Genomic DNA, 56873 nt, shown 5'->3' on the forward strand with positions numbered 1-56873 from the left:
CGATACGCCGAAGACGTCGTCTGCATGGAACTTGCCGTTATGGGTCGCGATGATCACCCGTCGAGACTAGGCAATCGAGCGGGGGGATGCCTATTCAGCCGACGGTGCGGATGCGATCGGTGGCAGGCGGCGAGACCGGGGACCCGGCTGCGAACAGGGCAGTCAAGGCGTCGAGGTCGTTGCCCGCGCCGGTCATCTGGGTGGAGTTCTTCAGTGCGGTGAAACCGTCCCCGCCCTCGGCGAGGAACTTGTTCACCACGACGCTGTAAACGCCGTCGGGGGCGATGTCCTGCCCGTTCAAGCGCATTTCCGAGATTCGCGAGCCCGGCGCTGCTCGCCGGTCCATGGCGTAGGTGAAGCCCGCGGACGGGGAGAGGATGCGCTCGGTAGCGGTGCCGTCGAGGTCGATCTGGAATTGCTGTTCGAGAGCGTCCTTCAACACCGCTCCTGTGACGGAGAGCACCTCGAGGCTGTTACCGAAGGGTTGAACACCGTAGGCCTGGCGGTAGGTGACCTGGCCGGAAGTGCCGAAGTCCAAGTCCTCGCGCATGCCGCCGGGGTTCGTCAACGCGAGTTGAGCGCCTCGTGTCGATCCGGCCGCGAGTTGAGCGTCGGCGACCAGGTTGCCGAGTGTCGATTCACCGCTGGGGACGCGGTCCCGTGTCAGATCGGCGGTGATGGTCCCCACCGGTCGCTGAGCGCTTTCCGACGCCTCCGCCCAGGCCCGGTCGGCGAGAGCCTGAATATCGGGATCCGGCGAAATATCGTGTGTCACTATCTGATTGAAAGCGGACGTCTGATCGCGAACGACCTCGCGTGTGTTGCGGTCGATGGTGACGTCTGCGACGGACACGATCCGGCCGTGCGAAGCGCCCTGCATGACGACTCTGGGATTGCCTGCGGGATCAGGGAATTCGCAGTTGTACTGCTGGTGGCTGTCGGCGGTGAAGATGACGTCCACCTTCGGTGAGGCACGAAGGGCGATGTCGCGGGCCGGGCCGGACTCGACGTTGCAGTCGTTGGGCCCACCTTCGACGGCCGGTTCGTCCCCACGGTGCAGGAGAACGGTGATGGCTTTGACGCCGAAGAAGTCGAGGACATCGGCGGTGCGGTTGATCGCTTCGACCTCGTCGCCGAACTGCAGATCGGCGATCCCGCCCGGTGTCACGATCTGCGACGTGTTGGCGGGGGAAATCGCGATGACTCCGAGCGGAATGCCGTCGACCATGTTCACGGTGAAGGGCAGCGTGGCCGGAGTGCCGTTGGTGTACGTCATGTTCGCGGCCATCAGTGGGAAGTTGGCGCCGCCGAAGGACGGACTGAACGTGCACGCGTCGACGGCGGAGCAACCGCCGGACTGCATACGACGGAACTCGGCGAGCCCTTTGTCCAGTTCGTGGTTGCCTATCGCGGAAGCGTCGATCTTCATCCGATTCAGCAGTTCGACCGTCGGTTCGTCGTTGAACATCGCCGATTCCAATGCCGACGATCCCCAGTTGTCGCCGACCGAATACAGCAGCGAGTTGGTGGCCTGGCTGCGAAGTTGCGTCACGTAAGCAGCGAGGTACGCCGCGCCACCTGCGGGGGTGAGCGAGCCGTCGGCCTGCCTGATCTCGCTGCGAACACCTTCCGGCGGGCGGAGGCTGCCGTGCAGATCGTTGAAGGCCAACAGACGTACCGACACCGTGTCCTGGGACTCGGCGGTGGCGACGGCACTCAGGGAGGTCGCGGAGGTGGCGAGAAGGGTTGTTGCGAGCACGGCACACGTTCGTGTCATGCGTCGCGTCATGCGTCGTGCTCCCTCACTCGGACCGGCCTCGAACCTCCCTGAGTGTGCCCGTCCGCCGAAACGAATTCCAGTCCTCGGCGTAACAGTTATGTATCGAGTGTCACGCGGTGACGCCGATGCCCGCAGCCTGCTTCGCGACGTCGGTGTTCGCGAAAGCGAGGAACGCGTCGTTCTCGTGTGGATCGCCGATGGTCATCCGGACGCCCTCGACGCCGTACTGACGGATCAGAATGCCCGCCTCGGTACTCGCCTCGGCGAAACCGGGGGAGAGCTCTCCGAGGGGGAGATAGACGAAGTTCGCCGACGACTCGGGGACGGTGTACCCGGCTTCGATCAGTGCACTGCGCACTCGCGTCCGCTCGGCGATGACGCCTTCGGTGCGGGCAAGCAGTTCGTCTGCTGCAGCCAGGGAAGCGATTGCGGCGGCCTGCGCGACAGCGCTCACGGTGAACGGGGTGTGCACCTTGCCGAGGGCCACGATGATCTCCGGATCCGCGACTGCGTAACCCACGCGGATTCCCGCGAGGCCGTACGCCTTCGAGAAGGTGCGCAGAACAACCACGTTGGGGCGGCTGCGGAACAGTTCGATGCCGTCGGCGTCCGAGCGTGAGTATTCGAAGTACGCCTCGTCGAGTGCGACGACGACGTGCGTCGGGACCGCGTCGAGGAAGCTCTCGAGCTCTGCCTTCGACAACGCATTGCCGGTCGGGTTGTTGGGGTTGCACACGAAGATCAACCGCGTGCGATCCGTGATCGCGGCCAGCATCGCGTCGAGGTCGTGGCCGAAGTCCTCGGTCAGCGGAACCTTGACCGAGACGGCATGGCCGACCTGGGTGACCACGGGGTACGCCTCGAACGACCGCCACGCGTAGATGACCTCGTCACCCTGATCGCAGGTGATCTGCACGAGTTCTTGGCACAGCGTCACGGAGCCACAACCAGCGGCGACGTTGGCCGGCTCGACTTTCAGGAAGCTGGCCAGCGCCTCGATGAGTGCGACCGCGGCATTGTCCGGGTAGCGGTTGGCATTGGCGACCGCGTCGGCGACGGCGTCACGCACACCGGGCAACGGCCCTACGGTCGTTTCGTTGCTCGCCAGCTTGATCGCACCCGGAAAATTGCGTCCGGGAACGTAGGCGGGGATGGAGGCGAGGTCAGGGCGAATGTGTGCGGTCACGAGTCGATTATGCGCGCACCGATTTGGTGCGCAGCGGCCGTCTGCGTGTCAGAGTTAGAAGATGTCGGAAATCTTCCGGGCCACCGCGTATCTGCGCGGAGCCGAAGGGGAGGTCGCCACGGCTGTTCCGCTGACGGTGGTGGAGCCGGACGGCCCGACGCGGGGCGGGATCGTCGTCCTGCATGAAGCCCGCCAGTTCAGCCCGGCTCTGCTGAATCTGATGTGCGCACTCGCCGGCGAAGGGTGGGTGAGCGTCGCACCGCACCTGTTCCACCGCGAACCCGAACACATGCAGGGTGAGGTGTTCGGTGACAACCTCTTCGCCGACTTCGACGCGACCCTCGATTGGCTCGTCGGACGCGAAGTTCTCGCGGACACCGTCGGGGTGCTCGGATTCGACGACGCCGGTACCGCCGCGATGCTCGTGGCCACCAGCCGTCCCGTCGGCGCCGCGGTGAGCGTCGCCGCCCGGGGAATCGTCGAAGCCTTGTCGGTGGATGCTCAGGCGCTCGTCGACGCGGCCACTTCCCTGCAGGCGCCGTGGTTGGCGCTGTACGGCGAGGACGATCCCAGCACGCCGCGTGAGCACGTGACTCTGCTCCGGGAAGCGACCGCGAAGGCCGACGTCGCGACACTGGTGGTCAGCTACGCCGGACTGGCCCACCGGGCCGACGAGCCGCCACAGCTGTCCGAGGACGCCGACCTCGACGACCCTGGCTCGGCTTCGATCGTCGAAGCTCAGACCCGGATCTTCGACTGGTTCGACAGCCACCTGCGGTAAGTCGACAAATCAGGGCGCTGACCACACGTTTTGCCTTTGGTGGCGAAGGGTGTGTAATCTTTCGATCCGGCGGTCCGAAAGGATCGGAACCCCCAGGGAGGCGTGCCAGAGCGGCCGAATGGGACTCACTGCTAATGAGTTGTCCCTTTTACGAGGGACCGGAGGTTCAAATCCTCTCGCCTCCGCCAAGCCGGTGATTTTGACCGGCGGGTTAGAAATGATAGAAAGTACGACGGTAAGACACGCAAGACCAGCAAGACAACAGAACATGCGCCCGTAGCTCAACGGATAGAGCACTTGACTACGGATCAAGAGGTTAGGGGTTCGAATCCCTTCGGGCGCACAAGAAAGAAGGTCACAGACTCCGGTCTGTGACCTTCTTTTTGTTGTGGTGCATTCGCAATTTTTGAATGTGTGTGACGTCACCTCGGCGAATTTCGGTCGGTGACCCTCGCGATCGTAGGAACCAACAACCGATCCCCGCGACCTATGCTTTCTCCGGAGCATCCGCGCAAACCGAGGAGAACCCGTTGGAGACCGTCGACAGTCGGACGCTCCCGGTCTACTCGGCCGGGGCGGTCGAGGTGCCCTTTGTCATCGCGGGCATGGACGAGCTTGTCTCTCGCGAGACCCGGTGGGAGGCGCACTCGCACCCGACCCACGAATTGTTGTGGAACGAGCGAGGAGCGTCGAGCGCCACGGTGGGATCGCGCACGTGGACGATCACCCCGACCGTCGGTCTGTGGATGCCCGCCGGCGTCCTGCACTCGGCGATCGCGCCCGCCGGAACCTGGTATCGGGCCGCTCAGCTCGACATCGCATCGGTTCCGTCTCTGTCCGACGTGCCGGTGGCGATCGAGGTGACTCCGCTGCTGCGGAACCTCCTCGAGCGACTGGCAGACGATTCACTCGGAACCTCTTCGCGCTCGCTCACAGAGCAGATGGTGATCGACGTACTGGCGCCGTCACCCAACGAGTTGCTGGTTCTGGTGCCGGACTCGGCGCTTCTGCAACCCATCGTCGACGCGATCGGTGACGATCCGAGTGACATGCGAACGCTGTCCGACTGGGCAAGGCTCCTCGGCGTCAGCCCGCGAACCATCACCCGGGTATTTCGGTCGGAGACCGGGATGAGTTTCGGGCAGTGGGTGTCAGCGGTGCGCGCCCAACGGGCGGTGACGCTTCTTGCACACGGCTTGGATCTGCAAGAGGTTGCCGAGCGCGTGGGCTACCACTCGACCAGTGCGTTCGGTGCGGCATTCCGGCGCACCACCGGGGCCACACCAGGGATGTTCCGGGCTAGTTGATCGGCCATCACACCTTGTCTTGATCGCTACACGGGGTGTCCCAAACACGCGATTGCGCCACATTGCCCTCCCGTATACGGTTTAGGCAAACCTCACCTAAGTGCCCGATTGAGCCAGGTTGAGGGCCGTACCCCTTCTCGAGAGAGTTCTGTTTTCATGCGTTCAAAACGCTTCTTGGCGGTGGCCGCAGCAGCGGTCGCAGTCGCCCTCGGCATGACAGCTTGCAGTTCCGACTCCTCGGAGACCGCCGACGGCGGCAGCGCCGGAAGCGGATCCAGCTCCTTTCCCGTCACGATCGAGCACGCTTTCGGAACTACGACGATCGACGCCAAGCCGGAGCGAGTTGCCACCGTTGCCTGGGCCAATCACGAAGTGCCCCTTGCTCTCGGCGTGGTTCCCGTCGGAATGGCAGCGGCGACTTTCGGTGACGACAACGGCAACGGAATGCTGCCGTGGGTCGAGGAAAAGCTCGACGACCTCGGCGCGAAGCCGCCGGTGCTCTTCGACGAGACCGACGGCATCGACTTCGAAGCCGTCTCCGATACGAACCCTGACGTCATTCTTGCCGCGTACTCCGGATTGACGCAGGAGGACTACGACACTCTCAGTGAGATCGCTCCGGTTGTGGCGTATCCCGAGGGGCCGTGGGCGACGTCGTGGCGTGACGTCATCAAGTTCAACAGCATGGGCCTCGGCATGGAATCCGAAGGGCAGGAACTGATCTCCACCATCGAGAAGGAGATCGCCGACGAGGTTGCCTCACATCCGCAGCTTGCCGGCAAAGCAACAATGTTCCTGACGCACGTCGACACTGCCGACCTGAGTCAGGTCAGCTTCTACACTGCGAACGACACACGTGCCGCGTTCTTCGAGGACCTTGGACTTTCGACGCCGAAGAGCGTTGCCGACGCCTCGACGGGTGGTGAGTTCTCGAAGAAGGTCAGTGCCGAGCGTGTGGACGTCTTCGACGACGTCGAACTGATCGTCACCTACGGTGACCAGGCACTTGTCGACGCACTCAAGGCTGACCCGCTGCTCTCGCAGATGCCTGCCGTCGCCAACAATTCGATCGTGTTCCTCAACGGAACCGGGCCGATGGGAACGGCGGCCAACCCGACTCCGCTCGCCATTTCGTGGGTACTCGGCGACTATGTCGATCTGCTCGCCGGGGCTGCTGGAAAGTCGGAGTGACTGTAACCTCGCAGGATTCGACGTCGGGCGCCAGCGATACGCGGCGCCCGACGTTCGGCAATTCGCTGTGGCTGATCGCCCTTCTCGTGGTCCTCGCGGTGCTCATGTGCGCCTCGATCGTCATCGGCTCTCGTGAGGTCGATTGGTCCGACATCGTTGCCGCACTTGGCGGTTCCACCGACAATATCGGTCAGGGTGCGATTGCCAAGCGCATTCCGCGGACGGTGCTCGCGATCGTCGTGGGTGCTGCGCTCGGTCTTGCCGGCGCGGTGATGCAGGGGATTACCCGAAACCCTTTGGCGGATCCCGGAATCCTGGGCGTCAACATGGGCGCTTCGCTCGCCGTGGTGATCGGAATGGCGTGGTTCGGATTGTGGACCCAGACCAGCATGATCTGGGTGGCCGTACTCGGTGCAGCCGGGGCGGCATTGTTCGTCTACGTAGTCGGGTCACTCGGGCGAGGTGGAGCCACGCCACTCAAGTTGGCTCTTGCCGGGGCCGCAACATCGGCTGCGTTTGCTTCGTTCATCACTGCGATCATGCTGCCGCGAAACGATATTGCGGGCAACATTCGTTCGTGGCAGATCGGCGGCGTCGGTGGCGCGAGTTTCGAGGTGATCCGGCAGGGTCTGCCTTTCCTCATTGTCGGCTTCGTGATCTGTCTGCTGTCAGCGCGCAGTCTCAACTCTCTTGCGCTCGGCGACGAGGTTGCGTCAGGTCTCGGCGAACGCGTCGCGGTGGTTCGTGCAGTGGCAGCGCTCGGTGCAGTGTTGCTCTGCGGTGCGGCCACTGCCATTGCCGGACCGATCGGCTTCGTCGGTTTGGTTGTCCCGCATCTGTGCCGGTTGCTGATCGGGATCGACAACCGTTGGCTACTACCGTTTTCTGCGCTGACAGGTGCCGGCCTTCTCGTCGCCGCCGACATTCTCGGACGAATTGTCGCCCGGCCGAGCGAAATCGACGTCGGCATCATCACCGCGCTCGTCGGAGCGCCCTTCTTCATTTACATAGTCCGCCGTCAGAAAATACGTGAGCTGTGACCACTACATTCGTTACTCCCGAAGTCGAGGTCGACGCAGTCGGAGCAAGCCGTATCCGACGAGGTAGACGCCGCCGCATCGTGATTGCCGTGCTGACGGTCCTCGTCGTCGCCTCCTTCGCGGTCACTCTGATGGTGGGAAAAACCTTCTACCCGCCGTCAGATGTGCTTCGCGTCGTGCTGGGGGAGAAAGTACCTGGTGCCTCGTTCACCGTCGGCCGCCTCCGGCTGCCTCGCGCTGTCCTCGCTGTGGTCGCCGGAATCTGTTTCGGCTTGGGTGGCATCACGTTCCAGACGATGCTGCGCAACCCGCTCGCGAGCCCCGACATCATCGGGATCAGCTCCGGCGCAAGCGCTGCAGCGGCTTTCGCGATCATCTCGCTTTCGCTCGGCGGCTCGCAGGTCTCGATCTTCGCCATCGCTGTCGGTCTGGGCGTCGCAGTCTTGATCTACGTTCTGTCCTTCCGAGACGGTGTAGCAGGCACTCGGCTGATCCTGATCGGTATCGGCATCGCCGCGATGCTCGACAGCGTCACCGCCTACCTGCTCAGTACCGCCGCCGCGTGGGATCTGCAGGAGACGATGCGTTGGCTCACCGGCAGCCTCAACGGTGCCAACTGGGGTTCGACGGTTCCCGTGGTCCTGGCGCTGGTTGTCCTCGGACCGGTGCTGCTGAGCCAATCGCGCAACCTTTCGACCATCCAGCTCGGTGACGACGCAGCACAAGCGCTCGGCGTCAGAGTGGAACGAACGCGCATTCTGTCGATCATTGCGGCCGTCGGACTCATCGCCTTTGCCACTGCCGCTGCGGGGCCCATCGCCTTCGTCGCATTTCTGTCAGGGCCCATCGCCGCCCGCATCGTCGGTCCGGGAACATCACTTTTGATTCCGTCGGCGCTGGTCGGAGCGCTGCTGGTGCTAGTTGCCGATTTCTGCGGACAGTACGCCTTCGGCACCCGCTACCCCGTTGGCGTGGTGACCGGCGCGCTGGGAGCGCCGTATCTCGTCTACCTCATCATTCGCTCCAACCGAACGGGAGGTTCGCTGTGACCGAATCCCATACTCTGACTGTCGAAAACCTCGAACTCGGTTACGGAGGACGGACCGTCGTCGAATCGCTCGACCTCGCGGTGCCGCCGGGAAAGATCACGACCATCGTGGGCGCCAACGCGTGCGGCAAATCGACGCTGCTGCGGTCGATGTCGCGGCTACTCAGTCCCCGAAGCGGTCATGTTCTGTTGGACGGCAAGGATGTTCATCGCCTACCCGCGAAGAAGCTCGCTCGCACGCTCGGTCTGCTGCCGCAGTCACCGATCGCACCGGAAGGGATAGTTGTCGCCGATCTCGTCGGCCGAGGCCGACATCCACATCAGCGGGTGCTGTCGAGGTGGGGTCGCGAGGATGACGCAGCCGTCGCTGAGGCGCTTGCGGCAACGGACACAACCGAATTGGCCGAACGATCGGTGGACGAACTTTCCGGTGGTCAGCGCCAACGTGTGTGGATTGCGATGGCGCTCGCCCAACAAACCGATCTGCTTCTTCTCGACGAGCCGACTACCTTCTTGGACGTGAGCCACCAGGTTGAGGTCTTGGACCTGCTCACCGACCTGAATCGGACTCGGGGTACAACGATTGTCATGGTTCTGCACGATCTCAATCTCGCCGCCCGCTACGCCGACTACCTCGTCGCCATGGCCGATCGCCGGGTCTACGCGGAGGGTGATCCTGCCGAGGTGCTCACGAGCGACAACGTCCGCACCGTTTTCGGTCTCGAGAGCCGAATCATCCCCGACCCCATCTCGGGTAAGCCGTTGGTGTTGCCGCTCGGGCGCCACCACGTTCTCGACGACGTGTTGACGTGACGGCGTCGAACGCCCCGGGCGGGCGGATCGAATCCGTGGAACAACTCAATGCGATTCTCGGACAGCCCCATCCGACGATCATGGAGAAGCAGACCGCTTACACGACTCCGTTGATCCGTGAATTCATCGAGCAGGCACGGTTTTTTGTGCTTGCGACATCCGATGCGGCTGGAAATTGCGATTGCTCGCCGCGCGGAGACTTGGTCAGTCAGGTTCTGTTTCCCGACGAGAAGACGCTCGTGCTCCCGGATCGTCCGGGCAACCGGCGCGCCGACTCGTACCGGAACATGATCGAAAATCCTCACGTGGGGATCCTCTTTCTCGCGCCCGGGCACGACGAGATCGTGCGCGTCAACGGCACGGCGACTCTGTCCACCGATCCTGATCTGCTGGACTCGATGGCGATGAACGGCAAGCCGGCGCAGCTTGCGGTGATCGTGAAGATCGACGAGGCGTATCTGCATTGCGCGAGAGCGATTCTGCGGGCGAAGCTGTGGGATCCGTCGACGTGGCCCGCATCCGATGACGTACCGAGTCTGCGCGACATGATGGCCGAGCAGCACAGCCTGCGCGTCGAGGATCTGGAGCCGGCTCGGCAGGAGGCGTACCGCAAGTACCTGTACTGAGCGCAGATCCGTCACCTATGTCCGATAATGATCCGTGCCTTCAATTGCCTCGTCGCTGTTCTGGATTGCGCTGATCGCGGCCATCGCGCCGATAGTCGCGGGCTTGATCCCGCGTCGACTGGTTCCCGAAGTGGTGTTGCTACTGGTCGCGGGCGCCGTGGTCGGGCCGTTCGCCCTCAACATCGCCGCTGACAGCGAAGCGATCGGAATCCTCCGCGAACTCGGCCTCGGCATGCTGTTCCTGCTCGCCGGCTACGAGATCGATCGACAGGAACTCAGTGGGCGCGGCGGACGTCGAGCGCTCTACACGTGGCTGTTCTGCCTCGCGTTGGCGTTCACGGTGGTCGCGCTGCTTGGCATGAGGAACGTGATCTCCGCGGAAGCCGCTGTTGCCATCGCAATGACGTCGACCGCACTGGGCACGCTGTTGCCGATCCTCAAGGACAACAAACTCCTCGACACACGCTTGGGCAAGACGGTCCTCAATCACGGGGCCGTCGGCGAACTCGGGCCGGTCGTCGCGATGGCGGTGCTGCTGAGTGCCCGTGGTGCCGTCCTGTCGCTGATCGTTCTTGCCGTCTTCGCCTTGATCGCCATCGTCGTGGCGGTGCTGCCCGGCAAGCTGATTCACGAAGGCTCGTGGACACATCGGCTGGTGCGGGCAGGAGCGGACACCACGGCGCAGACGACGGTCCGCCTCACCGTTCTGTTGTTGGTCAGCCTCGGAGTGCTGTCGGCCGTGTTCTCACTCGACGTCATTCTCGGCGCGTTTGCCGCCGGCTTCATCCTGCGGCGACTGATGCCAGAGGGCGACGAGCGCCTCGAGATCAAGCTCGACGGGATCGCCTTCGGGTTCCTCATCCCGATCTTCTTCATCACTTCAGGCATGGCAATCGACGTCTCGGCGGTCGCCGCCAGTCCCGGCATACTGATTGCGTTTCTGATCCTGATCGTTGTCGTCCGCGGCGTGCCGGTGTTCTTCGTGACCAAGTTCGAGAAGGTCGAGCCGCCCTTCACCACGCGCGAAAGTGCGCAAGTCGCGTTGTACGGGGCTACCGGTCTGCCCATGATCGTGGCGGTCACGGGCGCTGCCGTCGACGCGCATCAGATGTCGTCGGACAACGCGTCGATTCTTGTCGCGGCCGGGGCGATCACCGTTCTACTGCTGCCGATGCTCGCCACTCTCTTGACGAAAAAGGAGAAAGTGTCCTGATTCAGAGATCCAACTGCTCGTCGAGCCAGTCGAACATTCGCTGATCCGTCAGACGCCTCGCCATGGGCTGACAGTGGAAGTTCGCGCCTTCGGCAGCGGTGAAGGGAACCACCGTCGTCGGTCCGCCGGATAGGGCGGCAAGCCGCTTGGATTGACCGGGCCAGAACTGCTCGCCTTCCGGATCGGTGATGAGCAGGGGAGTGGAGATCGAGCCGGCGACGTGTTCGAGGTGGTACTTCCGAACCTCGGCGAGAGTGTTGTAGTAGCCGTCGGCGAGGTACGGACGCGCTCGGAAGCGCCAGATCCGGGCGCTGTCCTTCGAGAATTTCATCCCCAGCCCTATCGCCATGTCGCGGTCGAAGGCCTCCGACTTCCCCTCGTCGAGCAGCTTCTGCATGTTCTTGGGGATATGGGCGAGCCACGACGCGGCCACGTCCACGACCCCCGGATCGGCGATCGCTGCCGCGATCCGATGCTCGAACGCCAACGACTGCGGTACCCAGTAACCGCCCTGACTGATCCCGTAGATCGCCAGCTTCGACGCATCGACGTCCGGCCGGTCCACGAGATAGTCGACGACGGGCGTGATGACGGATTCCCAGTCGTGACGGAACGGGATGTTGCGCTCGAAGAGCATCGACTGCTGACCGGGACCGTCGAACATCAACACGTTGTAGCCCCGCTCGAGGGCCCCGGCGCCGCCGCTGCCCCACAGTCCGCTGATCGGGCCGTCGCTACCGTTCACCATGATCAACGTCGGCCGTCGCACGTCGCCGGGTGGCCGGAAGAAGTACCCGGGCAAGTAGGTGTCCTCGTAAGGGATCCGGACGCGTTCGACGGGCTGGGCGGTGGTGTCGACGAAGCGGTCCCACGCTTGTCGGTGACGTTTGAAAGTGGGGACCAGAACCGAATCGTCGCTGAGACCGTCTACGGCGTTGATCGCCACACCGAAGTACGACGCCGCCCGCAGGTACGCGTTGGACGCGCTTCGTGAATGCCCGGCCTCGGCCGCCTCATCGGCGTGCCCGAATACTCGTGTGCCGAGGTCGAACCAGGCCTCGTACCAGCCCTCGAGGTCTTTCTCGCCGACATGAGCGATGGCCGAGAGCACTTCGCCGGTATCTGCCGCGCCGTAGGTGGCTTGCCCGAGAACGACTCGTAGCTCGAAGTCGAAGGACTCGTTGCGGTAGAAACCGGCAGTGAACGCCTGGTGTGGATGGGCGAAGAACGACGACGCGAGAGACATGGGCACACCTTCGCTAGTTCGGGGCAGCCATTTTCAGTTGTAGTTCCAGGATCGCCCGAATCGGTTGCCGGAAAACCTGTCAGCGTGGCGACGCCGGGAGCCCGGTGGATGGCGGCCTCGACATCGCAAATGCCAGGGTGCACAACCACAACGACATCCCCAGCACCTGTGCGCGTTGAGCGATACCCAGTCCGAGATTACCGCCGCCGGAGACTTCGATGCTGTTGGTCGTCAACATCCACACCGTCGCAAGGGAAGTCAGGATCAAAATGGTCAGACCCGTCGTCCGCAAAGAAGGGTGTTCGCGATACCTGAACGCTCCCACGGTGAATGCGATCATCGCGGTGAAGATCGCGAACACCGCCACGCTGCTCGTCAATGCGTGAACGTGGTGAAGCTGCGGAAGTAGGCCGTCGGGTGCGCTCGACGGGCAGCCCTCACCCGAGCATTCGAGAGGGAACGACGCGTCGGCGATTGTGGCGATGCCGAACACTGCAAGTGCAATCCAGCCCGTGACGTAGAGCCTGCGCCTGGGCGTGATCAGCAGACCCAGCGCTCCGGAGATCAACATCAAGATCGCGGACAGGACGTCGGCATTGCCGAAGACGTCACGGTATTTCTGGTTCTCGGCATCGAGTTCGCTGAGGAACGATGTCACCGGGTCGAGGCCGGTGTCGAGGAAGAATTCGAGAATCCACGACGAGTAGACAATTCCGCCCAGAGCCAGCGCAGCCACCAAACCCCACCGCGCAACGTTGCGTTCCTTCACGAAATCGAGCTTACGGACCGAGCAGGGCTTTCTGGACGCGTTCGGCTGCTACCAGCGGATCTTCGTGCTCCCAGATGCGGATGACGGTCCAACCCTGCTCTGCCAGACGTGCATCGGTGTCGCGGTCTCGAACCACGTTGGCGGCCAACTTGTCCGTCCACCACTGCGCGTTGTTCTTGGGAAACGTCGCATGCTGCGGGCAGCTGTGCCAGAAGCATCCGTCCACGAACACCGCGACTTTGCGGCGCGGAAACACCAGATCAGCGCGTCGGCGAACACCTTTGACAGGCGCCCGGTCCACGAAGTACCGGAGTCCGCGCCGATGAAGCTCGCGTCGAAGTGCAATTTCAGGTTTGGTGTCGCGCCGACGCTGAGCGCTCATCCGAGCGCTGGTGGCAGGATCCGTCGCAGGCACCGTGGTTCCCTCAGCCGTCGGAATCGTCGCTGTCTTCGGGATCGGACCAGGTGGGCGCAAACCTGTTGCGACGCTCCACTTCACCGTGCACGACGGTCACGAAGTCGGTGAACGAGAGCGTCTGAGCTTCGGTGGGCCGGCCGTTGCGCGGCGGCGGCTCGTCGACGTCGAAGAACCGAACCGCGCCATCGGGTTCGTAGAGTCCGATGTAGACCTTCTCGAAGAGGTCGTAGCGGGTGTCCTCGGCGCCGAGATCCACCCAGGCCTTTCCTGGAACGCCGACCACCGCGCGCTTGCCCCGGCCCGAGCGCTTCGAGAGCGTCGTGACGTGGTGTGCAAAAGAGGATTTGCCGGTGTCGCTGGTCTTGGTCGGGTCGCCGTCGTCGCACGTGGCGTACGGCTCGAACATGACGGCGACCAACACGCTGTACGGCTGACGCTGATGCAGAACCATTGCCTCGCCACGCAATTCGTGGTCGTTGCGGACGATGTTCTTGGTCCACCGTCCAAGTTTTCCGCTGCGGGGACTGTAGTCCTGGAAGTTGTACGTCTTGATGGAGACGCAGAGGATCAGGCCGAGAGTGGGGTCGAGTGCCTTGACGTCCAAGCGCTTTCGGCCCTTGGCGACATCAACGGTTGCCTCCTGGCCTTCGCCGGACGCTGTCGGGGTGATGTTGGGATACAGCGGACGCAGAGCGTCGGCCACCGTCTGTGCCAGTTGATTGGAGAGTCGCTGGGCGTAGTTCTTCTTCTCGCCGCGATCGGCGTCGGCCGGGGGCTTGTCGCCCGCGAGTTGCAGTGCGCTCCACAGTGGTTCGTGTTCCGGCTCGGAAAGCAGGGGTTCGGGGAATAGCGTTTCAGGTTCGGGGAACAGTGATTCCGTCATGCCGCGGCCTCGGGGTATCCGCCCATCCGCTCGAGATGGCTTTCGACGTCCTCGATGAAACCGGGGATGAACCGAAGGTTGCCCATGCGTGCGCGCTTGAGGAAGCCGGCTGTGGCCCGCGCCGACAGCAACCGCGTGTCCTCGAGGAAACCGCTCAGATCCTCGTAGTCGTACTGGACCGGCCAGGTCGAGGTGTGGACGCGGAAGGCTTGGCGGTTACGGCCCCACGCCGCACTCGGCCACGCGTCGCCCGGTTCGAGTGGCGTCTCGCCGGCGGCGTCGTATTCGATGGGATCGTTCAACCGGCCACCGACCCACGATGCCATCCGCACGCTCACGGCATTGCCGACGAGCTTCCATCGGTGGCTGTGGCGTAGGCCGGGAACCTCGACGGACGGAAGCGTCCAGTCGGGATCGAAACCCTGCAGGCGTTCGGCGTCGACGAGGCCGGGAGTGACGATCTCACCGGACGGCAACCGGACCGCCGGCTGGCTGGGGATGCCGACGGACGAGCCGCCCTTGAGCGTCGGCACGGCATTGACGGCCCATCCGAGTCCGCGGGTGCCTTCGGTCCAGTAAAAGCCGCAGGGGTAGTCCGCGGGATCACCTCCCAGGCGCTCGCCGGCGTCCTGGCCGAACAGGATTTCGCGAGGATCGTCCGTGCGCGAGGCAAGCATGATGACGCGCTGGCGGCGCTGGGGGAGTCCGAAGGCGCGGGCGTCGACCACCCGGTATGCCCAGGTGTATCCGAGGTCTTCGAGAGCGTCGGTGATGTGCCGCATGGCAGCGCCCTTGCCGAGTTGCAGCATGAACGGAACGTTCTCGATCAACAGCCAGCGCGGGCCTTTCTTGCGCTTGACCAGACGGAACACCTCGTCCACCAGGCCTGAGCGTGCGCCGGTGATGCCCGCCGTTTTGCCGGCCTGAGAGAGGTCCTGGCAGGGGAAACCGGCGGCCACCAATTCGATGTCGCTGGGCAGCGCGCGCAGTTTGGTGACGTCGCCGTGCAACGGCACGTCGGCGAAACGCGAACGGAGAACTGCCTGGGCGCCCGGATCGATTTCACACAGCAGTTCGGTGTTCCACCCATGTTCCGAGAGCCCCAACTCGAGCCCGCCGATACCGGCAAACAAACCCACCATGCTCCGCGACGACGTCACAGCACCCTTCCTCACGAACCGACCTAGAAGCACGGTACTCGAGAACTCCGACACCGTTTGCCAACTATTCGGTCTGCGGGGTGCTCCTTACGGAAGAACCGTTGTGAAACGCCTTACATCGAGATCTTCGGGGCCGATCGAAGTCCCTAAAAGGTCCCTGATCGAAGCAATAACCCGAACCAGCGGTGCTCCGCGCCCGTTCGTCCATTACCGTGGTCGGGTGAGCATCCAACCTTCCGGTGACGCGTCCTGGCCCGCGGTATTGACCTGGCAGGCCCACAACGCTCCTCGTATGGAGTCTGTTCGTGTGCAGCTGAACGGAAATCGCATCAAGGCTTCCGGCCGGATCATCGGTGGAGCCTGCAGTGAGCACCCTGCATTCAGCGCGTCATACGACCTGGTCACCGACGAGGCCGGCATCACCCGCAGGCTGTCGGTGCGGACCGCCCTGGCCGCCGGTGAGCGTCAGATGTCGATCAGCCGGGACGAAGAAGGCACCTGGATGGTCGAGAACGGCGCCAGTCACCAGCGCTCTGCGTTCGATGGCGCACTCGATGTCGACGTGATCCTCAGCCCGTTCTTCAACACGCTGCCCATCCGCCGCGTCGGCTTGCAGAACGACATCGAAGACGCCGAGGTCCCGGTCGTCTACGTCAACCTTCTCGACCTGCGCGTCGAGGGTGCGACCATCACCTACAGCAGCGGCACCGACGGAATCAGTGTGCTGTCCCCGGTGTCCAGCTCGACGCTGGCCGTCGATACCGAAGGCTTCGTCCTCGACTACCCGGGTCTGGCAACTCGAATCTAGGTTTCGTACTTCTAGGTTTCGGATCGCCGGATGACACCACCGCGTCGACCGGCGTCCCGCATCCGCTCGATCCAGTCGGGTTCTCCGACCCGAAGGTCTTCGATGTCCCAACGCTCGTGCGACTCGTAAGCGCCGCGCGCAGCGAACCCTGCGTCCACCAATCGTGCCGTGGAGCCGTTGTCGAGCAGATCGGTACGTGCACCCTGCAAAAGGACGAGCGCTTCATCCAGTGCGACCAGCAGGGCGTCACGGTTGCCCTCGCACATCGCCCGCACCAGGCCAGGAGCGCTCCCGGCTACGCGGGTGCCGTCGCGAAATGACCCGGCGGCCAGCCCAAGAGCCAGTTCGCCGCCGGCAGCTCCGGTGATCGCGAGTGTTTCCGCCAGTAGGTGGGGCAGGTGAGAGATACGCGCGACTGCACGATCGTGCTCGAGAGATTCGGCCGGCACCACCACCGAGCCGCAGTCGAGTGCCAGGTCGGCGACCTGCGACCACACGTCTGCGTCGACGCCGTTGTCGGTGGCAACGACCCACACCGCGTCGACGAACAGATCGGCATCCCCGACCGCCCAACCCGAAGCTGACGTCCCCGTCATCGGATGACCGCCCACGAACTTGGCGCTCAAGCCCGCTCGTTCGACCGCGGCCTTCACTTCGCCCTTGACGCTGACGACGTCCGTGATCGGATTGTTCGGCGCATGCGCGGCGATTGCCTCCAAGGTGGCGTCGACGGCAGGCATCGGCACGGCGATCACAATGATCGCACCGCTCTCGTTCGCTCTCTGCAGCACTGAAACCAGATCGGTGTCGGCGTCGAAACCGTCGGCTCGGGCCGCGTCGGCGGACTCGCTGGAACGGTTGTAACCCCACGCCTGACGACCGGATCGGACGGCGGCGCGAAGTAGCGAACCGCCGATCAATCCGAGGCCGAGAACGCAGACTGGTGGGGCGGAATCGATCGCAGACACGAGTTCAGGTTGGCACATCGATGCTCGGACTTCACTCACTGGCACCAGGCGGGCTACCGTTGCGCCATGGGTGCACAGCGCGCGGGTAACAAGAGCGCCTCTTCGAACCAGTCGGAGGAGCTTGAAGGCTTCGGTGTCGCGGTGGTCCGTGAAGAGGGGCGTTGGACGGTCAAGGCACTGACGCCCGACGCGTTGACCTCGCTCTCGGCCGCCGAAACGCAGCTGCGTGAGCTGCGAAGTTCGGGTGCCGTCTTCGGTCTTCTCGACGTCGACGACGAGTTCTTCATCGTGTTGCGTCCGGCGCCGTCCGGCACGCAGTTGCTGATTTCCGACGCGACCGCCGCCATCGACTACGACATCGCAGCTGACGTCCTCGACGCCTTGCACATCGAGATCCCCGACATCGACCCGGACGACCTCGACGACGTCGAACCCTGGGAAGAGGGCGACCTGTCCGTCCTGGCCGATCTGGGCCTGCCGGAACCCGTGCTCGCCGTCATCGCGGCCGAGACCGATCTTTATCCGGACGAGCAGTTGGGGATGATCGCGCAGCGACTCGGGTTCGCGTCCGAGTTCGGCGCAGCGCTCGACAAGCTCCCGCGTTAGATGACTCTCGCTGACGATCAGCGCATGATCCGTGCGGCCATCGTGGCCGCACGTTCCGCCTCCGACGCAGACGTCCCGGTCGGGGCAGTGGTGTTCGACGCAGACGGCGTCGAAGTTGCTCGGGCCGCCAATGCCCGGGAAGCGTCGTCCGATCCGACCGCGCATGCCGAAATCCTCGCGTTGCGCGCTGCCGCAAGAATCTACGGTGACGGCTGGCGCCTGGAAGGTGCGACGCTGGCCGTCACCCTCGAGCCATGCACGATGTGTGCTGGCGCTCTGGTCCTCGCCCGGGTTTCTCGGGTTGTTTTCGGGGCGTGGGAGCCGAAAACCGGAGCCGTCGGATCATTATGGGACGTAGTTCGAGATAAAAGATTGACCTATCGGCCGCAGGTGCGCGGCGGGGTCCTCGAGGACGAATGCGCTGGGCTTTTGGAAGATTTCTTCCGCGAGCAGCGGGCCTGAAATCGGTATTCCCCATCGAGAGTGATCGCACACTCGGGTAGCCGGAACCGGTAATCACGGGCATGGTGGAGATCAGATGCCGTCAGGGTATCGGCGAATCGCCGGAAGGTGATTCGTTCGCGTTCACAGAGGAGTACTCATGGGAATCGCAGACAAGGCTCAGAACAAGGCCGAAGACCTCGGGGGCAAGGCCAAGGAAGCTGCTGGCAGCGCTACCGGTGACCGGGACCTCGAAAACGAAGGTAAAGGCGACCAGGTGAAATCGGCCGTCAAGGATGCCGGCGAGAAGGTCAAGGACGCCGCATCCAGCATCAAGGACAAGCTCACGTAATACCGCTCCACCTGGCGATTTCGGCCACGGGCACTCCATCCGGTAAAGTCACCAACGGTGGCGTGTCCGAGCGGCCTAAGGAGCACGCCTCGAAAGCGTGTGACGGGTAACCCCCGTCCGAGGGTTCAAATCCCTCCGCCACCGCCAAAGCTCCCCACCTGTTCACGCAGGTGGGGAGCTTTTTTGTGCCAAATCGGGTGAATCTCCGCCCGTTTGTGGCCACTTTTTGGCCACACTCGCCGGTGAGTAAGCCTTATCCATCGTGACCGCCACGTCGTCGAGATCGGTATCGAACAGGTCCGCGTATGTGTCAAGGGTGACCTTCGCCGAAGTGTGCCCGAGCATCCTTGCCAGCGCCAGAACATTCACGCCAGAGCTGATCGCCAGGCTCGCCGTGGTGTGCCGCAGATCGTGGGGAGTGATCGTCTGGACACCAGCGCGCTTGACGGCGCCGACGAACCAACGCCGAGCAGTTTGCCTGCCTCAACAGCGTTAAGCAGACGTGGTTCCCCCGTCCTGAGTTCGACTTGCCCTGTTCGCTCAGACTCGATTCGACTGAGGCGATTGCCAGCCAGTTGGCGGACAACGTCTCGAAGGAGATCGACAACGGCGGGTGGAATAACAATCGCTTCGGTTCCAGTCATGTCCTAACTAAACCCCGCAACCCCGCAGGTTTGAACTCGTTTCCCGGCATACTCAGCGGTGATCTACGCGTGCCTACGCCACCTTGCGTGTCGTGAGACGAGGTCTGTCGGATGATCTGCACTGATGCTTTGTTATGTAAATGTGATTACTACTCGACGTCGGACATGCGCTACAGTCGAGTCATAAACACCGACCCCGCTGTTAGCCCTTGGGCTATCAAGGGTCGGTTTTCCTTTGGGTGGGCATGAGTATGGGCATGGACTACGACAAACCGCACCTGACCTACGCCGATCAGGTTGCGAAGATGCAGCAGCGAGGCATCGTTTGCCCCGACCAGGACGCAGCTATCGGGTTGGTGGAGATGGTCGGCTACTACCGACTCTCGGCGTACATCTATCCATTCCGCGAGCTCCTGCCTCCCGACCAGCGCCAGAAGGTTAGCCGAGCCCACTTTCGCGCGGAGGAGATCCGGTGTGACACGCATGTTTCCGACATCGAGAGTCTGTGGAGATTTGATCGGAAACTGCGGCTGAAATGCCTCGATGCCCTCGAAACGGTCGAGGTCGGCTTACGAACACGGCTCGCTTACGTGCTTGGTAGGCGAGATGTGTTCGGCCATGTACATCGGGAGTCGCTTGAGCCGGATTCGTGCGATGAGCCCTCGAAGCGTCCCGCGCTGGGCGCCCATCACGCTCCGGCTGACAGGTTTGACGAATGGATTGAGCGGTACCGGAAGCTCGAATCAGATGCGAAAAACGAGGACTACGTCGTACATCACCGAGGAAAGTATGGCGGTGAGTTACCGATCTGGATCGCAGTAGAGTTCCTCGATTTCGGTGCACTGGCCAGACTCTTCCAGCTCCTACGCAAGGTCGACCAAAACGAGATTGCGTCCGCAATGGGGGTGAAGGGCGGACCACTCCTCGGCCGCTGGCTGCGGGACCTGAACTATTTGCGTAACCTGTGCGCCCATCACAGCCGTTTATGGAACAGAACCTTGACCTACAAGGCTGGGAACTTCAACAAGACTCAGGTTGGCGAGGATCTGCAGCATGTTGCGTCGGGTGGGTCACGAGAGAAGTTGTACGTGCCAATTGCGTGCCTAGCGTATTTGACTCGCAGAATTTCACCTCGCTCTACCTGGCCCCTTGACCTGAGGAGTCACGTCAAGAAGTTCCCAGTCATCGAGGGGATCTCTCCAGGGCGTGACATGGGCTTTGTAGAAGGCTGGGAGTCGCTTCCTCTGTGGAGCGCGGTCCCGGCCAAAGGTTGACCGGCACCTTTCTGCGGAGCCCCGTCAAAAAGTGCCGGTGGCTTGCTCAGGCGTATCGAACTCTATGGGCATGTCTCGGGAGAATCTGAGATAGCTTCCCGGCTCCGGGAAAGGTCAACCGTGGGCGCTACGCCAACAGTTGGCGTCTACTGGCGTAACGCTAGTAGTTGCCCAGGGTGTTTTCGTGGCCACATTTTGGCCACACTTCACCTCAAAACCGGGTGATTCAGCGTTATCTCCGGTGATGTATTCGGCCAGTTCAGGCGGTGTTTACGCCTCTGGCCAGGCGGTCGATTAGGGTTCAAATCCCTCCGCCACCGCCAAAGCTCCCCACCTGTTCACGCAGGTGGGGAGCTTTTTTGTGTGGTAAACCTGGCGTGCGAGCGCTGCCGACCGTCAGGACGGACACGCTCCGACTGGACCATCGGACGACCGGCCAGTCCGCCATTCGGACGAGGACAGCGCTGGACTTCGGAGGAGATCGGAAGCCGCACTAAGTCTTATGGGGGAGGGGCCGTCCTCCGGTGGACATTCACAGGTTGACGAAGTTCAGGAGCGGCGAGCGATCCACTCTGCAGCGGCGGCATCGATGTCCTGCTTCAGCTTCTCGAAGAACGAGGGTGGCGGGGTGGGGATCAAATCTGCTGCGGTAGTGAGGGATCGACTGAGGGCGATCCGACGCTCGCGTAACTCGTCGTCGGTCAGGAGCGTCAGGTCCGCCATTGCGAGCTCCCCCGATCGGTGTGATTCGTGTTTCGGGCAGACCGTGCGCATCGGGATCGATGCATGATTCGATGCGCACGGCCCAGGCGCTCCAGGCTGGGGGCCGGAATGCAAAAACCACTTTACCAAATGATTACTAATGGCTGTGGGTGTGCCCGCTTTCGGTGTTCGTGGAGCGCTTTCACAGGGTTCTCCCAGGTCGTAACTCCTGACAATCGTTGAAGCTGCAACTATCGTCGAACCCATGAAAAAGATCTGGTGGATCGGCGGAGCAGTAGTTGTGGTCGTACTCGCCCTGCTTGTGGGGCCGTGGGCGTACGGGAAATTCATCGCTGAAGACGATGCGCCGGCGGCCGTGGTATCCACTCAGGGTGCAGAAGCGGCGTCCGGATCGATCGACGGGCAGTGGACCGTCGTCGCCGGGCAGGGGGACAACCAGACGGCAGCGGGGTACACCGTGCACGAGATTCTCAACGGATCGAGTGTGACCGTCGTCGGAACCACCGGCGAAGTGAGCGGAAACGCGGTTGTCGAGGGTGAAAAGCTCACGTCAGGCGAAGTGACGGTGCAGGTGGCAAGCATCAAGACCGACTCGGATCGGCGCGACGGCCAGTTCACGGGCAATGTGATGGATACCAGCACGTATCCGACGGCGACGTTCACGATCGACTCGCCGGTGGACTTGGCTGCTGTGCCGACGGACGGAACAACGGCGACGGTCACGGTGTCTGGCACCTTGACTCTCAAAGGTCAGTCCAAGCCGGTGTCGGTCGACATGACCGTGCTGCATTCGGGTGATTCGCTGATCGCATCGGGCTCGATTCCGGTCACCTGGACCGATTTCGGAGTTGAACCCCCGTCCCTCGGTTTTGTCACCGTCGACGCCAGTGGATCGGTGGACTTCCTCGTCTCACTCGCCGCGAGCTGAATTACGTCTACCCGATTCGCACTGCTTCGGGGCGGGCAGGGAAGATTAAGGACATGACCTTCCTTTCTTGTTGTCCGTTCCGAAGGCAGTGTGTGATTTCTGCCCGGACGGAATGAACAGGTGATGCCCCGGTGGAGACCGTTCCGAACGGGTGAAGACCCCGATCCACGGTTCACTCTCGCCAATGAGCGGACGTATCTGGCCTGGATCCGCACGGCGACGGCCTTTGTCGCGTCGGGCGTCGGACTCGAAGCGTTCGGCGGCGACATTCTCAACCCGACGGTTCGTGCCGGCTTGGCAGCGTTGTTACTCGTCGGCGGCGCTCTGATCGCCATCACTTCTTTTGTTCACTGGATCAGCGCCGAGCGAGCACTGCGTGCTGAGCGCTCGTTGCCGGTACCGCTGATGGCGCCGGTGGTCGGCATCGTGCTGGTGATCTGCGCGACCGTCCTGGTGGTCGAGGTCGTGAACTGATTGACCGCGCTGGAACCGTCGGAAGGTGTCAAGCCTCCGGACAAGGGCTTGCAGTCCGAGCGCACATCGCTCTCGTTCGTACGGACGAGTCTGTCGATCCTCGGCTTGTCTGCCGCCTGTTTGAGATGGTTGCCGCCGTTCGGTTCGCTAGCACTGATCGGCCCGTCCCTCGCTGCCGTGCTTGTCGTGGCGGTGACGGTCTACGAACGTCGGTCGCGGCCCAGGCGGTTGGCCCAGTTCTCAGCCGAAAAGGCAACGCCAGCTTTGGGTATGGGTGCAGCTCTCGCGGTCGCCCTGCTCCTGCTCAGTGCGACGGGGCTGTGGATTCTGTTGAAGTAACCTCGGCTTTGGGTGCCCAGCCGGGTGGGCCGAACACGTAGCCTGCGCGCTGGCGCCACGACTTCGACGCTTTCCAGTCGCGAGCGATGGCAGCGTATTCGCGTGTTTGGAGCTTCCAGATGTTGTACGTTCCGACCGGCGTCGTGAGTCCGTAGGTGGGCCGGTGGGTTTCGGCTGCGAATGTTCCGAACATCCGGTCCCAGATGATGAGGATTCCGGCGTAGTTGCGGTCGAGGTACTCGGCGTCGGACCCGTGGTGGACGCGATGGTGCGACGGCGTGTTGAAGATGAATTCGATGGGCCGCCAGAGTTTTCCGACACGTTCGGTGTGGACGAAGAACTGGTAGACGAGGCTGACGGAGAAGCCGACGAACACCATCCACGGCGGAATCCCGAGGAACGGCAACGGCAACCACATGATGATCTCACCGCTGTTGTTCCACTTCTGCCGCAGTGCGGTGCTGAAGTTGAAGTACTCACTCGAATGGTGAGCCTGGTGTGTGGCCCAGATGACCCGAACTCGGTGCGCGATGCGGTGATACGCGTAATAGAGGACGTCGATTCCGAGCAGCAGGATCACCCAGGTGTACCAGGCCGTCGGCGAGAGGTGCCACGGAGCGAGGTACACCCAGATTGCGGAATAGCCGATCAGCGCCAGCACTTTCCAGAAGGTGCTCGTTGCGATCGACACGAGTCCGAGCAGAACGCTGGTTCTGGCGTCGACGCTTCGGTAGCCGCCTTCCTCGGGTCGTGCGCGTCCGTCGGCGTCGTCGGGATGATCCTCGAGAGCGCGGGCCGCGAACCATTCGATTGCCAGGAAGATGACAAACGCGGGGATTGCGAGCGTGACTGGATCATGGAGCGGTTCGAGAAGTGACTTCCATGATTCGAGAAGGGTCTCCCACACGCGATTTGTCCTGTTCTCTAGCTTCGATCGTTACATCATGCATCAAAATGTAACGTCATGGAACCCTTTGCGGCGAAGAACTCGCAGGTTTGTTGCGACTATTCATAGAACGATGGTAGGAATTGCCGGTGCATATCACCGCGAAGGTGGACTACGCCGTGCGGACTCTGGTCGAGCTCGCGGCAGTAGGTCCTGACCCGGCCAAGGCCGAGTTTCTCGCCAAATCCCAGGTCATACCCCACAAGTTCCTGGAAGCGGTGCTCTCCGACCTGCGGCGCGGCGGCTTGGTCAACAGCCGTCGAGGCCCGGACGGGGGATACTGGCTCGCTCGGTCCGCGGACGAGATCACGATTGCCGACGTCATACGAGCCGTCGAAGGACCGCTTGCTTCGATTCGGGGTCAGCGACCGGAAGACGTCGACTACGGGGGGCCGGCGACGCCCCTCAAGGAGGTGTGGATTGCAGTGCGCGTCAACCTCCGTGCTGTGCTCGAAAATGTCACACTCACCGATGTTGCAGGTGGGGAGTTGCCCGAGTTCATTCACGAACTGACGGCAGATCCCGAGGCGTGGAATCGGCGCTGATACAGCCCGGTTTCAGGGTGCCCGTCGACGCGGAACAGTCATAGGAGCAGTGTTCGCAGTGTTGCCTCCCGCGGATTTTGCGTCGTACATCAGATGATCGGCCGCAACGATTGCTCGGGAGAACTCGTTGTAGTCGAACTCTTCCTGATACGGGATGAAAGGTAGCGTCGCTGCTCCGACGCTGACCGTGGCCAAGGGGTCGTCGGAAGCGTTCACGACGGCTTTGGGCAGTGTCGCGATTCTTTTGCGAAGTCCGTACGGGGTGCCGATCATCACAACGGTGAACTCCTCGCCGCCGGTGCGCGCGGCGTAGCCGAAACCGTTCACATGCTCCTGCAGGCGCGTTCCGGTCCGGATGATGACGGCGTCACCGACTTCGTGACCGAAGGTGTCGTTCACAGCCTTGAACTTGTCGATGTCGACGACGGCAACAGCAATGTCGGCACGATTTGCCGACGCGACCGACCAGATGCGCTCCGACATGTCCCACAGCCCTCGCCGGTTCAGCAGTCCGGTGAGTGCATCCACCTTGGATCCCGTTGCGCGCGAGAGTAATTGCCGCCAGGTGAATTGAATGGTGGCCGGAATGAAGATCACGGCACACAGTACGACGTCGGTGCGTGCAATCACGCTGGTTGCCGAGTAGTCGCCGTTCGTCAGGCCGAGCACGGTCAGGGCGATGACAAACGTCGTGGCAAAGGCGAGGTGGAATGCCAGCCAGCGGCGGTCGAGAAAATAGGTGAAGTAGGCGCCGGTGGCGACAAAGAGTGCCGCGCCGAAAAGGGCGGCGTTATGGCTGGTGAAGGTGATGAGAATCGAGGCAGTTCCGAGATCCGCCCACAGACCGTAGAGCTTGAGCATGCGTGAACCTCTGATTCGGCCGACAAACCAGAGAATCGTGGGGATCAGGTTGACGGTCGCAATGCCGACGAGCCAACTGCGCGCAAACGGTCCGTCCGGGCCCTCTCCGCTGAGGAGAAACAGGAACGCCACGATCGAGAAATTGAGTGAGCAGAATCCGATGGTGAGACGGACGAGACGTAGTACGGAGCCTCGTCCGGACTTCGATCCCCACAGCATTACCGTGGACGAAACCGGCCAGGTATGCAGGAGCGGGTCCATCAGATTCCTTCGCCGAGCACATTGCGGTTAATTCACCGCAAAGTATGTCAGGCCATGTTGATTCACGCGTCAGCTTGGCAGTGGGCGTCACGCCGTGGAGCTGCTCACAACTCTCTCTGTCGTGCTGTTCAGGCATTTGCCGTGCGTGAGTGTGAGGTACGCCTCGAGTTTCCGCGCTGTGTGTTCGATCGCACAATATTGCAGAGCTCTGCAAAGTTGCAGAGCTCTGCAAGTTGGGTACCGTGTTGGAGTGATCATCGAACAAGGCCTTCGCGACCGCAAGAAGGCAGCAACCCGTGCCGCACTCAGTGGCGCGGCAGCACGGCTCGCTCGTGCGCTGGGGATCGAATGCGTCACCGCTGACGCGATCGCCTCCGAGGCCGGAGTGTCGACGAGGACGTTCCACAACTACTTCTCCAGCAAGGAGGAGGCAGTGCTCGCCAGTTTCGAGGAATCGGTGAACCTGTGGATCGAGGCGCTTGCCTCGCGGCCCGCGGACGAACCAATTCTCGACGTCCTCGAAGAACTTGTGGTCGAAATCGTGAACGACTCAGGTCCGAGTGGGAGTGAGAAGGCAAGTATCTGGCTGCTGTCGGATTCGAGTCCCGCGCTCTACCGGGATGCCGCAGACATGCATCAGCGGATCAACCGTGCAGTCGTTCAGGCATTGGCGGAACGCACCGGTACCGACGCCGAGAAGGACCTGTACCCGACGCTCCTCCTGGGAGCGGTGGGCGGAGCCGCTAAATCGGTGATCGACGTCTGGACTGGCGGAAAGTCGGAGGCTTCCAGTCCGGAGGAGTTGGTTCACGACGCTTTTCGGCAGATTCGTGCCGGATTGCCCGCGCCGCCGCCCGCCCCTGAGATGTCGCGTCCCTGAGATGTCCCGTCTCTGAGCCCCACACGTAATACCTGTCCACGTACACGCACCGAAACAGCAAGGAGCCCGTCGTGGCCACCTATCTTTATCGGATCGGCAAGTTCGCCTACCGGCGAAAAGGCGCGGTCCTCAGCGTTTGGCTGATAATCCTGGTCCTGATGGGCGTCGGGGCAGCCACCCTGTCCGGCCCCACCAAGGATTCGTTCTCCATTCCGGGAACCCCGGCACAGCAGGCGCAAGACCTGATGGCGGAGCGTTTTCCCGACGCGCCCAACCCGATGGATTCGCTGAGCGCACGATACGTAGTGCAAGCTCCGGCGGGCACGACGCTGGCCGATCCGGCGAACGTCAAGGCCATGGACGAGATGCTCGAGAGTATCCGTGGCATCGACAAGGTCGCCGACTCCGCCAAGGTGGACCCGGCGACTGCCACTCCGGAACAGGCCGCGAAGGCGTTGGTCAATCCGGTTACCGGCAACGACTCCATGGTTGCGATGTTCAAGGAAAAGGCTGCTGCGGCTGGAACTTCCGAGACGCAGGCCGTGGACGACGCGCGCGCGTTGTCGCCGCTCAGTGCCGACGGCACGGTCGGGTACGTCGAGGTTCCGTTCAGCGGTGACTTCGCCGATCTCGATCAGGCGTTACGTGATTCGATCAACTCCGCAGCCGATGTCGGTCGGGCCGAGGGACTCAACGTCCAGGTCAGTGGTTCTGCTGCACAGGAAGCGGAGATGCCCGGTGGTGTCACCGAGCTGATCGGTATCGCCGTTGCCGCTGTCGTTCTGGCCATCACGTTCGGTTCGCTTGTGGCCGCGGGGCTTCCGCTCCTCACCGCGATCATCGGTATCGCTATCGGCAGCCTTGGAATCACGGTTGCCACCGGATTCATGGATCTCAGTTCGATGACTCCGACGCTGGCGATCATGATCGGTCTGGCCGTGGCGATCGACTACTCGCTGTTCATCATGTCCAGGTTCAGGCATGAGCTCACCCTCACCGACAACCGTGCCGAAGCAGCAGGTCGCGCCGTCGGAACCGCCGGTTCCGCAGTGGTATTCGCCGGTTTGACAGTCATCATCGCGCTCGTTGCCTTGCGTGTCGTCGGTATCCCGTTCCTCTCGGACATGGGTGCGGCAGCGGCCTTTACCGTGCTGATCGCGGTTCTGATCGCCTTGACCTTGCTGCCTGCGATCCTGGGAATGTTCGGACGCAAGGCTTTTGCCGGCAAGATTCCCTTCCTCAGCAAGCGCGCGGAGGAGTCCGAAAACGATGATTCAGGCAAGCCGAAGCTGGCTCTGCGCTTCATCACCGCCGTCGTTCGTCGTCCGCTCGTGCCGCTGATCGGTGGAGTAGTTCTTCTGGGCGCATTGGCTCTGCCCGCAACGGGATTGAGCCTGGCATTGCCGTCGGAGGCCACCGGTGACCCGGCGACCAGTGCGCGTCAGGCGTACGACCTGATCGACGAGGGCTTCGGTGACGGCCGCAACGGACCGCTGATCGCGGTTGTCGACGCCAAAGATGCCAGCGTCCCCGCCGGGGAGGCCTTTGCGGAGGTCGTCTCGACCATCTCGAGCTTCGGTGACGTCCAGAACGCACAGGTCGTGAGGGTCAACGAAGCCGGCGACACCGCGCAGGTACTGATCACTCCGAAGAGCGGACCGACCGATCCGGCCACGATGGACCTGGTGGGCAGCCTCCGCGGAGCAGAAGGCGGACTCAACGATTCGATCGGCGTCAGCTACGGCATCACTGGTCAGACCGCACTCGAAGGCGACGTCTCGGACACGCTGAAGGATGCATTGGTGCCCTACCTTGCCGTAGTGGTCGGCCTTGCATTCATTCTGTTGCTCTTGGTGTTCCGCTCGATCCTGGTTCCGCTGACCGCGACGCTCGGCTTCCTGCTCAGCGTGCTCGCGACATTCGGTGCGACGGTGGCGATCTTCCAGCACGGTTGGTTGGGCATCATCTCGAACCCGCAACCGCTCGTGAGTTTCATGCCGATCTTCCTGATCGGCGTGGTGTTCGGGTTGGCGATGGACTACCAGGTGTTCCTCGTGACGCGTATGCGTGAGGAGTACGTCCACGGTGCGAGCGCGAAGGAGGCCGTGACCATCGGCTTCAACCACGGTGCCCGCGTGGTCAGTGCGGCCGCGGTCATCATGATCTCCGTGTTCGGTGCCTTCATCGCAGAACCGAACTCGTTCATCAAGTCGATCGGATTCGCGCTCGCCGCGGCGGTGTTCTTCGACGCCTTCATCGTGCGCATGGTGATCATCCCGTCCGTCATGGCACTGCTCGGCGACAAGGCGTGGTGGCTGCCGAAGTGGCTGGACAAGATTCTGCCGAACGTCGACATCGAGGGTGAGAAGCTCAGCAAGGCCCTCCGTGACGAGAAGGAAGCGGAACTGCAGTCCGCATCTGCTTGATCTCTGCTGTGCGCCTTTATTAACCCCCCGCGGTTAATAAAGGCGCACAGCTGTTTTTGTGTATCGAAATATCCAGCGGCACATGTCGGCCAGGATTGGTAACCTTCGCTCACTATGCTGATCAGGCTGCTGCGCACTTATCTGACGCCGTACCGGGGTGAACTCACGGGCGTTGTCGTCCTGCAGTTTATTTCGACTATGGCGGCCCTTTACCTTCCGAGTCTCAACGCCGACATCATCGACAACGGCGTGACCAAAGGCGACACCGGCTACATCCTCTCCACCGGCGGGATGATGCTGATGGTCACGCTGACGCAGATCCTGTGCTCGGTGGGTGCCGTCTTCTTCGGAGCACGAGTCGCCATGGGCGTCGGACGCGACCTCCGAGCGTCGGTGCTGCATCAGGTCGGGACGTTCTCGGCCAGGGAAGTCGGGCACTTCGGTGCGCCTTCGCTGATCACCCGCAATACCAACGACGTCCAGCAAGTACAGATGATGGTCGTGATGAGTTGCACCATCCTCGTCATGGCGCCGATCATGTGTATCGGCGGCATCATCATGGCTCTACGACAGGACCTGAATCTTTCCTGGATCCTCGGGATCAGCGTCCCGCTCCTCGTAGTCTCGATGGGTTTCCTGATTGCCCGGATGGTCCCCGGATTCAGGGTCATGCAGGGCCGCCTCGACGCCGTCAACCGTGTTCTTCGCGAACAGATCACGGGCATCCGCGTCGTCCGAGCGTTTGTACGGGAACCGTACGAGGTAGAGCGTTTCGGCGACGCCAACCGCGAACTGACGGAGACTGCACTCGGCGTCGGCCGCCTCATGGCACTGATGTTCCCGCTCGTGATGCTGATCAGCAATGTCACCAGCGTCGCGGTCATCTGGTTCGGTGGCCATCAGATCAACGAGGGCTCGATGCAGATCGGCTCGCTCACCGCGATGCTCAGCTACATCATGCAGATCCTGATGGCCGTCATGATGGCCACTTTCATGGCGGTGATGCTGCCGCGTGCGTCGGTGTGCGCCGAACGTATCTCCGAGGTGCTCGACACGGATTCGTCGGTGATTCCGCCCGAGAACCCGGTCCGAGAACTGAAGGACCCGGGAGTCGTCGAACTTCGTGGCGCTCAGTTCCAGTTCCCCGGAGCCGAGGAACCTGTATTGCGCGACATCACGTTCCGTGCCGAACCCGGCAAGACGACGGCGATCATCGGCGGCACCGGATCGGGAAAGACCACTCTGCTCAACCTGATTCCGCGTTTGATCGACTCCACCTCCGGATCGGTATCGGTGGGAGGAGTCGACGTCCGCGACATCGACACGGAGTTGCTCTGCTCGGTGATCGGTCTGGTCCCGCAGAAGCCGTATCTGTTCTCCGGCACTGTCGCCACCAATCTCCGCTACGGAAACCCCGAAGCTACCGACGAATGGCTGTGGGAGTGCCTCGAGATCGCCCAAGCTGCCGACTTCGTCCGCGCCATGCCAGAAGGCCTGAGCACACCGGTGGCACAGGGCGGTACGACGGTATCGGGCGGTCAGCGTCAGAGACTCGCCATCGCCAGAGCGTTGGTGCGTAAGCCGCAGATCTATCTGTTCGACGATTCCTTCTCGGCACTCGACCTCACTACCGACGCACGGCTGCGTGCGGCGCTCCGGCCGGTCACGCAAGACGCCTGCATCGTCGTTGTCGCGCAGCGTATCTCCACCATCGTCGAGGCCGATCAGATCATCGTGCTCGACGACGGCGCCATCGTGGGGATCGGCACGCACGACGAACTCGTGGTCAGTTGTCCCACCTACGGCGAAATCGTCGCCTCTCAGCTAGCCGTACAGGACGCATCATGAGTAATCGACCGACTTCCTCGCCTCCCATCGGCCCGCCCGGCGGCGGCGATCCCACCAAGAAGGCCATGAACTTCGGCCCTTCTCTCAAGCGTCTCCTCGGTCGCTTGAGCCCGGACAAGCCGATCGTCATCCTGATCTTCGCTTTGGTGACGGCAAGCGTCGTACTTTCCTCGATCGCGCCGAAGATCCTGGGAAACGCCACCAATCTGATCTTCGACGGCATCGTCAGCAAGCAACTCCAGCCGGGGACGACCAAGGAACAGGCTGTCGAAGGATTGCGCGCTTCGGGGCAGGGTCAGCTCGCCGACATGGTGTCCGGCATGGCCGTAGTGCCCGGAACCGGAATCGATTTCGACGCCGTCGGCAAGGTTTTGATGATCGTGCTGCTGCTGTTCGTCTGCGCGTCGCTGTTCAGTTGGCTGCAGGCGTATCTGCTCAACATCGTGGTGCAACGGACCGTTCGCCGTCTGCGTGAGGACGTCGAGCAGAAGATTCATCGACTTCCCTTGCGGTACTTCGATACCCATGCCCGCGGTGACGTACTCTCGCGCGTGACCAATGACATCGACAATGTCGCGCAGAGCTTGCAGCAGACGCTCAGCCAGTTGGTCATGTCGGTGATGACCGTCCTGGGCATTCTGGTGATGATGCTGTGGATCTCGCCGCTACTCGCCCTGATTGCGGTGGCAACTGTTCCGCTGTCGATCATGGTCACGGCGTTCATCGCGAAGCGTTCGCAGAAGCACTTCGTCGCGCAGTGGAAGAGCACTGGCGGAATCAATGCACAGGTCGAGGAAGCCTTCAGTGGCCACGAGTTGGTCAAGGTATTCGGCCGCCAGCACGAGGTCGAGGAGCGCTTCCGCAAGCAGAACGAGGATCTGTACGAGTCGAGCTTCAAGGCGCAGTTCATCTCCGGTCTGGTCATGCCGGCCGTGATGTTCCTCGGCAACCTCAATTACGTTGCCATCGCAGTGGTGGGTGGTATGCGCGTCGCATCCGGAACGATGACGCTCGGCGACGTGCAGGCGTTCATCCAGTACTCGCGTCAGTTCACCCAGCCGCTCACGCAGATCGCGTCGATGACAAATCTGCTGCAGTCCGGTGTCGCTTCGGCCGAGCGTGTTTTTGCGCTGCTCGACCAAGACGAGCAGTCGGAGGACCCGAAGGGCGCGAAGTCGCCCACGGTTGACAAGGGCCGCGTCAAGTTCGAGAACGTCACCTTCAGTTACAAGCCGGAACAGCCGCTGATCGAGGACTTGTCCCTGACCGCCGAGCCCGGCCAGATGGTTGCGATCGTCGGCCCCACAGGGGCAGGCAAGACCACCCTCGTCAACCTCATCCTGCGGTTCTACGAACTCAATTCCGGCCGAATCACTTTGGACGGTATCGATATCGCCGACATGACGCGAGACGATCTACGTTCACGCATCGGCATGGTTCTGCAGGACGCGTGGCTGTTCGGTGGAACCATCCGCGAGAACATCGCGTACGGCAAGCCTGGTGCCACCGATGAGGAGATTCGTCGTGCGGCCGAGATGAGCTACGTCGACAAGTTCGTGCACTCTCTGCCTGAGGGTTACGACACGGTCATCGACGAGGAAGGCAGCAACGTCAGTGCCGGCGAGAAGCAGCTCATCACCATCGCCCGCGCCTTCATTTCGCAGCCGTCTATTCTGATCCTCGACGAGGCGACCAGTTCGGTGGACACACGCACCGAACTGCTGGTCCAGAGCGCCACCGCGGTTCTGCGCAGTGACCGCACCAGCTTTGTCATCGCGCACCGTCTTTCGACAATTCGTGATGCGAACCTGATCGTGGTGATGGAGGAAGGCCGGATCGTGGAGCAGGGGAGCCATGAGGCTCTGCTCGAATCCCGCGGCGCGTACTTCCGTCTGTACAACAGCCAATTCGTGGGCGCGGAGATCTGATGCCTCAGTAGACTGGAGCAGACTTGGTCCGCTGGGTGGACCACATTCTGTGTACTGGAGGCGCTCGGCGATGCATTCGTTGCTGGGGAAAGCGCGCCTGATACTCGATTCCTTCGATGCGGATTCGGGTGCGCTGTCGCTGACCGAACTTGCGAATCGGAGTGGTGTTGCGAAGGCGACGGTGCATCGAATAGCCGGTGAACTGGTGTCTCTTGGTCTACTGGAACGGGTCGGAACCAAGTACAGGTTGGGGTTACGGCTCTTCGAACTGGGGCAGTTGGTTCCTCGTCAACGTATTCTGCGCGAGGTGTCCTTGACGTATGTGCAGGATCTTCACGCGGCGACCCGGGAGACGGTTCACCTCGCGATTCGCGACGGCCTCGATGTTCTGTACATCGACAAGATCTCCGGTCATCACGGGGTGGACCTGCCGTCGCGGGTGGCTGGCCGGCTGCCGATGTATGCCACGGCAACCGGCAAAGCGATACTCGCGTACTCACCGGATTCAGTTTTTCGAGCGGTGACAGGCAACGGATTTGTCGAGTTCACCGATCGGACGGTGAACTCGGAAGACGGGTTACGTAGGCAACTCGACGCTGTTCGTTCGCAGCAGTTGGCGGTCGAGACCGAAGAGGTTCGCCTGGGAACATCGAGTATCGCTGCCCCGATCTTCGGTGGACTTGGTGAAGCAGTTGCCGCGATCGGTGTGTCGAGTCCGCGGCATCGAATGGATACCGAGCGTTTTGCCGAACCGTTGCGCGCGGCGGCCGAAGGGATCAGCCGGAAGGTATCGGTTCTCGAACGCTCGGCATAACCGTTTTATCGACGCACGCAGAGCAGCGCGATCACGCCGAGAACCGAAGCCCCGGTCATGGAGATGGCCACGGCAAGACTGGTGTTGCCGAGAAGGCCGACGATGGGCGCAACCACAGCGGCAGCGCCGAACTGCGCAAATCCGATCAGCGCGGCTGCTGAGCCTGCGGCTTCTCCGTGACGGGACAGTGCAACCGCCGGTGCGTTGGGCATGACAAAACCCGTTGCGCAGAGCATCAGCAGGATGGGGACGGCAAACCCGACGAATCCCCACGAGTCGGTGGCGGCAACAACAACAAATGCAGCGCCGACGGCACTACTGCCCCACATTGCCCAGATCGTGATGGAATTCGGCGACCACCGGCCGAGAAGCACGACGTTGAGCTGGGACGAACCGATCAAAACGACGGCGCCGCCGGCAAAGGCAAATCCGTATGCGGTGGCGCTCAGTCCGAACTGTTCCTGCATCACGTAGGACGACGCGGCGATGTACGACCACAAAACGCCGCGGCCGAGACCGCACACGAGCACCAACACCATGAAGTGGGCATCCTTGCCGAGCGCAATGTAGTTTCGCGCGATGGCGCCGATGCCCTTGCCCGACCGATTCTCGGGTGGAAGTGTTTCCGGCAGCGATACTGCCGCGAGTGCGATCATCGCGATGCCCAGGGTGAAGAGAGCGAGAAAGACTCCGCGCCACTGTGTTACGGACATCAGTGCCCCGCCGATGGAGGGGGCCAGGATGGGCGCTACGCCCATGACCAACATCAGCCGCGAAAGTACAACTGCCGCATCGTGTCCGGTGAATAGATCACGAACGATTGCCATCGCGATCACGCCCGTCGCGGCGGCGCCGAAACCTTGAAGGGTTCGCAGCGCAGTGAGGACTTCGATGGACGGAGCAAAGAAGCAGGCCAACGACGCGCCGACGTGAATTACTGTGCCCACGAGCAGGGGACGTCGACGTCCGTAGATGTCGGACAGTGGGCCGATGAGCAACTGGCCGAAAGCCAGACCCAGCAGTGTGCCCGTGAGGGTCAGCTGAACCATCGTGTCCGACGTGCCGAATTCCTGCGTGATCTGTGGTAGCGCAGGAAGATACATGTCGACGGTGAACGGCCCGAGGGCGGTGAGAATTCCGAGAAGCAGTACCAATCGGATCCGTGCACCGCCCGTCGGGGCGATCACCGTTCGTTCAGTTGTGCTGTTGGTCAAGGAAACCCGAAACTACGCTGTAGTAGTCGTATGGTCGTTCTTCCTGAAGATGATGCGACGCCTTGTCCATGATGTAGAGATGGCCATGGGGAATCATCCGCGCCAGCATGAGCGGGTAGTCCGGGGTGAGGAATGCGTCGTGCATGCCCCAGGCGAAGAGCGTCGGCGCCTGGATCTGGCCGAGTTCAGCTGTGAGATCCTGCCAATCGCCACGAGGTGAGTCCGCCGAGGCAGCCAGGGCCATTTCTTCGGGGTCGAGACTTTGCTCGTATCGCATCTGGAGGGTTTCGGCGGGCAACTTCGATCCGTCGAACCATTCGAGACTGGTGATCAAGGTGCGGAGTTTTTCGAGGGTGGGGCCGGTGCCGCCGTAGTAGACGTCGCGGGCGTTGCGACCACGACGGCCGTCCTCGGGGAGCGGCGCGAGTGGTCCGTAGAAGACGGGCATGCTGCCCGTGATCACCAGGGAGCGAACGCGTTCCGGGTACTTTGCCGCAAGATTGAGCGCTATGGTGCCGCCCCACGAGTTGCAGACGAAGTCTGCGCGTTCGATTCCGAGCTCGTCGAGCAGGGCAACCATCTTGGCGGCGTGGAAGTCCCACATGGGGCCGGTGATGGTGCACTTGTCGGACCGACCGTATTGCAGAAGATCAACGAGAATCGCTCGTCGATCCGAGGCGAAGAGCGGTGCCACCGGCCCGAAGTCGGACCACGCAGTGCAGCCGGGGCCGCCTCCGTGCAGGAAAATCGTGGGGTCGCCCTCGCCGAGGTCGTAGTAATGGAATGTGACGCCATCTGCTTTGGCGTACAAGCTCTTCGGTTGATCAGCCATGGCTATACCTGACCTCGAGGTGAGCGGTGTGGGAAGTATTGCGGTCCGGCAGGCGAACCCGGTTCGTGGCTGTGAGACTTCCGAATGCCTAGCGTGCTGGCATGAGAACAGAACTCGAGCACGCGCGTGATCGCGCGGAGGCGATGATCGGTACGCGGGAAACGCGAGAGCTGGGACCAGTGCGTCCGGCGGAGTCGGTTGCGTTTGCGGTTGCCGCCGCCGAGACGGACTCCCGGTTTCTCGACCCGGAGCACCCGGCATTTGCCGTCCATCCGATGTATCTGCCTTCGCTTTTGCGAGGACCGCAAGGCGGCTCCGATCGAGAGTACCGAGCAGACGGCATGTTCCGTGACGAAGTGCCGGGCACAGACGGTATCGACGTGCGCTTGATGGCCGGCGGGCAGAGTGTGACGTTCTTGCGACCGGCCCCGCTGGATGAGGCTGTCGTCGTAGGGCGCGTACTCGATACTGCGACGACCAAGGGCCGGGCTCCGGACGAGTTTCTGCTGCTCTCGGTCACCAAGACTTACCGGGGTGCGCAGTCCGGCGCATTTGCCGAGGTCGTCGAGAAGTTCATCGTCCGATGACCGAAACAGTAGTCGTGGGCACGCCGATCGAATCGGTAACCTTGGTCTGCGATCCGGTTCGGATCCTTCGATTCGGGGCGTCGACGCACAATTCGCACCGTATTCACTACGACGCCTCCTATGCACAGACGGAGGGGTTGTCCGCCCCGGTGGTCATGGCCCAGTTGCAGGGCACGCTGTTCTTTCGTGCCGCGTCACACTTTGCCGGTGGATACGAAGGAGTTGTGTCAGTCTCCTGGCAGAATCGTGCGCCCGCGCCCGTCGGAACCACACTCGAGGTGTCGGGTGAAGTGTCCCAAATCGACAGTGACCAACTAACTTTGGCGTTGCGGGAGCATTCGGACAATGGCGTGCTGTGTGCCGTCGGAACCGCTGTGGTGGTCCGGGTCTGCTGAGCGAACCGAATCCATTGGCGTAGACCGCAATCTCACCCAAGATCTGTTTCATTCAAACGTTCAGTGTCGAGAGGACTTCACATGACTGGTGTCGAGGCGTCGGAAGCCACGTTCGCGCTGCCCGAGCGGCCACGAGCGGCCGGTCGGCAGGATTGGACGGCATGGCCGGGTTACAACGCAGCCGGCAGCGGATACCGCGGTTACTGGTACCCGGTCACGTGGTCGAACCACATCACCAAAGACCCCAAGAGCTTCACCATCTGTGGTGAAAAGCTGGCGATCATCCGCGACGCAGGCAAGGCATATGCCCTGCACGATCGGTGCCCGCACCGCGGCGTTCCGTTGTCCGAGGGCGATCAGCAGTTCCCGGGAACCGTCAGCTGCCCGTACCACGGCTGGACGTACCGGCTCACCGACGGCAAGCTGGCCGCGGTCATCACCGACGGTCCGGATTCCAAGATCTGCGGCAAGCTGAACGTCCAGACCTATGCGATCGAGGAGCGACTCGGGATGGTGTGGGTGTACATCCCGATCGCCAACGAGCCGGCGCCGTCCATCGACGACCAGTTGCCGCGTGAGCTGGTGGAGAACAAGGGTATCGTCGGTGGTCGTATTCAGCCCCGAGAAGGCAACTGGCGCTTCGCATGTGAGAACGGTTTCGACGAGGGACATGCGAAGTACCTGCACCGCACCGCATTGTGGCGTCTGTTCAAGCCGATGCCCACGTGGAACATCACGAGCATCGTTCCGGAGGGACGCTGGATCTACCGCGTGCAGGAAGAGGTGTACTGGGAGGCGGAATTCCCGGGCGTGGGAACCTGGACGAACAAGCGGTGGTGGAAGAAGAAGCCGGACGAGACCCAGATTTCGCAGATCGGAAACGTCGGCGCCGGCCTGGATGTCAATCCTGTGATCGCAGCTCAGAACTTCCCCGGTTTTGCTTCACTGTCCATGCCGGGTGTCCTGCGCATCGCGTACCCCAAGTTCATTCATTACGAGTTCTACGTCCCGGTGGACGAAGACAACCACAAGTACGTCGGCCTCATGGTCAACTTCGTCTCCGGCGCAGCAAAATTGGGCTTCTACGCCAAGTATCTCGGCGCGATCCGCTGGCTGTTCCACGGTCAGTTCTCGGGTCAGGATGCGTGGATGGTCGAGGTTACCGACGCGCCGCCGGAGAAGCTGTACCGACCGGACGTGTCGCTGACGACGTGGCGAAATCTGGCAGAGGAAGAGTACGCCGAGAAGATCGCCGACGCGGCCAAGCACACCCCCAAGGCGCCGGTCAGGCCCACCCGAGAGCGACGGACGCCAACGCCCCGCTCGGCCCCTGTCGCCGACGCTCAGATTCCCACCGGCACCAGCGAATAGGAGAGATACATGTTCAAGATTCTGACGGCTGTCGCTATCGGTGCCGCTGTTGCAGTGGCAGTTCCCAAGCTGTGGCAGATGGCCGGCGAGCGCAGCAATACTCAGGTACATCAGGTCAATCCATGACCACTGCGAGGGCCGACGCTCTCGCAGGCCTAGGCGACGAGCGCCGGGAATGGGTCGAGCGAGCCTACGCCCATGTCGATCGTGCGCGATTGCGGGATCTCGCCACTTCGGTGGTGAACATTCCCAGCCCGACGGGTGATGAAGCACCGCTGGCCCGCCACATCACGGCGGTCCTGGCAGCGTCGGGCATCGAGGCCCACACAATGGATCTCGATGATCGGCAAGCGAACTCGTGGGGAAGGCTCCGCGGTGACGGGTCCGGACCGGACCTGTTGCTGTATGCGCCGATCGACACCGTCACGACGGGCGATCCGGCGGAAGACCTGCCGTGGGTGGGAAACGAGTTGCGAGCGGATCTGACGCCGCACGCTCAGTTCGACGAGAACTACGTGATCGGATTGGGTGCGTCGAACCCTAAAGGCCACGCCGTCTGCATCGTCGCGGCGGCCGAAGCAATTGCCGCAGCGGGTATTCCGCTCCGCGGTGACCTGGTACTCGGATTCGGCGCCGGCGGTATGCCGACCAATGCCCGCCCGGGTGTCGGAAACCCCCGACGCAACACCGGCCAGGGCGTCGGCTGCTCGTTCCTCCTGGAACAGGGAGTGTGGGCGGACTGCGCGCTGATCGCCAAGCCCGGCTGGACGGTTTCCTGGGAAGAAGTGGGCCTGGCCTGGTTCGAGATCACGGTGCACGGTCTGCACACCTACGTCGGTTCGCGCCACCGGTTGCCGTACCGCAACGCGATTACCGCCGCCGGCGAGGTGGTCGCCAAGTTGGAGGAATGGTTCCCGAAGTACTCGGCGGCGCATCAGGACGGTTTGGTTGCGCCTCAGGGGATCGTTGCCAACATCCGCGGCGGGTGGGAGCGAACAGCGTCGTTCACCCCCGAGCAGGTGCGCCTTACCGTTGATCTGCGGCTCAGCCCGCGGACGACGCCCACCGCGGCCAAGCGCGAACTCAAAGCCGTCGTGGCGGAGATCGCACAATCGCTGGATCTGCAGATCGACGTCGAACAGGTTCTTGCCATCCCCGGTGAGGGTTCCGACCCTCGAATGTGGTTGCGCCGCGCCGCAGTCCACGCGTGGGAAGCTGCCGAAGGAGAGCCGCATCAGGACTTCTTCGACGCGAGTGGAGCCACCGACGCAAACATCCTGCGCAGCCGCGGGATCCCGACGATTCGGGTGGGTATGCCCAAGGTGGTCGACGCACCGTTCGAGGTGGACTTCGCGATGGGGATGAACACTGTGGATCTGGCTGCGGCGGAGAGATTTACGAAGTATCTGATCCGAGTGGCCCTCGACACCGTCACCCGCTCGCTCGAGGAAGTAGGAATCGACTGATGGCGAAGATAGTTCTGGGTATCGGTGCCTCCCACAGCACCTTGATGAACACCCATTGGGAAGAGACGACGCACAAGGCGGAGGCCGAACGCTTCCGGGACGCGCTGTATATGAGCCGGGAGAAGATCGCGGCGTCGAAACCCGATGTTGTCTTGATTCTCGGCTCCAACCACTTTCGCGGTTTCTGGCTGGATCTGATTCCGGCGTTCACTCTCGGCGTCGGAGAGTGCATTTCCAGTGGCGAGTCAGGAACACCCAAGGGACCGCAACGGGTCGACGTGGAGTTCGCCAGGCACCTTGCAAACGAGCTGATCGAAGGTGGCCGGTTCGATCTTGCCTACTCGGCGCGATTGCAGATCGATCATGGTCAGTCTCACGCGATTCAGTACCTTCTCGACGGTATCGATGTTCCGATAGTTCCGTTGGTGGTCAACGTATTCGCGCCGCCTCTCCCGACGTTCAAGCGATGTGAGGAAGTGGCGAAGGCCCTGCGGGATGCCGTTGCGTCGTACTCGGCGGATACCCGCGTCGTGGTGATCGCGTCCGGCGGATTGTCTCATCGTCTGCCCTGGCCGGACTGGCGTGATCCGCACGGTGAGGACGAGGATTTCATGGTTCAAGCCTGGCTGGACGGCCGGGAGAACTGGTCCGACTACGACGTCCGGCGACGCCAGATCATCCGCGCGGCCGATGCCGCGATCACTCCGGAGTTCGATGACCGAATTCTTGATCTGTTTGCCAGTGGCAAGGCAAGTGAGCTTGCCGAGTTCACGACGCAGCAGATCGAAGACGAGGCGGGCAACGGTGCGCAGGAGTTGCGGACCTGGCTCATGATGGCCGCGATGCTCGACTACGTTCCGGGTGAATGCCTTGCCTACGAAGCGATTCCCGAGTGGCTCACCGGTATGGGTGTCACGATTCTCGATCCAGCTGGAACAGCCAGCGCAACAACATAATCTGCACCTTCAGTAAAGGAAGTTTCTCTGATGACAATCTGGAACGAACTTGCCGGACTCGATTTCGAGTTGACGACCGTCGACGCCGGCGGTGTGCCCACGCGCTCTCTGCAGGCAGGATCCGGTGACGAGGCCGTGATCTTCCTGCACGGCACCAGCGGACACCTCGAGGCATTTGCACGCAATATTGCACCGCACGCCGAGTCTTACCGGGTTCACGCGATCGACATGCTCGGCCATGGTTACACCGGCAAGCCTGACTACCCGTACGAGATTCCGCGCTACGTCGAGCATTTGGTGAACTACCTCGACGCGGTCGGACTGGACCGTGTGCACTTGGTGGGCGAAAGCCTCGGTGGTTGGGTCGCTGCCTACCTGGCCAGCGAGCAGCCCGAACGTGTTCTGTCGCTGCAGTTGCTGGCAGCAGGCGGAACAGTCGCGAACCCGGTAGTCATGGAGCGCATCAAGACGTCGACCGCGAAGGCCGTCCAGAGCGACGACATCGAATTGACCCGCGCACGTATGCAGTTGCTCATGCATGATCCCGCCGATGCAACCGAGGAATTGGTTCAGGCTCGTCACCGGATCTACCATCAGCCTGATTTTGTCGCCAACATCCACAACCTCCTTTCCTTGCAGGAGATGGAGGTTCGCCAGCGGAACCTGCTGCGCCCGGATCGAATGGCACTCATCAAGGTGCCGACTCTTGTGGTCTGGGGTCAGGAAAATCCGTTCGGTGATGTTCCGGAAGCGAAGAAGATGGCCGAGGATATTCCGGGCGCTCAGCTCGAACTCTACTCGGAGTGCGGTCACTGGCCGCAGCACGAGCAGGCAGCGAAGTACAACCCGCTGAGCCTCGAGTTCTTGGCAAAGGCATCAGCCAGCGCGAAGGCAGCTATCTGAGAAGTTCCTGCCAAATATACTGCTGCGTAATGGAGCCGGTCTCTCGATTGGGAGGCCGGCTTCCGCGTTTTCGAAGGTACAGTCATCGTCTTACAGCGAAGGAGTTCTCGTGAAGAAAGTACTTCTGCTGACGGCCGACGCCGACAACGGACTCGGTACCGCAATCCGTGACGCCGTCAGGGGTGAGGCGGAGGTAGTTCGATTACCTGAGCGCACCACGGGGGCGCTCCGTGCGGAGTTGCCGACATGCGACGTCGTGGTGGGGGACTGGAGTGGTGATCTGCCACTGGGCAAGGAGGAAGCAGAGCTCGGCCGGAATGTGCTCCTCGTCCAACAGCCTGGTGCCGGAACCAATTTCATCGATGCCGAAGCCTGGCGCGCTGCCGGAGTTCCGGTGGCGAATACTCCCGGTGCAAACGCGAATTCGGTTGCGGAGTGGGCAGTGCTCGCGGCAGGTGTGTTGTGCCGCTCCATGTTCTGGGCGCACAACGAGGTTACCGATGGTCGATGGCCACAGGAATCCATCCTGACGCGCGATTGCCGCGATCTGGCGCAGCGCCGGGTCGGCGTCGTAGGTGTCGGTTCGATCGGCCGCCGGTGTGCAGAATTGTTTGCCGCCTTCGGTTGCGACGTCTACGTCACCGCGCGTTCGAGACCGCGTGACACTGTGGCTGCGACGTTTGTGTCACTCGACGAGTTACTGCCTCTCGCGGATGTCCTGGTGCTGGCCGTCCCGCTTACGGAATCAACTCGGGGACTGATCAATTCCCATCGAGTTGCGCAGTTGCCCACCGGAGCGATCGTGGTCAATGTGGCGCGCGGCGCTGTCGTCGACGACGCGGCATTGGCGCGTGCCTTGCGTTCCAGGCATGTCGGCGGCGCTGCCCTCGATGTGTTCGACGTTGAACCACTACCGATTTCGAGCCCGCTCCGTGGATTCGATTCGACCCTCCTGAGCCCGCACGTCGCCGGCGGCAGCGCCGGAGCGCGTGCGTCGATCTATTCGATGACGGCGCAGAATGTCGCCAGTGCGCTGCGCTCGCAGACAATTCGGTGGACATTGTGATTCGGTGGACATTGTGATCGAGGGCCGTGTTACCGAAGTATTTCGGTCCGCACGTTCCTCCAGGTGCAGTGTTTCGCCGAGGTAAGTTCCTGTCCCCGGTCCGCACGGTGGACCCGGTTGGTTCTCGGGTGTAGGTACACACAGCTAGGTTTGCTCTCCACGACCCGCAACTGCGGCACAGATCACAAACAAAGGTGTGAGTAGATGGCCTCGCTGTCAAAGTTTGGAAGGACTGCTCTTGTTTCGGCTGCACTGCTGCTGACCGTTGCAACCGGCGCATGCAGCCGCCCGGCGACGCAAAGCACAGCTGATTCCGCCGGAAGTGGACCACTGCGTATCGCAGTCGGAATCGATGCTTCCTACGCTCCGTTCTTCGTAGCGGATCAGGAAGGCATGTTCGACGCTGCCGGTTTGGACGTCGAACTCGTCCAGTTCGGTCGTGGTGGCGAGGCCGTCGACGCACTCTCGACCGGGCAGGTCCAGATCGCCGGTAGCTCCGATACGACAACGATCGCCCAGTTGCGTCAGAATCCGTCGTTGCGCGCGATGTACTCGTACGAGGCGTCGGGTGACTACATCAAGGTCGTGCTGCGTAACGGTGTCGACTCACCGGCTGCGATCAAGAAGATGGGCATCGTCCCGGGTCTCAGCCAGATTTCGACGGACAAGTACCTCGCTGCCAACTCCATTGCCCCCGGTTCGGTCGAGATGATCTCGGCGACCCCGACGGACATGCCCGCACTGCTCAGTCGCGGCGACATCGACGGGTTTGTCCTGTGGGAGCCGTGGCCGGCAACCGCCCTGGATCAGGGAACCGGCCACGTGGTGGCAGTAACCGGAGACTACGGCTGGTTCTATCATCATTGGGCGATCACGACGGCTCCGTGGTTGTCGGCCAACGAAGAGACAGCGCGAACCGTCGCGAAGGTGCTCGACGAGGCAACGCGCAAGGTCGAGTCGGATCCGGGCGTGGCAGCGTCCGCGACCAAGGCGGCTGTGAACGTCAGCGAGGATCAGACTATTGCCGCGGTGGACGAGATCGACTTCGCCGTGGTGAATCTCGAAGCTGCGGATGTCGAGTCGGCTCAGTCGATCGTAGATTTCTACAAGTCGATCGGTGTTCTCAGCGACCAGCCGGATCTCGAATCGGCAATGCTTCTGGATTGGTACAAGGATGGTGCACAGTGAGTATCGCAACAAGTGGTTCAACGACCAGCTCGACGAATAGCGCGGGGACAGCCGGCCCCGGCAAGAAGAACACCGGTGTTGCCATCGACGTGGTCGACCTCGGAATCAGCTTCGGCGCGGCGGAGATCGTCGCCGGAATCGACATGCACGTGCAGCCAGGAGAATTCGTATGTCTGCTTGGTCCGAGCGGCTGCGGAAAGTCAACTCTGCTCTCCTCGATGGCCGGGTTCGTGGAGCCCAGTGCGGGGGAGATCATCTGCGACGGCGATGTCATCGACGGCAGTAACCGGCACGCAGGCATGGTGTTTCAGAGCTCCGAAGCATTGTTCGAATGGATGACCGTGAGCCAGAACGTGGCGTACGGACCGAGGATGCGTGGTGCTAGCCGGAGCGAACAGGCGAGTATCGCGGCCGAGTACCTTGCGATGGTCGGCCTGCCCCACGCGGGTGCGAAGTTCCCCTCGCAGCTGTCCGGTGGTATGCGACAACGTGTTCAGATTGCACGAGTTCTCGCCAACCAACCGTCGTTGGTTCTCATGGACGAGCCGTTCGGTGCGTTGGATGCGCAGACTCGGCAGGTTCTGCAGACTGAACTCGACCGCATCTGGCGACATACTCGTTGCACCGTGGTCTTCGTGACCCACGACATCGACGAAGCGCTGACGTTGGCTGACCGCGTGGTGGTCATGTCGGCCGGCCCGCGGGCCCGGATCAAAAGCGTCTACGAAGTCGATGCGGCTCGTCCGAGAGACCGTAACGATCCAGAGGTGATCCAACTCTACGAGAAGCTTCGGGACGACATCCGGGCAGAAGTGGTTGCGTCCCTGCGTAACCAAGGCATCGAGGAGGATGAGCTGTGACGGCTGTAGTGACCGGCGGTTCAGCCGGCGTACGAACAGTGAAGGTGACGCAGACACAGAAGCGTTCATCGGCGCGACGGTCCAAGATTGTCAAAGCGACGCTGATGTATGCGGCCTCAGCGGCAATCGGTTTGGGCATCTGGTCGTTCTTGGCGTGGTGGTACGGGCCGACCACCATTGCATCACCGGCCGAAGTATGGTCGGCGGCACAGGAACTGTGGGAGAGCGGCGTTCTGTGGTCGTCGATCACCGCATCGGGCCAGCGCATCCTCATCGGCTGGTTCCTGGGTGTCGTAATCGGTGCTCCCGTCGGAATTCTGATGGGCCGCATTGCCATTGTGCGACAGCTCCTCGATCCGTGCATCGAGTTCTTCCGGTTCATTCCGCCTATTGCGTTTGTCACTCTCGCCGTCGTGTGGTTCGGCATCGGTGAGACGTCGAAGGTTGTGCTGATCTTCTACACCTCGGTATTCATCGTCACGGTCAGCACGATTGCCGCAACTGTCGCGATCAGCGAGAACAAACTGCAGGCAGCGGCAAATCTTGGTGCCAACAAACTTCAGATCATGAAGACGGTGGTCCTGCCCTCGTCGATCCCCGGCATCGTCACGGGCGCTCGCCTGGCGATGGGCAACAGCTTCCTCACCATCGTGTCGGCGGAGATCGTCGCCGCCGACCAGGGTATCGGTTCGATGATCTGGCAGGCTCGAAACTATGGCCGGATCGACTGGACATTCGTCGGCATCATCGTCCTGGGCATCATGGGCTTCATCTTCGACCGGATTCTCCGCATTCTGTCCTCGCGGTACCTCGCCCGTTACGGCGTCAAATAGTCAGGAGCGCAGCATGAATCACCCGCTGAGCATTGCCGAGCAGGCCGGAATTCCGGGACCGCCCGAGTTTGCCGATATCGAGAGTGAGCGGCGTCGTCGCAAGACCGCTGTCATCGGCGGGTATCGGATTCTGTCGAAATTCGGTTTGGACGAGGGAATCTCGGGACATATCACCGCCCGAGACCCAGAAGATCCGGAGACTTTCTGGACTGCGCCGTTCGGGCGGCACTTCTCCCAGGTTCAGCCGGAGGAATTGCTGCATGTGGCGTCGGACGGCACGGTCATTTCCGGAGACGGACCGCTCAACCGAGCAGCGTTTGTCATCCACAGCAAGGTTCACGAGGCTCGTCCCGACGTCATCGGAGCTGTTCACGCTCACGGTTTGAACGGTAAGGCGTTCTCCTCGCTGCACACCCGCCTCATTCCGATCACTCAGGACGCGTGCGCCTTTCACGAGGATCACTCGATCTACGAGGAATATCACGGGGTGGCGCTGGACGAAGAGGAGGGGATTCGCATCGCGGATGCCCTCGGATCGAACAAGGCCGTGATCCTCACCAACCACGGCCATCTGACCGTCGGAACGTCCGTGGAGAGCGCAGTGTGGTGGTATGTGTCGATGGAGCGGTCGATGCAGGCGGAGTTGACGGCGCGAGCCGCCGGTGATCCGGTTGTCCTGCACGAGAAGATCGCGGCGCAGACCTACGAGGCAGTCGGCACCGAGAAGGTGGGGTGGTTTGCGTACTCGACCATCATCCAGATGATCGCAGCAGACGAACCCGAGGTATTCGCGTACTGAATTCTTGCGAGCATTGGGCTCGTCGACCGAGAGGTCGGCGGGCCCTTTTCATGTTGTCCCGCAACTGTTACCGAGGTCTGTTGAGCGGACCGGTTTCATTTGCGGGAGTCCGACGGCGCAATACCGTATCGAGTGTGAAAACAACGTCTCCCACGGCGACCGACAACGAGATCGGCGTCGATATTCTGATCATTGGTGCCGGCCCCGCCGGGCTATACGGCGCGTACTACGCAGGCTTCCGCGGCCTCTCGGTTGCCGTGATCGATGCCCTTGTGGAACCGGGGGGACAGGTCAGTGCGATGTACCCGGAGAAGGCGATCCTCGACATCGCGGGATTCCCTTCGGTCAAGGGACGCAACCTCATCGAGGGTTTGATGGCGCAGGCCGCCCCGTTCGATCCGGTATACCTTCTGGGCATGCAGGCTCGTGAGCTGTCGCATGACGACGACGGCCGGGTGCGGATCATCACCAGCTCGGGCCAGGTAGTGGTGGCCGGCGCGGTTGTCATCACCGGCGGCATCGGAACCTTCACCCCGCGGCCGTTGGCGAAGGGTTTGGAGTTCATGGATCGGGGGCTGAGTTACTTCGTCCCGGATTTGTCGGCGCACACCGGGAAAGATGTTGTCATCGTCGGTGGCGGCGACAGCGCATTCGACTGGGCCGTTCACCTGGAACCGATTGCCAAGTCCGTCACCCTGGTTCACCGGCGAGATCGTTTCCGCGCGCACAAGTCCACAGTTGCCAAGGTGCGGGAAAGCAGTGTCCAGGTTCTCGTCAACGCCGATGTCTCGGCGGTACGTGGAAACGGGTGGATCGGCGAGGTCGACATCACCCACAAACAAGACAAGAGCACGTCCACCCTGCCAGCTCAATCCGTCATCGCGGCATTGGGATTCACGGCCGACCTCGGTCCGATGATGGAGTGGGGAATCGATATCGAAAATCGCCACATCGCGGTGAATACACGGATGGAGACGAATGTTTCGCGTGTGTACGCCGCCGGGGACATCACGGATTATCCCGGCAAGGTCCGGTTGATTGCCGTCGGTTTCGGTGAAGCCGCGACTGCGGTGAACAACGCTGCGGCAGCGCTGGATCCGGAAGCGGAGATCTTCCCCGGACACTCCACCGAACAGGAGGGTTAGGCCATGGCATTTGTCATCGGTGAAGCATGCATCGACTACACGGACCGATCGTGCATGGAAGAATGCCCCGTGGATTGCATCTACGAGGGTGATCGCAAGCTCTACATCAACCCGAACGAATGCATCGACTGCGGCGCTTGCGAATTGGCCTGCCCGGTGGAGGCGATCACCGTCGACCGGAAAGCGGACCCGGATTTCAAGGAAGACAACAAGCGCTTCTTCCTCGAGATCTTGCCTACCCGTAGCGAGCCTGTCGGAAATCCGGGTGGTTCGGCAAAGATCGACATCGTCGGCGTCGATACTCCGATGGTTGCGGCGTTCTGATGGCTGGCGGCCTGCAACTCGGATACGTGGATTCGTCTTTCGGGCAATTGCATTACGCGCAGCAAGGTTCGGGTGAGGCGATTCTCCTTCTTCATCAGGCGCCCCGGTCGTGGGACGAGTTCCGCGAGCTCATTCCACTCCTTGCCGACGACTTCCGCGTTGTCGCGATGGACATGCCGGGGTACGGCAACAGTGCTCCGGTGCCCGGCCCGCAGACCATCGAGACCTATGCGCGAGGCGCGTGGGAATTGCTCGACACCCTGGGCGTCGATCGAGTCACGGTCATCGGTCACCACACCGGTGCGGCAGTGGCGCTCGAGATGGCGGCATCACGCCCCGAGAGGGTGCACGCTGCCGTGCTCTCGTCGTGCCCGTGGACCGACCGCAACTACCGCGAGGGGCACTCGGGACCCGGTGGGATCGACTGCGTCGACCGGGCCGCAGACGGTAGCCATCTCACCAGGCTGTGGGAGATGCGTCGCCCCTACTACCCCGAACCAGGCACCGCACTGCTCGACAGGTTCATCCGAGACGCGCTTGCCTACGGGGTAGATCCGGCGGAGGGGCACAAAGCCTGCGCCCGCTACGTCATGGAGGCGAGAGTCGGTTCGGTGACTGCGCCGGTTTTGCTGATCGGCGCGCAGAAGGATCCCTTCTCGATGCCTAACATTGCGCCGTTGCGTGCACACCTGACGGGTGCGGCAGTGGTGGAAACGGAGATCGTCGAATCGGGGACCGTCGCACTCGTCGAGGAGCACGCTCCGCAGATTGCATCCGCCGTCCGCATGTTTCTGGAGAATTACGCAGGTAGGCGCCCCGTGTAAACTCTGCGGGACGGGTTCACTGAGCGGACCGTGTGGCGTGCGTCTCATCGTGTCGTCACCATAGTGTCAGTCTCGAAGCACCTGCAGCTAACGAGGGCCCCGACCGATCTCGGTCGTTGTGGCACTCGGTCTCGGCAGGCTGTCACAGATCGTTCAGGAGGACACTCATGGCCGCTCCACAACAATCCGTCGGGTTCGGATCCGTACTACCCATCGCGTCGGAAACGACCGCTGCATCGCAGCCTGCAGGTGAACTGTCCTCGGTCCTGGGCAAGGCTCGAATGATCTTGGACGCTTTCGACACCGACCACAGTGACCTGTCTCTGACGGAGCTCACCCGGCGCAGTGGGGTCGCGAAAGCGACGGTTCACCGGTTGGCCGGCGAGCTGGTCGAGTGGGGATTGCTCGAGCGCGCGGGTACCAAGTACCGGCTCGGCCTGCGATTGTTCGAGCTGGGCCAATTGGTGCCGCGTCAGCGGATTCTGCGCGACGCGGCGCTGCCGTACATGGAGGACCTACTGCTGGCGACGCAGGAGACGGTTCACTTTGCGGTTCGTGACGGCATCGACGTCCTCTACATCGAGAAGATCATCGGACACCGCGGGCTCAATCAGCAGTCGCGGGTGGCCGGTCGGCTCCCGCTGTACTGCACCGCCACCGGCAAGATCATCCTTGCCTTCTCCCCGCAATCGGTCTTCGACGAGGTAGTCGAGCAGGGTTTCACCGCCTTGACCAGTCGAACGACGATGTCCGTCAGCGTGCTGCGCCAGCAAACCGAGCGGATGCGTAAGGAACAACTCGCGGTGGAGGTCGAGGAGACACGGCTCGGGTACATGAGCGTCGCAGTGCCGGTGTTCAGCGGCCCGCGCACTCTGGCCGGCGCGTTGTCTGTGACAGCGCCGACGGCTCGCCTCAACGTCAGCCGCATCACCGGGGCCCTGCGCACTGCCGGCGCCGGAATCACCCGAAAACTTCATGCCATGAAGTGCACACATTCGCCGAGCGACCCGCTGGCTCTGCGCACGATCTGCAGTCCGGTGATGTGTTCGTTCAACGGTTGCGGCAAGTAGCGAGGCGCGGTCTATCGCCGGGCGCGGAACACGCTCTTCTCGCAGTCCCAGGTGTGTGGGCCGACGCCCCTCTCACGTAGCACTGCTTTCTGTACCTTGCCGGTTTCGGTGAGTGGCAACGTGTCCACGACGTCGATGTACCGGGGAAGTGCAAAGTACGGCAGCTGTTGCTGGGAGAACTCCAGAATCGAAATGGGGTCGAAAGATACTCCGGGGCGCAGTATTACAGTTGCCATGACGTCGTCCTCGGCCAGATCCGACGGTACCGGGAAGACGGCAACCTGACCGACCGACGGATGCAACGCCAGAACGGTTTCCACTTCGGCCCCGGAAATATTTTCACCGCGGCGCCGAATCACGTCTTTGATGCGATCGACAAATCGGAACCAGCCGTCTGCTTCCCGAATCACCCTGTCACCGGTCTGTATCCAACTCTCCGTCGCCGGAATCTCCTCGCCCAGATAGCCCAGTGAACAGGCGCCGGGGATCGTGCTGCGGACCACCAGTTCGCCGGGCTCCCCGTCTGCGGCAGCAGTACCGTCGTTGACGACTGCGGCGTCGTAGCCACTCATCACCCGCCCCATGTACCCGGCCCGCCGATCTCCCGGAAGTGTGCCGATCACGAGATTGGTTTCGGTACTTCCGAATCCGTCCACGAGTTCTACACCGAATCTCTGGGCAAACGGTTCGATCAGATGAGCCGGCGTTGCGGGGGCAAGTGCCACGTGGACGCTGTGCTGTCGGTCTTGCGGCGATGGGTCCGCGTTCATCAACATGGCCACCATCGCACCCAGCAGGTAGTCGACAGTTGCGCCGATCTCGCGAACTTCGCGCCAATGATTGCGGACCGAAAAGCGTTGTCCCAGGAAAAAAGTAGACCCGGCCCAAAGGGACTGAACAAAGGCATTGAGAGCATTGGTGTGAAACAGCGGCAGGCAGTTGTACAGCACATCGTCCCCGGTGAGCCCGAGTGAGGCGCCGACGCCTTTGCCCCACTGCAGGAACTGCGCGTGCGGGCATCGGACGCCTCGGGGCAGACCGGTGGTGCCGGAGGTGAAGAGTATCGCGGCCAGGTCGAGCGGATCGAGGGTCTCGGGCTCACAGCCCGGATGCGAACCGGCAGTGGGGACGCACTGTTCACCCATGACCCACACGGTGCCGTCGAATCCGGCTACAGCGCCTGAGTATTCGGGTGAAACCAGGATCCGTTGTACACCAGCCTGTTCGAGTGCGCTGGCAACACTGTAGGCTCGGAGGGCCGTATTGAGTGGGACGACAACCGCACCGATCCACGCGCATCCGAGAACAAGGTCTGCCAGTTCGATCCTGTTGCCGGACAGTGCCGCCACGCGCTCCCCACGGCCGACACCGTGATTACGGAGATCCGCCCCCATCGACGCTGCACGATCCCGCAATTCGCGGTAGGTGACCGTGATCCCGTCGACGACGAGCGCCGGGTGCTCCGGACGCTCCAAAGCTCGCCTCCGGATCAAATCCGGAAGCGAGCGCGGAATGGCATGTGCGTCGTGGGGCATGGGTAATTGTATCCCTCAGGGTACGACGACGGCCCGGCCGGCAACCTTGCCCTCACCCATCAACTGCAGTGCCGTTGCGATGTCATCCAGCGGAAACTCCTGCACTGCAACGGAAATATTGCCTTCGATGAGCAGCCGGATCATTTCAGGTGCCAGTTCGGCTTGCCGGGCAGTCTTGCGAATCATGTTGACGGGCAGGATCCGGACATCGCTGAGCAACCAGTTCGGCAAGTCCAGGGTGAGGCTCTTACCCAAGGTATATCCGATCAGGGCAACCCGGCCACCGGGGATAACACTCGCCAGAAGGTGCGGCAAGCCGTCGCCGCCAAGCGTGTCGATCACGGCGTCGACGGAAGGCTCGGATCCCAGCACCCCGGCAAGTTCGTCGCCTTGCCCGACGACGGGACGCACACCCTCCGGAAGCAAGGCAGCCTGATCTTCGCGCGGTACAACACCGATTACCTCGGACGCTCCGGCAAGCAGAGCGAACTGTGCTGCCATCGATCCGACAGCGCCGGATGCTCCGGCGACAACAACTCGTTCGCCGGGAGCGACGGCTGCAATGTCGTTGACGGCAACATAGCCGGTTGTGCTGGGCAGGAAGAAGGTTGCGGCGACGGCCGGCGACAGTGCGGGATCAAAGGGTGTGAACGCCTTGTCTGCCGCTACCAGATACTCAGCCCAGCAACCGTTCTTGAACAGGCCGACTCCGCCGCCTCGGACCAGAAGGCGGGTGCCAGGCTCATAGGTGTCGGATTCGATTACCGTCGCCGCTCCGTCTGTTCCACCGATATGTGGCAGGTTCGGCTTGACTCCGAAGTTTCCGCTCGCGACGGTGATGTCGAGATGGCCGAGCGCGGCAGCGTCGATGCGCACGAGCGTCTGACCGGATTCACGTGTGGGAATGTCGATGTCGTCGATGACCGGTGAAGTGCCGAACTGATGGAGTCGGGCCGCGCGCATTGTGTCTCCTAGGAGCGATCTGTGAATGGATGTACTGAATATGAGTGCGGTCAGGACAGGATCGACTGGTCGCGAAGTCCGGCGATCAGTTCGTCGCTGTATCCGAGCACCGACTCGAGGACGTCGTCGGTGTCCGCGCCCAGCACCGGCGCAGCGCGTCGGATCGAGCCGGGTTCGGAGTTCCGGCGAACGGGGATGCCTTCGTGGAGGAATGTTCCGGCGAGGGGATGTTCCTGTGCCGAATAGAAACTGCGTGCCCGAAGATGTGGATCGCTCTCGACCAGGTCGCGTCCGTCCTGGACGGTGCCGGCCGCGATACCCGCCGATTGCAAGCGTTCCATGACGGTTTCGGGTGACAGAGTCCTGGTCCAGTCGGCGATGGCGTCGTCGATACGTTGGTGATCGGCTTGGCGGCTTTCTGCACTCGCGAAGTCAGGATTGCCGATCCATTTCTCTGCTTCGATGATGCGGCACAATGCATTCCATTCCGTGGTATCGCGAACGGCAATCGAGCACCACCGGTCGCTGCCGAGGCACGGGTACACGCCGTGTGGTGTCAGTTCGTGATGGCTGTTGCCGATCGGATCGGGGGACTGTGACCGGGCGGCTCGGAGAACGCTGGTACCCATGTGCGCTGCCATGGCTTCGAGTTGTGACAGGTCTACGTGCTGTCCCCGGCCGGTCCGGTCGCGGTAGTCGAGGGCTGCCAGCATCGCGACGCCGGCTTGCAGTCCGGCGACGATGTCGCCATGGCCGTAGATGACTCCGACAACGTCATCGGCGTTCCAGCCGGTCAGTGCGGTCAAACCGGTACTTGCCGAAACGATGTCGGCATACGACACCCAGTCCTTGCGAGGACCGGTGTGACCCATCCCGGACATCGACACGTAGATGATGTCCGGGTTGAGCTCCCGGAGTTGTTCGTAGCCGAGCCCCATCTTGTCCATGACCGACGAGCTGAAATTCTCGACCACGACGTCGGAGTTCCTGATCAGGTCGCGCAGTACCGAAAGGCCCTCTGCGGATCGGGTATCGAGTGTGATGCTGCGCTTGTTGCGGTTGACGTCGTTGAAGTACCCGCTGGTGTTCGGATTGTCGTGCGGTCCTCGCGAGAGATGCATGAACGGTGCAAAGCGAGTCGGGTCCGGGCGTCCGATCGATTCGACCTTGATGACATCGGCACCGTGGTCGGCAAGGATTCTGGTGCCGTACGGGCCCGCCAACACCCACGTGAGATCCAGGACGCGGACACCTTCGAGGCTGGGCGTGCTGCCACCGCTGAACTCGTGGGTTTCGTTCACTGCCACAGGCGAGGTGGCCTTCAAGAGTTCCTGATGCTGGCCCAACCGGGCAGCCTCGAGCGTTCCGATGCGCCGGCCTTCGGGGAAAGCGAAGCCGAACCCGAGATCGCGGTAGGTACCTTGATCTCCGGTCACGTCGGTGAAGAAGTCCCGGTCGTTGAGTTGCGGGTTACGCAGCAGTTCTTCGGGCCGGTCGACCGCTGCCCACGGCAACTTGCGTGACTGCGCGCTGACCGCGAATTCTTCCTTCGGCCACTTCGCGATGAAGGCGGACAGAACGTCGAAAATGTGTTCCTGATGCGTCTTTCGGTAGACCGCGTCGGACCACTCCGGTTGATCGAGATCGTCCTGAGCATCGTTGTCGATCAGCCAGGCCAACATGCCGTCCCACATGCGGGGGCTACCGCCGAGGCCGCCACCGACATAACCGTCGGCGGCCTGGAACAGTCCGTGCGGAACGAGCGGATGTACCCGGCCCGGACGCGGTGGTACGCGGTCCTCGTGAATGTAGGCAAGAGTGCCCGCTTCCAGCGCGGCGGCAACACATTCCTGAGCGCTGATCTCCAGCAACGGGTTGTGGCCCTTGGATCGCGAACGCAGTCCGAGAAGCACGCCGATTGCGGCATTGATTCCGGCGAGCTGCTCAGCCTGGAGTTCGGGGAGCAGCAGTGGAGGGTGCTCGGGATCGCCGACCTGGGCCATCATCCCGCCGAGTGCCGCGACGGTCAGATTTGTTGCCTTCCAGTCACTTCGCGGTCCGGTTGCGCCGAAGGGTGTCACTCGTACGTGAACGAGAGATCCTCGGTTGTCGCGTAGAGCGCCGGTCGCGCTGCCGTCGAGCAGGACGTCGGCACTGCGCAGCAGTGCTTCGAAAGCGAGGCGATCGTTGCTGTCGTCGATATCGAGGACAACGGACTTCTTGCCCGCATGCCAATGCAAGTACGAATCACCCTGGGACTCGGTGCGACTGGGGTCACCGGTGGGTGGTTCTACCAGAATGACCTCGAAACCCAGCCCGACCAGGATGCGCCCGGCGAATCGCGCAAACGGACTGGAAATCTCTACGACCCGTACCGGGGGATGCACCACAACTACTCCGTTTCAATCGAAAGATATCGCCGAACCGACTGGTGTCGAACGTAGTTCTGCGGGCCGGTGGGCGACATGATTTCGGTCTGCCCACCGGACCCGTTCTCACTCTCCGCTCAGGCGGCGTTCTGCTCGAACCATCCCGAGAGGAGGACAGCGGACGGATCGATGTCCGCGGAGATCTTGCCCTGCTCGCGGAAGAATGCAACAAGTTCGTTTGCGCGCTCCACGTCGTCCTCGGTGAATCCGCGTCCACCGAAATCGATTTGGGTCACCCGGTCTGCGGCCTCGGCCGGGTCCATCTGGATAGACGCGGCAATTGCGGTTGCAGCCCGATCCGGATCCGAGTTCACGATTGCCGACGCTTCCGAGATCACCTTGAACACCTTGCCTGCGGTTTCTTCGTTCGCGGACAACCAGTTGTCCGAAGCGATGATCCATTGGGCGTACTTGGCGCCGAAGTCGCCGGTCGTGGCAACAACGCGCCCGCCGGTATTGACACTCTGCGTCACCCAGGGGTCGAAGGACAGGAAGCCGTCGATGTCACCGCGCGCCAGCAAAGCAGGCTGTTCGGGCGGGCTTGTGCTCACGAGTGTGACCGTCGTGGGGTCGATGCCGAGACTGGCCAGGTACTGGTTCGTGAAGTAGAGGCCGATGCCGGGGAAGACGCCCATGGTCTTGATCGACTTCGGCTCGACGCCATTCCTCAGTACAACCTGGAAGTATCGGTCGGATTCCTGAAATACGCCCAGCGCCCGCAGGCTCGGATTGGCGGCCATGACGGACAGTGCCGTCGAGTCGGCATTGCCGGAGAGTTCCGAAGTTCCGGCTACGACGTTCTGGGCGCCCGCCGCCCCGCCTTCCGTCTGGATGACCTGGACGTCGAGGCCGGCGGCCTCGAACATGCCCTCGTGGTCGGCCAGGAAAATCGGGGCGTACGACGGGTCTACACCCACCGCGATCCGTACCAGGCCACCACTTTCCGCGGAGTTGTCGGTAGCGGGCCGGGTGCATCCGCTGACCGCGATCGTCAGGGCGGCGAGAGAAGCGACTGCGCCCACCCATTTCTTCTGAAATTTGTTGAGCATGATGGCCTCTCGGTAAATGGGAGCTGTCAGCGTCCCGTGAAGGTGGGGGACCGCTTGTCGAGGAATGACTGAAGTCCCTCAGCAGCGTCGTCCGTCTTGATCAGGTCGAGCACTGCCTCGAATTCGAGATCCAGCGCTTGATCGAGCGGCAACGACATGCCCTCGTCGACAATGCGTTTGATCATTCCGATGGTGGCAGTGGGTTTCGTCGCGAGTTCGCGTGCGAGGTCAGCGCAATGCGCATCGAGGTCGGCGTCCGCAACGACGGTGTCGACCAGGCCGATATCGAGTGCATGCTCGGCGCTGAGGCGCTTGCCTTCGATCATGAGCACTTTGGCTCGGTGAGCGCCGATGAGGCGTGGAAGTCGCTGGCTGCCACCGGCACCCGGAAAAAGCCCAAGTCCGATCTCGGGGAAGCCGATGGTCGCCGACTGCGCCATGATGCGGAAGTCGCAGGCCAACGTCAGTTCTGCTCCGCCGCCGAGTGCGTGCCCGTTGATCTTCGCGACGACAGGTTTGGGAGCCGACTCGAGGATCCGCTGTACGTCGACCCACGGGCGCATCGCGCGCTGAGTTTCTTCCGTCAGCTCGCGCATCACGGTGATGTCCGCACCGGCGACGAAGAACCGTCCAGTGCCCGTCACGACAATGACGCGGACGGTCTGGTCCGACGCGAGTACCGGCAGTATCTCCAGAAGCTCGGCGATCATGCTGGGGTTGAATGCGTTGGCTGGAGGTTTGTCGATAGTCACGGTGGCAATCGAGTCTGTGACGTCGACGGTGACGAAGTTGTAGGTCTGGCCGGTCTGTCTCGTCAAGTGAGCTCCTGTCAGCGGGTTGGCGGGGTAAACCGGTCGAGCCGGGGGATGTGTAGTGGGAAGTATGGTGGGGACCCTCACGCGGCGGTACCGCTCGGGTTCGGTCAGTAGACCAATGCGGATGCTGATCGCGTAGGAACTTTCTTCGCTGTGATCACGGCGATATTTGCTCCTGTGACAGGATTGAGCCCGTGACTTCTGCAGTACCGACACCGCCCGTGCCCGCCGTCGACAAGCGTCCCGAGTCGATTTTCACCATGGGGACCAGGCTCGAGGACCGGCTCGGACGAACCGGCACCATCCACACACCGCACGGCGATATCGCGACTCCGTCGTTCGTGGCCGTCGGAACCAAGGCCACGGTCAAGGCCGTGCTGCCGGAGTCCATGAAGGAACTCGGTGCGCAGTCGTTGCTCGCTAATGCGTACCACCTGTACCTGCAGCCGGGACCCGACATCGTCGACGAGGCCGGCGGGCTGGGCAAGTTCATGAACTGGGACGGGCCCACCTTCACCGACAGCGGTGGCTTCCAGGTGATGTCCCTTGGCGTCGGGTTCAAGAAGGTGCTCGCGATGGAAGCCGTCGGCGTGCAGTCCGACGACGTCATCGCAAAGGGCAAGGAGCGTCTCGCGACGGTCGACGACGAGGGCGTGACGTTCAAATCGCACCTCGACGGCAGCAAGCATCGGTTCACCCCCGAGGTGTCGATGCAGATTCAG

Annotated in this window: 57 protein-coding genes, 3 tRNA genes and 1 pseudogene (2 of these 61 only partly in view); 41 read left to right on the forward strand and 20 right to left on the reverse strand. The window is 62.2% G+C overall.

The window, feature by feature from the left end:
* The 3 genes from QMA15_RS04340 to hisC form a co-directional block, all read right to left on the reverse strand.
* On the reverse strand, positions 1-57 hold the start of the coding sequence (locus tag QMA15_RS04340) for an MYG1 family protein (RefSeq protein ID WP_019746470.1). It extends 813 nt beyond the left edge of the window; only the first 57 of its 870 coding nucleotides appear in the window; its start codon is at positions 55-57; its stop codon lies off the left edge, out of view.
* 37 nt (positions 58-94) lie between these two features.
* On the reverse strand, positions 95-1789 hold the full coding sequence (locus tag QMA15_RS04345) for a bifunctional UDP-sugar hydrolase/5'-nucleotidase (protein ID WP_211918616.1): 1695 nt from the start codon (positions 1787-1789) through the stop codon (positions 95-97).
* A 100-nt stretch (positions 1790-1889) separates the two neighbouring features.
* Positions 1890-2966: a histidinol-phosphate transaminase gene (hisC, locus tag QMA15_RS04350; protein ID WP_029254256.1), complete on the reverse strand. Its 1077-nt coding sequence runs from the start codon at positions 2964-2966 to the stop codon at positions 1890-1892.
* Between the two features lie 61 nt (positions 2967-3027).
* Between hisC and QMA15_RS04355 the strand changes: the two genes are divergently transcribed.
* The 10 genes from QMA15_RS04355 to QMA15_RS04400 all read left to right on the forward strand — a co-directional run bounded on the left by QMA15_RS04355 (position 3028) and on the right by QMA15_RS04400 (position 10985).
* Complete coding sequence (locus tag QMA15_RS04355; protein ID WP_113683463.1) at positions 3028-3747, forward strand: dienelactone hydrolase family protein; 720 nt, start codon at positions 3028-3030, stop codon at positions 3745-3747.
* A 96-nt stretch (positions 3748-3843) separates the two neighbouring features.
* Positions 3844-3935: transfer RNA gene (locus tag QMA15_RS04360), tRNA-Ser, on the forward strand.
* A gap of 82 nt (positions 3936-4017) precedes the next feature.
* Positions 4018-4090: transfer RNA gene (locus QMA15_RS04365), tRNA-Arg, on the forward strand.
* Between the two features lie 187 nt (positions 4091-4277).
* The gene (locus QMA15_RS04370; protein ID WP_029537413.1) at positions 4278-5054 is read left to right on the forward strand and encodes an AraC family transcriptional regulator; all 777 of its coding nucleotides are present in this window, start codon (positions 4278-4280) and stop codon (positions 5052-5054) included.
* 156 nt (positions 5055-5210) lie between these two features.
* Complete coding sequence (locus QMA15_RS04375) at positions 5211-6245, forward strand: iron-siderophore ABC transporter substrate-binding protein (protein ID WP_020968170.1); 1035 nt, start codon at positions 5211-5213, stop codon at positions 6243-6245.
* Positions 6242-7285: an iron ABC transporter permease gene (locus QMA15_RS04380; RefSeq protein ID WP_020968171.1), complete on the forward strand. Its 1044-nt coding sequence runs from the start codon at positions 6242-6244 to the stop codon at positions 7283-7285. The genes QMA15_RS04375 and QMA15_RS04380 overlap by 4 nt, the downstream gene beginning before the upstream one ends.
* Positions 7282-8334, forward strand: coding sequence for an iron chelate uptake ABC transporter family permease subunit (locus QMA15_RS04385; RefSeq protein ID WP_279162948.1), 1053 nt, complete (start codon positions 7282-7284; stop codon positions 8332-8334). The genes QMA15_RS04380 and QMA15_RS04385 overlap by 4 nt, the downstream gene beginning before the upstream one ends.
* Positions 8331-9146: an ABC transporter ATP-binding protein gene (locus QMA15_RS04390; protein WP_279162949.1), complete on the forward strand. Its 816-nt coding sequence runs from the start codon at positions 8331-8333 to the stop codon at positions 9144-9146. Before QMA15_RS04385 ends, QMA15_RS04390 begins: the two co-directional genes overlap by 4 nt.
* The gene (locus tag QMA15_RS04395) at positions 9143-9772 is read left to right on the forward strand and encodes a pyridoxamine 5'-phosphate oxidase family protein (RefSeq protein ID WP_279162950.1); all 630 of its coding nucleotides are present in this window, start codon (positions 9143-9145) and stop codon (positions 9770-9772) included. The genes QMA15_RS04390 and QMA15_RS04395 overlap by 4 nt, the downstream gene beginning before the upstream one ends.
* A gap of 34 nt (positions 9773-9806) precedes the next feature.
* Positions 9807-10985, forward strand: a complete 1179-nt coding sequence (locus tag QMA15_RS04400; RefSeq protein ID WP_019746478.1) for a cation:proton antiporter — start codon at positions 9807-9809, stop codon at positions 10983-10985.
* Between the two features lies 1 nt (position 10986).
* On the opposite strand, the gene QMA15_RS04405 is transcribed toward QMA15_RS04400, so the two are convergent.
* From QMA15_RS04405 to dcm, 5 genes are all read right to left on the reverse strand, one after another.
* Positions 10987-12231: a prolyl oligopeptidase family serine peptidase gene (locus QMA15_RS04405; protein WP_113683467.1), complete on the reverse strand. Its 1245-nt coding sequence runs from the start codon at positions 12229-12231 to the stop codon at positions 10987-10989.
* 79 nt (positions 12232-12310) lie between these two features.
* On the reverse strand, positions 12311-13000 hold the full coding sequence (locus QMA15_RS04410; RefSeq protein ID WP_007731663.1) for a DUF998 domain-containing protein: 690 nt from the start codon (positions 12998-13000) through the stop codon (positions 12311-12313).
* Positions 13001-13010: 10 nt separating this feature from the next.
* Positions 13011-13415: a very short patch repair endonuclease gene (locus tag QMA15_RS04415; protein ID WP_019746481.1), complete on the reverse strand. Its 405-nt coding sequence runs from the start codon at positions 13413-13415 to the stop codon at positions 13011-13013.
* Between the two features lie 10 nt (positions 13416-13425).
* A complete protein-coding gene (locus QMA15_RS04420) occupies positions 13426-14301 on the reverse strand; it encodes a hypothetical protein (protein WP_029254265.1) in 876 nt (291 codons plus the stop codon).
* Complete coding sequence (dcm, locus tag QMA15_RS04425) at positions 14298-15443, reverse strand: DNA (cytosine-5-)-methyltransferase (RefSeq protein WP_174531793.1); 1146 nt, start codon at positions 15441-15443, stop codon at positions 14298-14300. The genes QMA15_RS04420 and dcm overlap by 4 nt, the downstream gene beginning before the upstream one ends.
* Positions 15444-15681: 238 nt before the next feature.
* Between dcm and QMA15_RS04430 the strand changes: the two genes are divergently transcribed.
* Positions 15682-16269: a putative glycolipid-binding domain-containing protein gene (locus QMA15_RS04430; RefSeq protein ID WP_019746484.1), complete on the forward strand. Its 588-nt coding sequence runs from the start codon at positions 15682-15684 to the stop codon at positions 16267-16269.
* An 11-nt stretch (positions 16270-16280) separates the two neighbouring features.
* Here the strand turns inward: QMA15_RS04430 and QMA15_RS04435 are convergent, their stop codons facing one another.
* On the reverse strand, positions 16281-17255 hold the full coding sequence (locus QMA15_RS04435) for a prephenate dehydrogenase (protein WP_029254267.1): 975 nt from the start codon (positions 17253-17255) through the stop codon (positions 16281-16283).
* A 48-nt stretch (positions 17256-17303) separates the two neighbouring features.
* Here QMA15_RS04435 and QMA15_RS04440 point away from each other — a divergent pair, with 48 nt between their 5' ends.
* From QMA15_RS04440 to QMA15_RS04455, 4 genes are all read left to right on the forward strand, one after another.
* Entirely contained in the window at positions 17304-17843 is a 540-nt protein-coding gene (locus QMA15_RS04440; RefSeq protein ID WP_003943823.1) for a tRNA adenosine deaminase-associated protein, read from the forward strand.
* On the forward strand, positions 17844-18305 hold the full coding sequence (locus QMA15_RS04445) for a nucleoside deaminase (RefSeq protein ID WP_019746485.1): 462 nt from the start codon (positions 17844-17846) through the stop codon (positions 18303-18305).
* Positions 18306-18444: 139 nt separating this feature from the next.
* On the forward strand, positions 18445-18636 hold the full coding sequence (locus QMA15_RS04450; protein ID WP_003943869.1) for a CsbD family protein: 192 nt from the start codon (positions 18445-18447) through the stop codon (positions 18634-18636).
* Positions 18637-18692: 56 nt separating this feature from the next.
* Positions 18693-18783 (forward strand) — tRNA-Ser (locus QMA15_RS04455).
* Positions 18784-18798: 15 nt separating this feature from the next.
* Here the strand turns inward: QMA15_RS04455 and QMA15_RS04460 are convergent.
* Positions 18799-19113 (reverse strand): annotated as a pseudogene (locus QMA15_RS04460) (tyrosine-type recombinase/integrase); the annotation flags it as partial.
* Positions 19114-19537: 424 nt separating this feature from the next.
* Between QMA15_RS04460 and QMA15_RS04465 the strand changes: the two are divergent.
* Positions 19538-20554, forward strand: coding sequence for an Abi family protein (locus tag QMA15_RS04465; RefSeq protein ID WP_157902087.1), 1017 nt, complete (start codon positions 19538-19540; stop codon positions 20552-20554).
* Positions 20555-21103: 549 nt separating this feature from the next.
* Here the strand turns inward: QMA15_RS04465 and QMA15_RS04470 are convergent.
* The gene (locus QMA15_RS04470) at positions 21104-21277 is read right to left on the reverse strand and encodes a hypothetical protein (protein WP_003943953.1); all 174 of its coding nucleotides are present in this window, start codon (positions 21275-21277) and stop codon (positions 21104-21106) included.
* 244 nt (positions 21278-21521) lie between these two features.
* Between QMA15_RS04470 and QMA15_RS04475 the strand changes: the two genes are divergently transcribed.
* The 3 genes from QMA15_RS04475 to QMA15_RS04485 all read left to right on the forward strand — a co-directional run bounded on the left by QMA15_RS04475 (position 21522) and on the right by QMA15_RS04485 (position 23018).
* The gene (locus QMA15_RS04475; protein ID WP_019746487.1) at positions 21522-22205 is read left to right on the forward strand and encodes a YceI family protein; all 684 of its coding nucleotides are present in this window, start codon (positions 21522-21524) and stop codon (positions 22203-22205) included.
* 123 nt (positions 22206-22328) lie between these two features.
* Complete coding sequence (locus tag QMA15_RS04480) at positions 22329-22679, forward strand: DUF202 domain-containing protein (RefSeq protein WP_029537421.1); 351 nt, start codon at positions 22329-22331, stop codon at positions 22677-22679.
* On the forward strand, positions 22680-23018 hold the full coding sequence (locus QMA15_RS04485) for a DUF202 domain-containing protein (RefSeq protein ID WP_029254269.1): 339 nt from the start codon (positions 22680-22682) through the stop codon (positions 23016-23018).
* On the opposite strand, the gene QMA15_RS04490 is transcribed toward QMA15_RS04485, so the two are convergent.
* A complete protein-coding gene (locus QMA15_RS04490) occupies positions 22984-23925 on the reverse strand; it encodes a sterol desaturase family protein (RefSeq protein ID WP_029254270.1) in 942 nt (313 codons plus the stop codon). The genes QMA15_RS04485 and QMA15_RS04490 overlap by 35 nt on opposite strands.
* 128 nt (positions 23926-24053) lie before the next feature.
* Between QMA15_RS04490 and QMA15_RS04495 the strand changes: the two genes are divergently transcribed.
* Positions 24054-24509 carry an Rrf2 family transcriptional regulator gene (locus QMA15_RS04495; protein WP_003943908.1) on the forward strand — a complete coding sequence of 152 codons (456 nt, stop codon included), beginning with the start codon at positions 24054-24056 and terminating at the stop codon, positions 24507-24509.
* Positions 24510-24521: 12 nt separating this feature from the next.
* Here QMA15_RS04495 and QMA15_RS04500 read toward each other — a convergent pair whose 3' ends face one another.
* On the reverse strand, positions 24522-25631 hold the full coding sequence (locus QMA15_RS04500) for a sensor domain-containing diguanylate cyclase (RefSeq protein WP_029254271.1): 1110 nt from the start codon (positions 25629-25631) through the stop codon (positions 24522-24524).
* A gap of 250 nt (positions 25632-25881) precedes the next feature.
* On the opposite strand from QMA15_RS04500, the gene QMA15_RS04505 reads away from it, so the two are divergent.
* The 5 genes from QMA15_RS04505 to QMA15_RS04525 all read left to right on the forward strand — a co-directional run bounded on the left by QMA15_RS04505 (position 25882) and on the right by QMA15_RS04525 (position 33527).
* Positions 25882-26511: a TetR/AcrR family transcriptional regulator gene (locus tag QMA15_RS04505; RefSeq protein WP_007731646.1), complete on the forward strand. Its 630-nt coding sequence runs from the start codon at positions 25882-25884 to the stop codon at positions 26509-26511.
* 71 nt (positions 26512-26582) lie between these two features.
* Entirely contained in the window at positions 26583-28937 is a 2355-nt protein-coding gene (locus QMA15_RS04510; RefSeq protein WP_279162952.1) for an MMPL family transporter, read from the forward strand.
* A gap of 114 nt (positions 28938-29051) precedes the next feature.
* Positions 29052-30785, forward strand: a complete 1734-nt coding sequence (locus QMA15_RS04515; protein ID WP_279162953.1) for an ABC transporter ATP-binding protein — start codon at positions 29052-29054, stop codon at positions 30783-30785.
* Positions 30782-32713: an ABC transporter ATP-binding protein gene (locus tag QMA15_RS04520; RefSeq protein ID WP_020968186.1), complete on the forward strand. Its 1932-nt coding sequence runs from the start codon at positions 30782-30784 to the stop codon at positions 32711-32713. Before QMA15_RS04515 ends, QMA15_RS04520 begins: the two co-directional genes overlap by 4 nt.
* A 70-nt stretch (positions 32714-32783) precedes the next feature.
* Complete coding sequence (locus QMA15_RS04525) at positions 32784-33527, forward strand: IclR family transcriptional regulator (protein WP_279162954.1); 744 nt, start codon at positions 32784-32786, stop codon at positions 33525-33527.
* Between the two features lie 5 nt (positions 33528-33532).
* On the opposite strand, the gene QMA15_RS04530 is transcribed toward QMA15_RS04525, so the two are convergent.
* Both QMA15_RS04530 and QMA15_RS04535 read right to left on the reverse strand, forming a co-directional pair.
* Entirely contained in the window at positions 33533-34714 is a 1182-nt protein-coding gene (locus QMA15_RS04530; RefSeq protein WP_279162955.1) for a multidrug effflux MFS transporter, read from the reverse strand.
* A 7-nt stretch (positions 34715-34721) separates the two neighbouring features.
* Complete coding sequence (locus QMA15_RS04535; RefSeq protein ID WP_021342530.1) at positions 34722-35573, reverse strand: alpha/beta hydrolase; 852 nt, start codon at positions 35571-35573, stop codon at positions 34722-34724.
* Positions 35574-35674: 101 nt separating this feature from the next.
* Between QMA15_RS04535 and QMA15_RS04540 the strand changes: the two genes are divergently transcribed.
* The 15 genes from QMA15_RS04540 (at position 35675) to QMA15_RS04610 (ending at position 49360) form a co-directional block, all read left to right on the forward strand.
* A complete protein-coding gene (locus QMA15_RS04540) occupies positions 35675-36160 on the forward strand; it encodes a hypothetical protein (protein ID WP_021332873.1) in 486 nt (161 codons plus the stop codon).
* Positions 36157-36555, forward strand: coding sequence for a hypothetical protein (locus QMA15_RS04545; protein WP_021332874.1), 399 nt, complete (start codon positions 36157-36159; stop codon positions 36553-36555). The genes QMA15_RS04540 and QMA15_RS04545 overlap by 4 nt, the downstream gene beginning before the upstream one ends.
* Before the next feature lie 81 nt (positions 36556-36636).
* Positions 36637-37926 carry an aromatic ring-hydroxylating dioxygenase subunit alpha gene (locus QMA15_RS04550; protein ID WP_279162956.1) on the forward strand — a complete coding sequence of 430 codons (1290 nt, stop codon included), beginning with the start codon at positions 36637-36639 and terminating at the stop codon, positions 37924-37926.
* A gap of 122 nt (positions 37927-38048) precedes the next feature.
* Positions 38049-39392 (forward strand): peptidase dimerization domain-containing protein, encoded by a 1344-nt coding sequence (locus tag QMA15_RS04555; RefSeq protein WP_007731632.1) that lies wholly within the window; start codon positions 38049-38051, stop codon positions 39390-39392.
* On the forward strand, positions 39392-40348 hold the full coding sequence (locus QMA15_RS04560; protein WP_290283726.1) for a catechol 1,2-dioxygenase: 957 nt from the start codon (positions 39392-39394) through the stop codon (positions 40346-40348). Before QMA15_RS04555 ends, QMA15_RS04560 begins: the two co-directional genes overlap by 1 nt.
* A 30-nt stretch (positions 40349-40378) precedes the next feature.
* Positions 40379-41251, forward strand: coding sequence for an alpha/beta hydrolase (locus QMA15_RS04565; RefSeq protein WP_279162958.1), 873 nt, complete (start codon positions 40379-40381; stop codon positions 41249-41251).
* Positions 41252-41360: 109 nt separating this feature from the next.
* Positions 41361-42317: an NAD(P)-dependent oxidoreductase gene (locus QMA15_RS04570; RefSeq protein ID WP_019746501.1), complete on the forward strand. Its 957-nt coding sequence runs from the start codon at positions 41361-41363 to the stop codon at positions 42315-42317.
* A gap of 204 nt (positions 42318-42521) precedes the next feature.
* A complete protein-coding gene (locus QMA15_RS04575; RefSeq protein WP_007731624.1) occupies positions 42522-43505 on the forward strand; it encodes an ABC transporter substrate-binding protein in 984 nt (327 codons plus the stop codon).
* Positions 43502-44365, forward strand: a complete 864-nt coding sequence (locus QMA15_RS04580; RefSeq protein WP_279162959.1) for an ABC transporter ATP-binding protein — start codon at positions 43502-43504, stop codon at positions 44363-44365. The genes QMA15_RS04575 and QMA15_RS04580 overlap by 4 nt, the downstream gene beginning before the upstream one ends.
* Positions 44362-45198, forward strand: a complete 837-nt coding sequence (locus tag QMA15_RS04585; RefSeq protein WP_290283727.1) for an ABC transporter permease — start codon at positions 44362-44364, stop codon at positions 45196-45198. Before QMA15_RS04580 ends, QMA15_RS04585 begins: the two co-directional genes overlap by 4 nt.
* A 13-nt stretch (positions 45199-45211) precedes the next feature.
* Positions 45212-45997 (forward strand): class II aldolase/adducin family protein, encoded by a 786-nt coding sequence (locus tag QMA15_RS04590; protein ID WP_279162961.1) that lies wholly within the window; start codon positions 45212-45214, stop codon positions 45995-45997.
* Positions 45998-46131: 134 nt separating this feature from the next.
* Entirely contained in the window at positions 46132-47142 is a 1011-nt protein-coding gene (locus QMA15_RS04595) for an NAD(P)/FAD-dependent oxidoreductase (protein WP_182262112.1), read from the forward strand.
* A gap of 3 nt (positions 47143-47145) precedes the next feature.
* Positions 47146-47466 (forward strand): ferredoxin family protein, encoded by a 321-nt coding sequence (locus QMA15_RS04600; RefSeq protein ID WP_279162962.1) that lies wholly within the window; start codon positions 47146-47148, stop codon positions 47464-47466.
* Entirely contained in the window at positions 47466-48290 is an 825-nt protein-coding gene (locus QMA15_RS04605; RefSeq protein ID WP_279162963.1) for an alpha/beta hydrolase, read from the forward strand. The genes QMA15_RS04600 and QMA15_RS04605 overlap by 1 nt, the downstream gene beginning before the upstream one ends.
* A gap of 167 nt (positions 48291-48457) precedes the next feature.
* The gene (locus QMA15_RS04610; RefSeq protein WP_007731601.1) at positions 48458-49360 is read left to right on the forward strand and encodes an IclR family transcriptional regulator; all 903 of its coding nucleotides are present in this window, start codon (positions 48458-48460) and stop codon (positions 49358-49360) included.
* Positions 49361-49371: 11 nt separating this feature from the next.
* Here QMA15_RS04610 and QMA15_RS04615 read toward each other — a convergent pair whose 3' ends face one another.
* The 5 genes from QMA15_RS04615 to QMA15_RS04635 all read right to left on the reverse strand — a co-directional run bounded on the left by QMA15_RS04615 (position 49372) and on the right by QMA15_RS04635 (position 56154).
* A complete protein-coding gene (locus QMA15_RS04615; RefSeq protein ID WP_279162964.1) occupies positions 49372-50895 on the reverse strand; it encodes an AMP-binding protein in 1524 nt (507 codons plus the stop codon).
* A gap of 15 nt (positions 50896-50910) precedes the next feature.
* Complete coding sequence (locus tag QMA15_RS04620; RefSeq protein ID WP_279162965.1) at positions 50911-51858, reverse strand: zinc-binding alcohol dehydrogenase family protein; 948 nt, start codon at positions 51856-51858, stop codon at positions 50911-50913.
* Positions 51859-51908: 50 nt separating this feature from the next.
* A complete protein-coding gene (locus QMA15_RS04625) occupies positions 51909-54245 on the reverse strand; it encodes a CoA transferase (protein ID WP_290283728.1) in 2337 nt (778 codons plus the stop codon).
* 119 nt (positions 54246-54364) lie between these two features.
* Positions 54365-55336 (reverse strand): ABC transporter substrate-binding protein, encoded by a 972-nt coding sequence (locus tag QMA15_RS04630; RefSeq protein ID WP_007731596.1) that lies wholly within the window; start codon positions 55334-55336, stop codon positions 54365-54367.
* A 26-nt stretch (positions 55337-55362) separates the two neighbouring features.
* Positions 55363-56154, reverse strand: a complete 792-nt coding sequence (locus tag QMA15_RS04635) for an enoyl-CoA hydratase-related protein (RefSeq protein WP_020723626.1) — start codon at positions 56152-56154, stop codon at positions 55363-55365.
* Positions 56155-56411: 257 nt separating this feature from the next.
* Between QMA15_RS04635 and tgt the strand changes: the two genes are divergently transcribed.
* Positions 56412-56873, forward strand: partial view of a tRNA guanosine(34) transglycosylase Tgt gene (tgt, locus tag QMA15_RS04640; RefSeq protein WP_279162983.1) — the 5' end (the start) only. It continues 762 nt past the right edge of the window; 462 of the gene's 1224 nt are visible here — the first part of the coding sequence; its start codon is at positions 56412-56414; the stop codon falls past the right edge of the window.

Origin of the sequence: Rhodococcus sp. APC 3903 (genome assembly GCF_030407755.1) — a bacterium.
GTDB classification, from domain to species: domain Bacteria; phylum Actinomycetota; class Actinomycetes; order Mycobacteriales; family Mycobacteriaceae; genus Rhodococcus_F; species Rhodococcus_F erythropolis.

Coding starts and splice junctions, on each gene's coding strand:
- QMA15_RS04445 (WP_019746485.1), top strand. CDS start 17,844: ATGACTCTCGCTGACGATCAGCGCATGATCCGTGCGGCCATCGTGGCC.
- QMA15_RS04435 (WP_029254267.1), bottom strand. CDS start 17,255: ATGTGCCAACCTGAACTCGTGTCTGCGATCGATTCCGCCCCACCAGTC.
- QMA15_RS04475 (WP_019746487.1), top strand. CDS start 21,522: ATGAAAAAGATCTGGTGGATCGGCGGAGCAGTAGTTGTGGTCGTACTC.
- QMA15_RS04500 (WP_029254271.1), bottom strand. CDS start 25,631: ATGGACCCGCTCCTGCATACCTGGCCGGTTTCGTCCACGGTAATGCTG.
- QMA15_RS04520 (WP_020968186.1), top strand. CDS start 30,782: ATGAGTAATCGACCGACTTCCTCGCCTCCCATCGGCCCGCCCGGCGGC.
- QMA15_RS04465 (WP_157902087.1), top strand. CDS start 19,538: ATGGACTACGACAAACCGCACCTGACCTACGCCGATCAGGTTGCGAAG.
- QMA15_RS04515 (WP_279162953.1), top strand. CDS start 29,052: ATGCTGATCAGGCTGCTGCGCACTTATCTGACGCCGTACCGGGGTGAA.
- QMA15_RS04600 (WP_279162962.1), top strand. CDS start 47,146: ATGGCATTTGTCATCGGTGAAGCATGCATCGACTACACGGACCGATCG.
- QMA15_RS04440 (WP_003943823.1), top strand. CDS start 17,304: ATGGGTGCACAGCGCGCGGGTAACAAGAGCGCCTCTTCGAACCAGTCG.
- QMA15_RS04605 (WP_279162963.1), top strand. CDS start 47,466: ATGGCTGGCGGCCTGCAACTCGGATACGTGGATTCGTCTTTCGGGCAA.
- QMA15_RS04405 (WP_113683467.1), bottom strand. CDS start 12,231: ATGTCTCTCGCGTCGTCGTTCTTCGCCCATCCACACCAGGCGTTCACT.
- dcm (WP_174531793.1), bottom strand. CDS start 15,443: ATGGTGGGTTTGTTTGCCGGTATCGGCGGGCTCGAGTTGGGGCTCTCG.
- QMA15_RS04555 (WP_007731632.1), top strand. CDS start 38,049: ATGACCACTGCGAGGGCCGACGCTCTCGCAGGCCTAGGCGACGAGCGC.
- QMA15_RS04545 (WP_021332874.1), top strand. CDS start 36,157: ATGACCGAAACAGTAGTCGTGGGCACGCCGATCGAATCGGTAACCTTG.
- QMA15_RS04355 (WP_113683463.1), top strand. CDS start 3,028: ATGTCGGAAATCTTCCGGGCCACCGCGTATCTGCGCGGAGCCGAAGGG.
- QMA15_RS04630 (WP_007731596.1), bottom strand. CDS start 55,336: ATGCTCAACAAATTTCAGAAGAAATGGGTGGGCGCAGTCGCTTCTCTC.
- QMA15_RS04480 (WP_029537421.1), top strand. CDS start 22,329: ATGCCCCGGTGGAGACCGTTCCGAACGGGTGAAGACCCCGATCCACGG.
- QMA15_RS04540 (WP_021332873.1), top strand. CDS start 35,675: ATGAGAACAGAACTCGAGCACGCGCGTGATCGCGCGGAGGCGATGATC.
- QMA15_RS04535 (WP_021342530.1), bottom strand. CDS start 35,573: ATGGCTGATCAACCGAAGAGCTTGTACGCCAAAGCAGATGGCGTCACA.
- QMA15_RS04550 (WP_279162956.1), top strand. CDS start 36,637: ATGACTGGTGTCGAGGCGTCGGAAGCCACGTTCGCGCTGCCCGAGCGG.
- QMA15_RS04615 (WP_279162964.1), bottom strand. CDS start 50,895: ATGCCCCACGACGCACATGCCATTCCGCGCTCGCTTCCGGATTTGATC.
- QMA15_RS04420 (WP_029254265.1), bottom strand. CDS start 14,301: ATGACGGAATCACTGTTCCCCGAACCTGAAACGCTATTCCCCGAACCC.
- QMA15_RS04525 (WP_279162954.1), top strand. CDS start 32,784: ATGCATTCGTTGCTGGGGAAAGCGCGCCTGATACTCGATTCCTTCGAT.
- QMA15_RS04620 (WP_279162965.1), bottom strand. CDS start 51,858: ATGCGCGCGGCCCGACTCCATCAGTTCGGCACTTCACCGGTCATCGAC.
- QMA15_RS04345 (WP_211918616.1), bottom strand. CDS start 1,789: ATGACGCGACGCATGACACGAACGTGTGCCGTGCTCGCAACAACCCTT.
- QMA15_RS04375 (WP_020968170.1), top strand. CDS start 5,211: ATGCGTTCAAAACGCTTCTTGGCGGTGGCCGCAGCAGCGGTCGCAGTC.
- QMA15_RS04560 (WP_290283726.1), top strand. CDS start 39,392: ATGGCGAAGATAGTTCTGGGTATCGGTGCCTCCCACAGCACCTTGATG.
- QMA15_RS04575 (WP_007731624.1), top strand. CDS start 42,522: ATGGCCTCGCTGTCAAAGTTTGGAAGGACTGCTCTTGTTTCGGCTGCA.
- QMA15_RS04450 (WP_003943869.1), top strand. CDS start 18,445: ATGGGAATCGCAGACAAGGCTCAGAACAAGGCCGAAGACCTCGGGGGC.
- QMA15_RS04610 (WP_007731601.1), top strand. CDS start 48,458: ATGGCCGCTCCACAACAATCCGTCGGGTTCGGATCCGTACTACCCATC.
- QMA15_RS04470 (WP_003943953.1), bottom strand. CDS start 21,277: ATGGCGGACCTGACGCTCCTGACCGACGACGAGTTACGCGAGCGTCGG.
- QMA15_RS04590 (WP_279162961.1), top strand. CDS start 45,212: ATGAATCACCCGCTGAGCATTGCCGAGCAGGCCGGAATTCCGGGACCG.
- QMA15_RS04565 (WP_279162958.1), top strand. CDS start 40,379: ATGACAATCTGGAACGAACTTGCCGGACTCGATTTCGAGTTGACGACC.